Raw genomic sequence first — 57671 nt, forward strand, 5'->3', positions numbered from 1 at the left:
GGAAAGTGGTCATATCGTGATCGCCCGGGCACGTGACAAGGTGCGCTTCCCGGCGCGCTTTCAACTGGTCGCGGCGATGAACCCCTGCCCGTGCGGCTATCTCGGTGACCCGAGCAATCGCTGCCGCTGCACCCCGGAGCAGATCCAGCGCTACCGCGCCAAGCTGTCCGGGCCACTGCTGGACCGCATAGACCTGCATCTGACCGTCGCCCGTGAAAGCACCGCTCTGGACACCCCACTGCATGAGGGTGAATGCACTGCCCAGGCCGCAGCCAAAGTGGCGAACGCACGTCAACGGCAGATGCGCCGCCAGGGTGTGGCCAATGCCTTTCTCGACCTGCCCGGTCTGCGTCAGCACTGCGCCCTGAGCGACACGGATCGCCAGTGGCTGGAAAACGCCTGCGAACGCCTGGGTCTGTCCCTGCGCGCCGCCCATCGCGTACTCAAGGTCGCGCGCACGCTGGCCGACCTGGCGGAAAGGCAGCAGATCAGCCGCGAGCATCTGGCCGAAGCGCTGCAGTACCGTCCCGCCGCGGGATGACTCAGCGGAAGCGTTCGACTTCCTGACGCAGCTGGGCGGCCAGGCGATCCAGTTCGCGGGCGGTATCTGCCAGGTTAGCGACGACTTCGCGCAGCTCGCCGTTGGCCAGGGCAATGCTCTGCAGGTTGGCGCTGAGCACGGTCGCGGTGCTGCTCTGCTCGCTGGTGGCGGTGGTGATGGAGGCAAACTGTTCGCCCGCCGCCTCGCTCTGCTCGCTGATCTGCGCCAGCGCTGCCGCTACCTTGGCGTTGCGCTCAAGACCATCCTGCATCAGCTGCCGCCCCTGCTCCATGGTGGCGATGGCACTGCTGGTCTCGCCCTGAATACTGCCGACGTGCCAGCTCGCCGATTTCATCGTCGCTGGACTACGCCATGCGCGCACCGAGGTCACCGTCGCCCAGGGCCTGACTCGTGATGGTAGACCAATGGAACTGGGGATGAATTGGGACAAGGTCGTCAGGCGACCGGGGTGCGGGAGGATACCCGAGTAACGCGGTAGGTCAATTGAAGTCCGCCGAATGGCCATCATTAGTTATCAAAAAGCCATTACTGCGCCCGCTCGACCTGCGGCAACTGCATCGCCACGATTTCGGCCAGCAGGTAATCACGCAGCCGCTGCAGGCGCGCCTGTGCGCGATGGCCACGCGGCCATACCAGATAGTAGCTGTCGCCACTGAAAACCGCCGTGGGCCAGGGCAGACCAAGCCGACCGGCATTGACGTCCTCGGCCACCATCAGCAGGTCGCCTATGGATACACCATAACCCCGCGCCGCAGCGACGATGCCCAATTCGAGCATGTCGAACAGCTGGCCGGCCTTCAGCGGCACCTGCTCGTCCAGGCCGGTGTCCTGCAACCAGCGCCGCCAGTCACGGCGATCCGGCGTCGGATGCAGCTGCTCCGCATCCCGCAGGCGCGCCAGCGACCAGGGACCGGCCTTGGCATCGGCGGCTGCGCACACGGGGATCAGCCACTCCTCGAACAGCAGCACGCTCTCCCACTCGTCAGGAAACTGGCCATCGGAAAGAAGCACTGCGCAGTCGAAGGGCTCGTGGCGGAAGTCGACCTTGTCCACATCCATCCAGGCGCTGGTGAGCTGCACCTCGCTGTCCGGGTTGGCCAGACGAAAATGCGACAGGCGCGCCAGCAGCCAGCGCATGGTCAGGGTCGATGGCGCTTTCAAGCGCAGTACCTGATCGTCGGCACGCAGGGCGGCGCTGGCACGCTCCAGTGCATCGAAGCCATCGCTCAACCCCGGTAGCAAGGCGCGGCCCGGATCGGTCAGCTGCAGGCTGCGGCCACGGCGCTCGAACAGGCGACAGGCAAAGTAGTCTTCCAGCGTGCGGATATGCCGGCTCACCGCGCTCTGGGTGATGGCCAGCTCTTCAGCGGCGCGGGTGAACGAGGCGTGACGGGCAGCGGCCTCGAAGGCACGCAGGGCGTAAAGCGGCGGCAGACGTCGGGTCATGGCGCTACCTATGAGTTTTAATCATGCATGGCATCGCTTTTTTCCTTTTGTACAGGGCGCTCATGCTTCGGAAAATAGCGTCATTCTCCCTCTGCCGGTTTCTATCCGGCAATTCATTTCCTGAGCCTGACTCATCATGTCGAAGTCCACTCGCGACGAGCTGGTCGCCCTCTTCCGTCTTGCCGGCCCGCTGATCGCCGCCCAGTTGGCCCATGTCCTGATGGTGTTCACCGACACCATCATGATGGGCATGCTCGGCCCCGAGCAGTTGGCCGGCGGCGCCCTGGGCGCGACCTGCTACTACATGCTGTCGCTGTTCTGCGTCGGCGTGGTGGCGGCGGTCGGCAGCCTGATCGCCATTCGCCACGGCGCCGGCGACACCGCCGGGGTCACCCGCCTGCTGCAGGGCGGCCTGTGGCTGAGCCTGCTGCTGGGCATCTTCGCAGCCCTGTGCCTGCGCTCGATCGAACCGCTGCTGCCGCACCTGGGCCAGCAGCCGGAGGTCGCCGGCCGCGCCATGCAGTTCCTCGGCCCGCTGGCCCTGGCCCTGCCCGGCTATCTGTGCTTCATGGCCCTGCGCGGGTTCACCAGCGCCATCGGCCACCCCGGCCCGGTGATGACCATCGGCATGGTCGGGGCCGTGGCCAACTTCGTCATCAACTATGCGCTGATCAAGGGCTGGTTCGGCCTGCCCCACCTAGGCCTGGCCGGCATCGGCCTGACCACCGCCGTTATCAGCAGCGGCATGGCCCTGGCACTGGCCCTGTACATCCTGCGCGCGCCGGTCTATCGCCAGTACCGGTTGCTGCGCGGCCTGCTGCGGCCACGCCGTGCCGAGCTGAGCGCGCTGCTGCGCCTGGGCCTGCCGATTGGCGGCACCTACGCCGCCGAGCAGGGCATGTTCACCTTCGCCACCCTGTGCATGGGCGCCCTCGGCAGCGTACAGCTGGCGGCGCACCAAATCGCCATCCAGGCGGTGACGCTGGCCTTCATCCTGCCTCAGGGCTTGTCCTATGCGGTGACCTACCGGGTCGGTCAGCACCTCGGCGGCAGCCGCCCGGCCCAGGTACGCCGTGCCGGACGCCTGGGCATCGCCAGCGGCGCCTGCTGCATGCTGGTGTTCGCCCTGCTGTTCTGGTTGCTGCCGGGACCAGTGGTGGGGCTGTTCATCGACCGCGCAGACCCGGCCTTCGCCGAGGTGGTCGGCCTGGCCATCAGCCTGCTGGCGGTGGCGGCGGTGTTCGAACTGTTCGACGGCACCCAGAGCATCGCCATGGGTACTTTGCGCGGTCTGGGTGACGGCAAGACTACCCTGCTGATCGGCCTTGGCTGCTACTGGCTGATCGGCATTCCGCTGGCCTGGACCCTGGCCTTTCCGCTGGGCTGGGGCGCCCACGGCGTGTGGTGGGGGCTGGCGGCCGGACTGGCCTGCGCGGCGCTGGTGCTGACCCTGAGCTTCGAAGGCAAATGTGCCCGCCTGTTGCGCCGGCAACCGCTGACGGTGCCGGCCGGGGCCTGCCTGTCCTGACGGCTGCCCGGGGCCGCAGCCAGGCGCTAGGACGGCGTGGCCAGCAATGGCTGACGCATGCCGAACACCAGAAAACGAGCCAGCTCCGCCAGCGGCACGGCCTTGCTGATCAGGTAGCCCTGCACCTGATCGCAGCCGAACTGGCGCAGCATGTCGAGTTGCTCGATGTTCTCCACCCCTTCGGCCACCACTTCCAGGTTGAGGTTGTGCGCCAGGTTGATCATTGCCCTGACCAGCTGGCGGTTCTCGGCACGTTCGCCCATGCCGCCGACAAAGCTCTTGTCGATCTTAAGCAGAGTGATGGGCAGGTTGTTGAGGTGCACGAAGGACGAGAATCCTGTGCCGAAATCGTCCAGCGAGAAGCGCACGCCAAGCCGGCCCAACTCCAGCATGGTCTGCTGCACCTGGTCGCTGCGACGCATCACCGCGGTTTCGGTCAGTTCGAACTCCAGCCACTGGGCATCGACGCCACGCTCCTCGATCAGGCGGCTGAGCGTCGGCAGCAACTGACTGTCCTGAAACTGGCGAAACGACAGATTGATCGCCATGTGCAGTGCCGGCAGGCCGCGCCCACGCAGCCACTGCATGTCGCGCAGAGCACGGGAAATCACCCAGTAACCGAGCGGCACGATCAGCCCGGTTTCCTCGGCCAGCGGCACGAACTCGTTGGGCGAGAGCAGCCCGCGCTCGCCATGCTGCCAGCGCACCAGCGCCTCCAGCCCGACGATACGGCCGCTTTCCAGGCACAGCCGCGGCTGGTAGTGCAGCTCCAGCTCGTCACGCCGCAGCGCGCGGCGTAGCTCGCCTTCCAGATCGGCCTGGCTGCGTGCGCTGCGATTGAGGCGCTCGTCATAGAGATGAAACACGCAGCCCTGCTGACTCTTGGCATGCTGCATGGCGATATGCGCATGCCACAGCAGCGGGTCGGCGCCCTCCCCGGCGCGGGCATGGGCCAGCCCCAGGCTGCAGCCGATCAGCAGGCTCTCGCCATCGACCCAGTAGGGTTCGCCCAGCACTTCGGTGACACGCTCGGCCAGGCGCTCGACACGCTGCGGGTCGCGGCGTACATCCAGCAACAAGGCGAATTCGTCGCTGCCCAGGCGGGCCAACTGGTCGCAGGGCTGCAACAGGCTCTTCAGCCGCGCCACCACCTGCAGGATCAGGCGATCGCCGGCCTGATAACCCAGGGCATCGTTGGCATGACGGAAGTTATCCAGATCGAGATGTCCCAGCACCAGACCACGACCGCCACACTCGGCCAGGCGTGCGGCAAGCAGGGTCTGAAAGCCCTGACGATTGGCGATGCCGGTGAGCGGGTCCTGCTCGGCGAGGCGCTGCAGGGTGTGCCGGAGACTGCCCTGCTCACGCGCGTAACGCAGGCAGCGGCGCAATACATCGAGATTGAGGCTGCCGCGCACCAGCCAGTCGCTGACGCCGACCGGCTCCTCGCTGGGTTCGGTTTCCAGCAGCAGCACCATCGGTAAGGGGCACTGACCAGGCTCGGGGATTCGCTCCGGCGTGGCCAGCAGCAGGCCACTGGCGTGATCATCGAACAGGCTGCTGGCCGCCTCCCAGGACGGCGCGGTAATCAGCGGCGATGAACTGCCAAGGGCGCCCAAATGCTCGCGCAGCAATTCGGCCCAGCCTGACGAGTCCGCCAGCAGAACCAGGCGCATGGGTTCGACGAGCGTGGACAAACAACCTCCCGCGATGATCAGGAATGATGGCGAATCGAGTCGCCTGAGTGCGTCTTAACCGACGTCTAATCAATCACATCCGGGTGAAAGTGGACGTACATCCTGAGGTATAGCCAGAAAACCGGCAAGTGGGGCCAGAGTACTGCATAGAATGGGACAACCCAGCGCGCCGGGGTTCAATTCCGTGCGCCAGGCCACAGTTCCGGACGGTCGCGGCAGAATCCATCAGGCCTGTTAAAATGCGCGGCCCTTTTCCCGTGATCGATTCCATGTCCCGACTGAACCCCCGGCAACAAGAGGCCGTGAACTATGTCGGCGGCCCACTTCTGGTGCTCGCCGGCGCAGGCTCCGGCAAGACCAGCGTGATCACCCGCAAGATTGCCCATCTGGTACAGAACTGCGGTATCCGTGCCCAGCACATCGTCGCCATGACCTTTACCAACAAGGCCGCGCGCGAGATGAAGGAGCGCGTCGGTACCCTGCTCAGGGGTAGCGAGGCACGCGGCCTGACGGTGTCCACCTTCCACAATCTGGGCATGAACATCATACGCAAGGAATACGCGCGCCTGGGCTACAAGCCCGGCTTCTCGATTTTCGACGACGGAGACATCAAGGCGCTGCTCACCGACATCATGCAGAAGGAGTATTCCGGCGATGACGGTGCCGACGAGGTCAAGAACTACATCGACAACTGGAAGAACGACCTGATCCTGCCGGACGAGGCACTGGCGGGCGCGCGCAACCCCAAGGAGCAGACTGCCGCCATCGTCTACCTGCACTACCAGCGCACGCTCAAGGCGTACAACGCGGTGGACTTCAACGACCTGATCCTGCTGCCGGTGAAACTGTTCCAGGAACACGCCGACATTCTGGAAAAGTGGCAGAACCGCATCCGCTACCTGCTGGTCGACGAATACCAGGACACCAACGCCAGCCAGTATCTGCTGGTGAAGATGCTGGTGGGCATGCGCAACCAGTTCACCGTGGTCGGCGACGACGACCAGTCGATCTACGCCTGGCGTGGCGCGCGCCCGGAAAACCTGATGCTGCTGAAAGAGGACTACCCCTCGCTGAAGGTGGTGATGCTGGAGCAGAACTACCGCTCCACCAGCCGCATTCTCAAGTGCGCCAACGTGCTGATCGCCAACAACCCGCACGTGTTCGAGAAGCAGCTGTGGTCGGAGATGGGCCATGGCGACCCGATCCGCGTGATCCGCACCCGCAATGAAGACGCCGAGTGCGAGCGCGTGGCCCTGGAAATTCTTACCGAGCACCTGCGCACCGGCCGCCCTTACAGCGATTTCGCCATCCTCTACCGCGGCAACTACCAGGCCAAGCTGATGGAGCTGAAGCTGCAGCACCATCAGATTCCCTATCGCCTGTCCGGCGGCACCAGCTTCTTCGCCCGCCAGGAAGTGAAGGACCTGATGAGCTACTTCCGCCTGCTGGTCAACCCGGACGACGACAACGCCTTCCTGCGGGTGATCAACGTGCCGCGCCGCGAGATCGGCTCGACCACCCTGGAAAAGCTCGGCAACTATGCCAGCGAACGCAAGATCAGCATGTACGCGGCAGCCGGCGAGATCGGTCTCGGCGAACACCTCGACGCGCGCTTCACCGAGCGCCTGCAGCGCTTCACCAAATGGATGGATCGTGTGCGCCAGGAGTGCGCGCAGAACGACCCGATCGCCGCCATCCGCAGCATGGTGATGGATATCGACTACGAGAACTGGCTACGCCAGAACGCCTCCAGCGACAAGGTGGCCGAGGCACGCATGGGCAACGTCTGGTTCCTTGTCGAAGCGCTGAAAGGCACCCTGGAGCGCGACGAAGACGGCGACATGACCATCGAGGACGCCATCGGCAAGCTGGTGCTGCGCGACATGCTCGAGCGCCAGCAGGAAGAGGAAGAAGGCGCCGAGGGCGTGCAGATGATGACCATGCACGCCTCCAAGGGTCTGGAATTCCCCTCGGTATACATCATCGGCTTCGAGGAGGAGATACTCCCGCACCGCTCCAGCATCGAGGCCGACACCATCGAGGAAGAGCGCCGTCTGGCCTATGTCGGTATCACCCGCGCCAAGCGCAACCTGGCGCTGACCTATGCCTCCAAGCGCAAGCAGTACGGCGAGGTCATCGACTGCTCGCCGAGCCGCTTCCTCGACGAGCTGCCGCAGGAGGATCTGGTCTGGGAAGGCCTGGAGGAGGCGCCCGTGGAGGTCAAGACCGCGCGTGGAAACGACGCCCTGGCGAGCATGCGGGCCATGCTCAAGCGCTGATACCCCGTTGTCCGGTGGGCTTCATCAGCCCACCTTGCATCTCCGGCAACCCTCGCCATCTTTGCCAGTCAGAAGTACACCACGTCCGGAAACAGGGGCATAAAACCATGCGCACCTTCACGCTCGACCTCGATGCCCTGCTACAGCTGATCAATGGCCGCGACCAGCTTGAACACTGGCTGGACCTGGAAAGCGGCAGCGTCCTGAGCCTGGCGCCCGAGGACCTTCACAGCGAACAGCGTCAGCAGATCGACCTCGATCCCGAGCGCTACAGCCAGATACCCAATCTCGATGTAGCGCAGCGCATCGCCATGCGCGAGTCCTTCCTGTTCACCCTCGACCACCTGCATGCCCACCCGCTGCTCAGTGCCGCGCTGACCGGGCGCAAACCGCTGCGCGCGTTCGATTACGAGATCGAGGCCTTTGCGCCGATTCGCGAACAATGGCTGGCCTACGAAAGCAAGCAACTGCGCGAATACGCCCTGAACTGGCTCTACGAACTGGGCATCGAGCCCGCGCCGGACAAACTGCCACTCGATACCCGCGGCATTCCCAGGGACATTCTGCGGCGGCTGCGCAAAAGCGCCTGAGCAGAGCCGGCCCGGCGCCATGTCTGCTACTCCGCCCGCTTGGCGTCCGGGTTAACGCGTCAACAACCTGTCTGACCGGTCAAGCACCCGCGACTGTCGGGCAGACTTCGGTTTCACTACACAATCCGGGGGGTTTTGAGCGAAAATCCGCAGCCTTTCTGCTCAACCAGAGGATCGACCGTGGAGTCGTTGAAACAGAAGATTCGCAGCGAAGGCATCGTGCTGTCCGAGCACGTACTCAAGGTGGATGCCTTTCTCAACCACCAGATCGATCCGCGCCTGATGCAGGAGATCGGCCACGAGTTCGCCCGGCGTTTCGCCGGCCAGGGCATCACCAAGATCGTTACCATCGAAGCCTCGGGCATCGCCCCGGCGGTGATGGCGGGTCTGGAACTGGGCATCCCGGTGATCTTCGCGCGCAAGTTCCAGTCGCTGACGCTCAAGGACGATCTGCTGATCTCCAAGGTGTTCTCCTTCACCAAGCAGACCGAAAGCACCATCGCCATCTCCGCGCGCCACCTGACTGCCGCCGACAAGGTACTGGTCATTGACGACTTCCTCGCCAACGGCCACGCCGCCAAGGCGCTGATCGACCTGATTCAGCAGGCCGGCGCCGAGATCGCGGGCATCGGCATCGTCATCGAGAAGTCCTTCCAGGACGGACGCACGCTGCTGGAAAACGAAGGCTATCGCGTCGAATCGCTGGCCCGTGTCGCCGCCCTGGAAAACGGCCAGGTGCGCTTCCTCGACTAAACACCGCTGGTGGCCTGCAGGCCCGCCAGCAGCAAGCGCTGGTACAGGGCCTCGCGCACGCCATCCGGCGCTTCCAGGCTCATGCGCCGCAGGTGTTCGGGATAGGCGGCCGGCTCCGGCGCGTCGAGCGTGGCCTTGCCCAGCTCCAGCACCTCGGTCAGGCGCAGCTTGCTCTTGAGCCAGCTCAGCGCGCGCATCAGGTCCTGCTCCACCGCGCTGAAATCGCTGCCCAGCGGGTATTCGACGAGCAGTGCGGCGTGCTCCTCGCGTAACGGCTGCAAGCGCTCGGGCAGGTTGTTGCAGAAGCGCGGGTCGAGACGAAAATCCGCCGGCAGCTTGCCCGCCTGCTGCGCCTGCTCGATCAGCTGGTTCTGGAAGCGCGAGTCGCTGATATTGAGCAGCGCCTCGATCACCTGAGCGTCGGTCTTGCCGCGCAGATCGGCGATGCCGTATTCGGTCACCACGATATCGCGCAGATGGCGGGGAATGGTGGCGTGACCATACTCCCAGACGATATTGGAGCTGACCTCGCCACCCGACTCGCGCCAGCTACGCAGCAGCAGAATCGAGCGCGCATCCTCCAGCGCATGGGCCTGGGCGACGAAGTTGTACTGGCCACCCACGCCGCTGAGCACGCGGCCGTCCTCCAGCTGATCGGCCACACCGGCGCCCAGCAGGGTCATGGTGAACACCGTGTTGATGAAGCGCGCATCGCGACGCTGCAGGCGCTTGAGCGCCTCCTCACCGTACAGCTCGTTGATGTAGCGGATACCGGTCATGGCAAAGCGCCGCCGTTCGGCCTCGTCCAGCTCCCGCAGACGGCGATAGAAACTCTCTGGGCCGAGAAAGAATCCGCCATGCACCACGACACCGCCCTGCGCCGCGCCGAGCCAGGGCTGCAGGCGGGCCTGGGTGTGCGGATTGCCGAGATCCGCCAGCGTGCAGCTGCCGTCCGGCAGATACAGCCAGCCTTCCTCCAGTTGCACATCGCCATGCAACAGACCGCTGTCGCGCAACCAGCCCAGATCGTCCGGCTGCAGGATGGCCGGCAGGCCAGCATCGAGCAGCGCCTGCACGCTGCGCGGACGTCCCTGATCATCCAGTGCACCGGCCAGTGCCAGGCGCTGCAAGCGCAGATCCGAATAGACCTGGCGACGCACCAGGCCGACCTCGGCCAGCGCCAGCAAGCCGTTGACGAACATCTCGCTGCAGCCATAGAGCCCCTGTTCGAGGGGGGCCAGGCCGCCATTGGCGGCAATCTCGCCTGCCCAATGTTCTGCCTGTAACGCCTGCACAAGCGCCCGGTAGCCTGCGTTGTCATGCTGACGAGCCATCAGCGCTGCCGCCAGAGCGTCACCCATCGCGCCGATACCGACCTGCAGCGTGCCGCCATCGCGCACCAGCGTGCTGGCCAGCAGGCCGATGCAGTGATCCTGCAGGGTCACCGGCATGTTCGGCGTGGAAAACAGCCGGGTGCGCTCATCCTCGACGATGTGGATATCGAAGGTGTCGCGCGGCACCCGGGCGTCGCCGGCCATGAATGGCAGGTCGCTGTGAATCTGCGCGACGCTGAGCACTGTTTCGCCCGCCGCGCGGCGCCGCTGCAGCAGCGGCAGCAGATCGAGGGTCACGTCGGGGTTGCAGCTGAGACTGAAATGCTCGGGCTGCGCGGGATCGGCAGCGACCAGCTGGGCGACCAGGTTCAGGCCCTTGGCGTTGAGATCGCGGGCGACATGGCTGTAGTTGCTGCTGATGTAATCCTGCTGCGCCGGCTCGCATTGAAGCAGGCTGCCCGGCTGAAAGAAGAACTGCTCGACGCGCACGTTGGCCGGCAGCTCGCCGGCGTGCAGATCGGCGAGGAACTGCAGCTCCGGGTAGTCGGCGTAGACCCGCTCGACGAAGGGCTCGAGAAACCGCCGCTGCAGGTCCTGATCGGCACGCGGGCGCGCCAGACACAACGCGGTGTAAATGGTCAGCTGGCGCTCGGGCAGATTCCGCACGCGTTCATACAGCGCGTTTACCCAACGATTGGGCTTGCCCAGGCCAAGCGGCAGGCCCAGATGAATCGGCCCGTCGATCTCGCTCAACACGTGGTCGACGGCTTGTTCGAGGGTACAGGTGTGCGGCATCTGGCGCTCCTCGCGACATCCATGACGAATGCTGCTTGGACTGCGCAGGCGGAAGCATGGTTGCATGCACACGCCGGAAACGAAAAAACCGCCCGGTGGGCGGTTTTTTCAGGGAAGAGGCGAGTCTTACAGACCGGACATCTTCTGGATCGCTTCGCGCAGCTCGTCGTCCGAGCAGTCGGCACAGGTGCCTTTCGGCGGCATGGCGTTGATACCGGAGATGGCCTTGGCCAGGATGCCGTCAAGGCCGCCCTGGTGGTCGGCGCGCTCTTTCCAGGCAGCGGTGTCACCGATTTTCGGAGCTCCCAGTACGCCGGCGCCATGGCAGGCGTTGCAGTGCTTGGCGATGATGTCGTCAGCGGTGCGGGCACCACCGGCGGAAGCAGCGACGGTTTCGACGCCCTTGCACTCTTCGCCCATGATGCACACTTCGCCGACAGGCTTGAGGCGCTCGGCGATGGCTTCATCGGTCGTGGCCTGAGCAGTCACTGCCCACAGGGCCAATACGGCAGCCGGTACTGCCAGCATTTTCTTCATCAGATTCACGGTACACCCTCTTCGTGGCTAGTCACGCCCGCGGCCACGGTTTCGCGAGCGGGCGACAGTATAACGGCAAGCGCGGCCCACCGAAACAACCCATATTGTCGCAGGGTTATTGGCGCCGCGGCGCTTCAGGACTCCATTCTCTCGGCCAGTTCGTCCTGCTGCACGCATACGTATGTACCGAAGACATGATCCCAGAGCGGCGAGGAAACCCCGAAATTCTGTTCAACGCCGCGCTGGTGGTGCAGATCATGGTTGGCGATCAGCCCCGGAATGAAGCGATAGAACCAGTGCTCGGGCCGGTGCATCACGTAGTGCAGGCCGATGTACGCCAGGTAACCCAGCATCACCCCGGCGAGCAGCGAGGCCAGCCCGAGCGCCTGGGCCAGGAGCAACAGCCCGATGAAGGTCGCCGTGGTCTTCCAGCTGGAAATCCCGATCAGCGCCAGCACGTCGACATGGTGCGTCCAGTGCTCGCGTCGATACAGGGAGTGAAACAGAAAGCGGTGCATGGCGTACTCGACGAAGCTCCAGATCAGAACACCTGCAGCGATCTGCCAGAACTGCACGGGGCCCAGCCAAAGGGCAAGCGCGACCAGCAGCGGCACCGTGAAAAAATCCAGGTAGTAGGCGAACGAGGACATCAACCACTTGTTGCTGGCTGCCATGGGCGGCTCCTTGCCATGCCGGTCCGAAGCCGGCTTATCCATTGAAAGGGGGGCCTACTCTAACGTCGCCGACGCGATCTGACGCTCGACGAGTTGGCGAATCGACTGTGCGAGCGCAGAGAAACGCCCCATCGAGGGGCGCACGGCGAATCAGAAGTTGGCAGGCGTGGTGGCGCTGATCAGACGCGCCGGCACATCGAACGGATTGCGGAAGCGGTGCGGCTTGCTGCTCTCGAAGTAGTAGCTGTCTCCCGGCTCGAGGATGAACACCTCGTTGCCCACGGTCAGCTCCAGCCTGCCTTCGACCAGCATGCCGGCTTCCTCGCCCTCGTGGGCGTACATCTCGTCACCGGTATCGCTGCCGGCCGGATAGGTCTCGTCGAGAAAGGAGATGGCGCGGCTCGGATGAGCCTTGCCGATCAGTTTCATGGTGATGGCGCCACTGCAGATATCGGTCAGCTCGGAGGCCCTGTAGACCACCTGAATCTGGTTCTCCTGCTCCATGTCGAGGGAGAAGAACTCCACCAGCGACATGGGAATACCGCTCAGCACCTTCTTCAGTGAGCTGATCGAGGGGCTCACGCTGTTCTTCTCGATCATGGAAATGGTGCTGTTGGTGACGCCCGCCCGCTTGGCGAGCTCACGCTGGGAAAGACCTTTGAGCTTACGAATCGATTGCAGTCGAACACCGACGTCCAATGCTGGGATCCCCCTCTGGGAGTGATACGGAAAGTGTCCGTATCATGGCATAGCGTTCGGAATTTACAACACTGGCGTTCACCCTTCGCCTACACCCTCTCAGGAACCCCCTTGAAAGGCTGCGAGCTAGAGCCATGCAAGGCAAAAATAGGGAAGGATGCGCAGTGTACGAGCTGTACATGAGCAATCCGAGCCTGTTTTTAACGCAGCTAGGCCAACGCGCAGCAGTCTTCTAACGGGTTTCAGCCCCGAGATAGAGCAGCGGTACCCGCCTCAGGTTGCAGAAAATCTGATAGGGAATGCTGCCCGCCGCCATGGCCACGTCGCTGGCCAGCACCTGCTTGCCCCACAGCTCGACACGACTGCCCAGGCCCGCTTGTGGCAGATCGGTTAGGTCGACGGTGAGCATGTCCATCGACACTCGGCCGATCAGGCGGGTCGGCTGGCCGTCTACCATTACCGGGGTGCCGGTCGGTGCGTGGCGCGGATAGCCATCGGCATACCCCATGGCGACCACGCCGACACGCGTCGGACGGTCGGCGACGAAACGCGCACCATAACCCACGGGTTCGCCGGCCGGCAGTTCGCGCACGCTGATGACCTTAGACTCCAGAGTCATTACCGGACGCAGGCGTGCGGCCAGCTCCTGGGCCTGCTCGAACGGCGTGGCGCCATACAGCATGATGCCCGGACGCACCCAGTCGCTGGGCACCTGCGGCCAGCCCAGCAGAGCAGGCGAATTGCGCAGGCTGACCTCGGCGCTCAGACCTGCACCAGCCTGCTGGAAGATGGCCAGCTGCTCTGCGGTACGTTCACACTCGAGCTCGTCGGCACGGGCGAAGTGGCTCATCAGCACGATCTTGCTGACCTTGCCGCTGGCCAGCAGACGGCGGTATGCCTGCTGGTAATCGCTCGGATGCAGGCCGACGCGGTGCATGCCGCTGTCGAGCTTGAGCCAGACAGTCAGCGGCTTGCTCAGTTGGGCCTGTTCGACGGCCTCGATCTGCCACTGCGAGTGAACCACGCACCACAGATCATGCTGGTCGATCAGCGCCAGTTCATCGGCCTCGAAGAAACCTTCGAGCAGCAGGATCGGCGCCCTGATTCCCGCCTCGCGCAGTGCCAGCGCCTCCTCGATACAGGCCACGGCAAAACCGTCCGCCTGGTCTTCCAGCGCCTGGGCACAGCGCACCGCGCCATGCCCGTAGGCATCGGCCTTGACCACGGCCAGGGCACGGGCGCCGCTCAGTTCGCGGGCCAGTTGGTAATTGTGACGAAGCGCTTGCAGATCGATCAGGGCACGGGCAGGACGCATGGCAAGGTGTTCCTTCGGTTGTAATCAGTCACTCGGTGGCCGCTAGCGGCACTGTTCAAAAAAAAGCCCGGCGGGGAGCCGGGCGAAAAGCCAACACAAAATCGGTTCGGCACCGGCAACAGCCGATGCCGCGGCAGGCAACGGGCGGCAGCCTCAGACGGCAGCCACCACACACATTTCGACCAGCACGTCGGGGCGGTACATCCGCGCCTCGACACAAGCCCGCGCCGGCGCAGCGCCGTCGGCGACCCAGGCGTCGTACTCGGCGTTGAGCCCATCGTAATCGGCCATGTCCTTGAGGAAGATGGTCAACGACAGGATCTTGCTCTTGTCGCTGCCGCCCTCGGCAAGCATGCGGTCGATATTGGCCAGGGTCTGCCGGGTCTGCTCGCGGATATCATCATCGAACTCATCGGCCAGCTGACCGGCGAGGTAGATGGTGCCGTTGTGGATCACCACTTCGCTGTAACGCTTGGCAACGTGCAGACGCTGAATGGACATGAAAAGCTCCTTGGAAATATGGACACCGGCCTTCGACGCCGGTGCCGCGTGAAATCAGGGATAGGTCTTGAGCTCGGTCTTCTGTGCCTTGACAGCCGAGCGACGGCGCATCCAGCTGAAGCCGATGGCCAGGATCAGGGCAAAGCCGACGTAGCCCAGCAGCGGGTAGACGGTACCGACCAGCTTGCTGAAACCACCCAGGCTCAGGGCCAGACCGATGCATACGGTCACTGCGCTGAACAGCTTGAAGCGGTTCGACTCGGGCTTGGCAAAACGGGCGCTGAAGGCGAAGAACATGCCCACTGCAGTGCTGTAGATCATGCACACCAGCGCCACCGACATCACCACCGAGAGGACCGGCGAGATACGCCCGGACAGCGCCAGGGTCGGCATCTCCACCCCCTGCAACTGGTTGATGTTGGCGAACAGGCCGATGTTCAGCAGCAGGATCAGGGCGCCCAGGCCGAAACCGCCGATCACGCCACCGAGGCCGGCAGCTTTGGGGTCCTTGGTCAGACCGCCGATCACCGCCAGCATGGGGAACCCGACGGCGATGTTGAACGAAGCGTAAAGCAGGGCACCGACCAGCCAGTTGCTGCTGACTGTCTCGTTGCTCTCACGGGCGACCGCGTCCAGGGTCTCGATGGAGGCGTTGTAGCTGAAGATCGAGTAGGTGGTGATGATCAGCACCATGGCCAGCAGGAAGGGCATGACCACGCTGATCAGATCGATGATGCGCCTGACGTTGAGGCACAGGGTCGCGATCACCAGTACGGTCATCATCGCGCCACCCAGCAGCGTCGGCAGTTCGTACTGCTGGACGAAGATCGAGCCGGCGCCAGCCAGCATGACCACGCCGACACCATAGAGGAAGAAAGAGAGAACCACATCGACCACCAGGCCGAGGCGCTTGCCGAACAAACTGTAGAGGACTTCCTTGTGCGAATCGGCCTGCATCTGCGAGCTCATGCGCGCGATCTGCATGCCAAGGAAGGCGAACAGCACTCCGCTTACCAGGGTTCCGACCACCCCGATCAGGCCGTAGCCGGTAAAGAACTGGAGTACTTCCTGACCAGACGCGAATCCGCCTCCGATAACCACTGATATATAGGCGAGTGCAATCTGGATGGATTGTTTGTTCATTGCATTACATCTCTTTCTTAGATTTATAAGTACAAGAGCGGCAGGCAATCCTGTGCTCCGCTCGTCTTAATCAGAAGAAGCCGTCTCCTGGTCGGTACAGCGAGCCTTCATGGCTGGCGAGGTTGCGCTTGCGCGCAGGCACTGGCCGACAGGCCAGTACCGGGCAGATGGGTTCTGGGGCGAACACCCCGGCCGATCAGTGGGCGGGGGCGGTGTGCTGCAGGTCGGGCTGACGGACGCTGGAGCCGTAACGGGAAATATCCAGCCCCTCGGCGCTGATCTGCGGGCGCTTGTTGGCCATCAGATCGGCCAGGAAACGGCCCGAGCCGCAGGCCATGGTCCAACCGAGCGTGCCGTGCCCGGTGTTGAGGAACAGGTTACGGAAGGCGGTGCCGCCCACGATGGGTGTGCCATCGGGTGTGGCCGGACGCAGACCGGTCCAGAAATCGGCGCGCTGCAGATCGCCGCCCTCAGGGTAGAGGTCGGAGGTGATCATTTCCAGGGTTTCGCGACGACGCGGGTTGAGCGACAGATCGAAACCGGCGATCTCGGCCATGCCGCCGACGCGGATGCGACCGTCGAAACGGGTGATGGCGACCTTGTAGGTTTCGTCGAGGATGGTCGAGGTCGGTGCCATGTCCGGGTTGGTGATCGGCACCGTCAGCGAGTAACCCTTGAGCGGATATACCGGAGCGCGGATGCCCAGCGGCTTGAGCAGCTGCGGGCTGTAGCTGCCGAGCGCCAGCACGTAGCGATCAGCGGTTTCCAGCTTGCCGTCGATCCACACGCCGTTGATGCGGTCGCCCACGGCGTCCAGGCGCTGGATGTTCTGGCCGAAACGGAACTCGACGCCGAGCGCCTTGGCCATGTCCGCCAGTTTGGTGGTGAACATCTGGCAGTCGCCGGTCTGATCGTTGGGCAGGCGCAGGGCACCGGCCAGCTTGTGCTTGACGCCGGCCAGGGCCGGTTCGACGCGGACGATACCGTCGCGGTCGAGCAGCTCGAAAGGTACGCCGGAGGCTTCCAGTACGGCGATGTCCTTGGCGGCGGCATCGACCTGAGCCTGGGTGCGGAACAGCTGGGTGGTGCCGAGCTGACGGCCTTCATAGCTGATACCGGTCTCGGCACGCAGCTCATCGAGGCAATCGCGGCTGTACTCGGACAGGCGCACCATGCGTTCCTTGTTGATCGCATAGCGGCTGGCAGTGCAGTTGCGCAGCATCTGCGCCATCCACAGGTACTGGTCGACATCGCCGGTAGCCTTGATCGCCAGCGGGGCGTGCTTCTGCAACAGCCACTTGATGGCCTTCAGCGGCACACCCGGCGCCGCCCAGGGCGAAGCGTAGCCCGGAGAAACCTGGCCGGCGTTGGCGAAGCTGGTTTCCAGCGCCGGGCCGTTCTGACGGTCGACGACCACCACCTCGAAGCCCTGGCGAGCAAGGTAGTAAGCACTCGCGGTACCAATCACACCGCTGCCGAGAACCAGAACACGCATGTTTTTCTCCCCGCCGCGCCCAGGGCGCGTGCGTTACAGGCCATTGTTGTTGATAGCCGAAGTATAGGAAGAGCAACGCAGTGCTTTTCACCATATACACAGCTATATTTGGCGAGAATTCTTGGCAAAAAGCCGTTTTGTAGAGGCGGATTCCCCATGAGAACCCAGCATCAAAGCCGTCGCGAACTGGACAAGATCGACCGCAACATCCTCCGTATCCTGCAGGAGGACGGGCGTATCAGCTTTACCGAGCTGGGCGAGCGCGTGGGGCTGTCGACCACGCCCTGCACCGAACGCGTACGCCGCCTGGAGCGCGAAGGCATCATCATGGGCTACCACGCCCGCCTCAATCCGCAGCACCTCAAGGCCAGCCTGCTGGTGTTCGTCGAAATCAGCCTGGACTACAAGTCCGGCGACACCTTCGAGGATTTCCGCCGCGCCGTGCTCAAGCTGCCGCACGTGCTGGAGTGCCATCTGGTATCCGGCGACTTCGACTATCTGGTGAAGGCGCGCATCAACGAAATGGCCAGCTACCGCAAGCTGCTCGGCGACATCCTGCTCAAGCTGCCGCACGTCCGCGAGTCGAAGAGCTACATCGTCATGGAAGAAGTGAAGGAGAGCCTGGCACTACCGGTGCCGGAGTGAGCGCACGCTGAGGCGAATCGCGCCGCCCCTACACCAGGCGTTGCCGGGTCGTGGCGATCAGGCGGTGCACCTGGCGCTCGACAGCAGGCTCAACAGGCTGCTCCGGCCCGCGGCCGTGGGGGCATCGCAGATTCGGCGTGGTGCCGAACAGACGACAGATCAGCGGGCGCTGGTCATACACCGTGCAACCCTCCGGGCCCAGGTGCACGCAGTTGTACTCGGCCAGCGCCGCATCATGCTCGGCGTCGCTCTTGACCGGCAGGCGCGCCAGCTCCTCGGACGACGCCGTAACCGGGCCACAGCAGTCGTGGCAACCGGGCACGCAGTCGAAACGTGGAATCTGTCGGCGCAGGTGGTCGATCTTGCGGTCGGTGCAGCTCATCTCAGGCCGTCCTCAACTTATGCCGGCAGTTTACTGCTCCGGATGAAAAGCACATGCCGCCTGCAGCTCAGGATCGGCTTTTTTCTGCCCTGCTCTTGGCGTCACACGGATTGCACGCTTATGCTGCGTTTAATTTTCCACACAACAAAATCAGGATTTCGCACATGAACGCCCGCGTTCACCAGCCCGTCCACAGCTCCCAGCACGCCGCCTCCTACTATGCCGCCAGCGTCAATCGTCAGCAGGCCTATCCGCCCCTCGCCGGTGAAGTGGTCGTGGACGTGTGCGTCGTCGGTGGTGGTTTCAGCGGTCTGAATACCGCCATCGAGCTGGCCCAGAAGGGGCTGACGGTGGCATTGCTGGAAGCGCGCAAGATCGGCTGGGGCGCCAGCGGTCGCAATGGCGGGCAGCTGATTCGTGGGGTCGGCCATGATGTCGAACAGTTCGAACCGATAGTCGGCAAGGACGGCGTGCGCCAGTTCAAGCTGATGGGCCTGGAGGCCGTCGAGATCGTGCGCAGCCGCGTCGAACAGTTTCGCATCGACTGCGACCTGACCTGGGGCTACTGCGACCTGGCCAACAAGCCGGAGCACATGGATGGCTTCGCCGAGGACAAGGCCGAGCTGGAAAGCCTCGGCTATCGCCATGAGATGCGCATGGTGCTGCGCGAGCGCATCCATGAAGTGGTCGGATCCGACAACTATCACGGCGCCATGATCGACATGGGCTCGGGCCACCTGCACCCGCTCAATCTGGCGCTCGGCGAAGCGGCAGCCGCCCAGTCACTGGGCGTGCAGCTGTTCGAGGAGTCGCCGGTAACCGGCATCGACTATGGCAACGAAGTGAGGGTGCATACCGCCACCGGCCAGGTACGCGCCAAGTACCTGGTGCTGGCCTGCAACGCCTATATCAATGACCTCAACCCGACGCTGAGCGGCAAGGTACTGCCCGCCGGCAGCTATATCATCGCCACCGAGCAGCTGTCCGCGGAACAGGCGCAGCAACTGATTCCGCAGAACATGGCACTGTGCGACCAGCGCGTGACAGTTGACTACTACCGCCTTTCGGCCGACCGCCGCCTGCTGTTCGGCGGTGCCTGCCACTATTCGGGACGCGACCCGGCCGACATCGCCGCCTACATGCGGCCGAAGATGCTCAAGGTATTCCCGCAACTGGCCAACGCGCGCATCGACTATCAGTGGGGCGGTATGATTGGTATCGGTGCCAACCGCCTGCCGCAAATCGGCCGCCTCAAGGACCAGCCCAATGTGTTCCATGCCCAGGCCTACGCGGGGCACGGCGTCAATGCCACGCACCTGGCCGGCAAGCTGCTTGCCGAGGCCATCGCCGGGCAGGAAAGCCGCGGCTTCGACCTGTTCGCCCAGGTCCCGCACATGACCTTCCCCGGCGGCAAGCACCTGCGCTCGCCGCTGCTGGCACTGGGAATGGCCTGGCACCGGCTGAAAGAGCTGCTATAGGTCGGCACAGGGTCAAGCCTGCGCTCAGCCTATAGCTTCCAGAACGGCAGATTCGCCTCACGCTCGGCCTGGGCGCGATTCAGACCGATATCGCGCAGCTGCTGGTCGCCGAGCTTGCGCAGCGCGCGGCGCGTACTCAGGCGACGCCAGAAAGCCGGCCAGTTGCGGCCGAAGTAGCGAGCCTCACCCTCGTGCGGCGCTGCCTCTGCCCACTCGCCCAGCGCCGCGAAATCTGTCTTGCTGCATCCGCTCATGGCTGCTCTCCCGTTGTCTTCTGTCATGGGAGATCAGCATGCCTTCGCGATGAAATGCATGACAGATTCAAAAAACTCTTATTTACTCCATACAGATACCGCCGTTTTTCCCCTGAATGGTGTTTTTCACGGCGATCTGTATTGGTTCCAACCCATACACCCTGCGCAACAGCGGGAGACTGTCATGACGCTCTATCTGAACCTGGCCGAACTGCTCGGCACCCGCATCGAGCATGGGCTCTACCGCCCAGGCGACCGCCTGCCCTCGATACGCAGCCTGAGCCAGGAACACGGCGTCAGCCTGAGCACCGTACAGCAGGCCTACCGCCACCTCGAAGACTTGGGGCTGGCCGCGCCGAAACCGAAGTCCGGATACTTCGTGCCGCTGGGACGGCAGATGCCCGCTCTGCCCCAGATCAGCCGCGCGGCGCAGCGACCGGTGGAAGTCTCGCAGTGGGATCACGTGCTGGAACTGATCAGCAGCTCACCGCAGCACGACATGCTGCAGTTGGGCCGTGGCCGACCGGATATCGGCAGCCCGACACTCAAGCCTCTGCTACGCAATCTGTCGCGCCAGGCGCGCCGGCAGGACCCGGACGTGCTGACCTATGGCGGCATTCGCGGCGACCTGCGCCTGCGTGAGCAGATCGCCCGCCTGATGCTCGATTCAGGCTGCCAGCTGACTGCCGAGGACCTGGTGGTCACCACCGGCTGCCACGAAGCGCTTTCAGCGGCGGTACGCGCCATCTGCCAGCCCGGCGACATCGTCGCGGTCGACTCGCCGAGCTTCCATGGCGTCATGCAGGCGCTCAAGGGCTTCGGCATGAAAGCGCTGGAGCTGCCCACCGACCCGCTCACCGGGATCAACCTCGACGCCCTGGAAATGGCTCTGGAGCAGTGGCCGATCAAGGCCATTCAACTGACGCCCAACTGCAACAACCCGCTCGGCTACATCATGCCCGACGCCAACAAGCGCGCACTGATCGCCCTGGCGCAGCGCTTCGACGTGGCCATCATCGAGGACGACGTGTACGCCGACCTCGCCTACAGCTACCCGCGCCCGCGCAGCATCAAATCCTACGACGAGGATGGCCGCGTGCTGTTCTGCAGCTCCTTCTCCAAGACCCTGGCGCCAGGCCTGCGGGTCGGCTGGATTGCCCCCGGTCGCTATCTGGAGCAGGTGGTGCACATGAAGTACCTAGGCACCGGCAGCACCGCGCAACTGCCGCAACTGGCGCTGGCCGAGTACCTCAGGGACGGACATTACGAACCGCACCTGCGGCGCATGCGCGCGCAGTACCTGCGCAGTCGCGATCTGATGGTGGACTGGGTCAGCCGCTACTTCCCCGCCGGCACGCGGGTCAGCCGTCCGCAGGGCAGCTTCATGCTCTGGGCAGAGATGCCGCAGGGCTTCGACAGCCAGAAGCTCAACCGCGCGCTGCTGCCGCACAAGATCCAGATTGCGCCGGGCAGCATCTTTTCGGCGGCCGGCAAGTACCGCAACTGCATCCGCCTCAACTACGCCGAGCCGCCGAGCGAGGTGATCGAGGCGGCGGTGAAGCAGATCGGCGCAACCATCGCCGAGCTGATCGAGGAGGCCGACCTGCAGCAGACCGGGGCCCCGGGGCAAGAACGCTGAGGCCGCTCAGGAACGCGCCGCGTCCATCTCGCTGAAGGCGCTGCGCTTGCTCGCCAGGATGATGAACACCAGCGCACCGGTGGCCATCATCAGCGGCAGCGCATGGCCGCTCAGCCACTGGCTGACGGCGCCGGTGGTCAGCGGCCCGATCAGGCAGCCCAGCCCCCACAGCTGGGCGACATGGGCATTGGCGCGCACCAGCTCGTCGTCGCGGTAACGCTCGCCGATCATGATCAGCGACAAGGTGAACAGGCCGCCGGCACTGGCGCCGAAGGCCACCAGCACCGGCCAGATCAGCGGTGTGTGCAGCAACGCCGGAATGGCCAGGCTGGACACCAGCAGCACGACACCACAGCCACGGAACAGCAACTGCCGCGACATGCGATCGGCCAGCCAGCCAATGGGCAGCTGCAGCACCGCGTCACCGACCACCACCACGCTGACCATGAACAGCGCCACTTCCTGAGTGAAGCCCTGGCGCAGGCCATAGATCGGCAACAGGGTCAGCATCATCGCCTCGAAGGCGGCAAACAGCATCACTGCCCAGGCGATCGCCGGCAGCTTGCGACAGAACACCAGCAACCCGCGCCCCGAGGCGCTGTGTGCATCCACCTGGGGTGCGCCGGTACGCCCGAGCAGAATCAGCGAACCACCGACCAGCAGGCATACACCCGTCCAGAAGCCACGGTCGGTCGCCGTACCGAGCGCCGTCAGCAGCAGTGGCCCGCTGAGCTGGCTGAGGGCATAACCGGTGCCGTACAGCGCCACCAGGCGGCCGCGCCATTTCTCCACGGCAAGCTGGTTGATCCAGCTTTCGCCAAGGATGAACACCACGGTCAGCGCCACACCGATGAACAGGCGCAGGCCCACCCACACCGCATAGTTCTGCACCAGCGCCAGCGCTGCGACCGACAACGCGCCCAGCAGCAGACACAGCTGCATCAGCAGGGTGGTACCGAAACGCGCGGCCAGGCGCCCCGCCAGCAAGGCACCGAGCAGCACGCCGACGGCTGGCGTCGCCGCCATCACGCCGATGGCGAAGGAGTCGTAGCCCCAGCTTTCCAGGCGCAGCGACACCAGCGGCATGGTCACGCCCAGCGCCAGGCCGATGCTGATGACCGCGGCGCAGACGGCAAAGTAGGTACCCCAACGCATTGGTGAATTCCTTGGCTGACGAGCTACTGCAAAGACAACGGCCGGGTTCCTCGGGAACCCGGCCGTAGGTTTCGGGAGCGAGGTAGCCGGCAGTTTCGCTGCGCTCTCGGCCCTCTCCCCCAGCCCCTCTCCCATAAATGGGAGAGGGGAGCCGATCACCTGGCCGACGACCAGGAGATCGCCCCGCTATCGTTACAGCTTGATCCAGGTGGCCTTCAGCTCGGTGTACTTGTCGAACGCGTGCAAAGACTTGTCGCGGCCGTTGCCGGACTGCTTGAAGCCGCCGAACGGCGCGGTCATGTCGCCACCATCGTACTGGTTGATCCACACGCTGCCGGCGCGCAGCGCCTTGCCCACCAGATGCGCGCGCGACAGGTTGCTGGTCCACACCGCTGCGGCCAGGCCGTAGATGGTGTCGTTGGCAATGGCGATGGCTTCGTCCTGATCATCGAAACCGATTACCGACAGCACCGGACCGAAGATCTCTTCCTTGGCGATGCGCATGGCGTTGTTCACCCCGTCGAAGATGGTCGGCTCGACATAGGTGCCGCCGGTCTCTTCCATCACCCGTTTGCCGCCGGCCACCAGCTTGGCGCCGTCGTCATGGCCGGCCTGGATGTAGTTCAGCACCTGGTTCATCTGGGTGGTGTCGACCAGCGCACCGACGTTGGTTTCCGGGTCCAGCGGATTACCCGGTTTCCAGGCCTTGATCGCCTCGACCACCATGGGCACGAACTTGTCCTTGATCGAGTTTTCCACCAGCAGGCGCGAGCCGGCGGTGCACACTTCACCCTGGTTGAAGGCGATGGCGCTGGCGGCAGACTCGGCAGCAGCCTGCAGATCAGGCGCATCGGCGAAGACGATGTTCGGGCTCTTGCCTCCGGCTTCCAGCCAGACGCGCTTCATGTTCGATTCGCCGGCGTAGATCATCAGCTGCTTGGCAATCTTGGTGGAACCGGTGAACACCAGGGTATCGACGTCCATGTGCAGGGCCAGGGCCTTGCCCACGGTGTGACCGAAACCCGGCAGCACGTTGAACACGCCGGCCGGGATACCAGCCTCGATGGCCAGCCTGGCGATGCGGATGCCGGTCAGCGGCGACTTCTCGGAAGGCTTGAGGATGATCGAGTTGCCGGTGGCCAGCGCCGGACCGAGCTTCCAGCAGGACATCAGCAGCGGGAAGTTCCACGGCACGATGGCGGCGACCACGCCCACTGGCTCGCGGGTGACCAGGCCGAGCTGATCGTGAGGGGTGGCAGCGACTTCGTCATAGACCTTGTCGATGGCCTCGCCGCTCCAGCGGATGGCGTTGGCCGCGCTGCCCACGTCGATGTTCAGCGAATCGCTGATCGGCTTGCCCATGTCCAGGGTTTCCAGCAGGGCCAGCTCTTCGCCATGCTCTTCGATCAGCTCGGCGAAGCGGATCATCACCTTCTTGCGCTGGGCCGGAGCCATGCGCGACCACACGCCGGAGTCGAAGGTGGCGCGGGCGTCCTTTACCGCTAGTTCGGCGTCGGCCTGATCACAGCTGGCGACCAGGCCGAGCAGGCGACCGTCGACCGGGCTGATGCACTCGAAGGTGGCACCGGACTCGGCATCACGATATTCGCCGTGGACGAAGGCGCGGGTTTCGATGGTCAGGGTCTTGGCACGCTGCTCCCAGTCGCTGCGGGTCAGGCTAGTCATTCCGGCATCCTCTCAATGGGGTGGAAGCGGCGCCGGCATGGGCGCGCGCTGTCAATAATTCTGCAAGGCCAGACCGCTGGCCAAATACTGTTCGCCACACTAAACCAGCTCACTGGGGCTTTTCAATATTTTTGACAAAGCCAAGTAAAAGCCCTTGTCATGTTCGTTATATTAAACATAGACTTCAGGCGCACAATGCCCGGCGCGGCCTTGCCAGCCGGGCGATTGCCGTCATCCGACCGTTATGGAAAAGCCAGATGAACATTGCACAGATCGTCGACTTCGCCCAGGCCGGAACGGCCGCCGAACACTACCGTCCCGCTGCGGAAAAAGTACTCAAGGGAGACCCCGAGCAGAGCGTACGCAACCACTACAGCAGCCCCTGCGGCCAGTTCAGCACCGGCATCTGGGAAGGCGCAGTGGGCCAGTGGACGGTGAACTACACCGAACACGAGTACTGCGAGATCCTCCAGGGCGTGTCCGTGCTGCGTGATGCCGACGGCAATGCCAAGACCGTACGCGCCGGCGACCGCTTCGTGATTCCCGCCGGTTTTTCCGGCACCTGGGAAGTGCTGGAAGCCTGCCGCAAGGTCTACGTGATCTTCGAGCCCAAGTAGGCACCTGACCCCGAGCCGTACGGACAGGTTCCCGGCTCGCCGAATCCTGTTGTTGCTTGTCATCCTTCGACCCGCCTCGCGCGGGTCTTTTTCTGCTTCTGCGCGCTGGGGGTCAGCGCGCTGGCACCGTCTCGATCACGGCAGATCGCATGGTGCCTGCCGCCAGCGCCAGCAGCGCGAAGAGCACGACGGCATGCGTCAGGCTCAGCCAGCTCGCCAGAACGCCGAAGACCGGCGCGCCCAATGTCTGGCCAACGGCAATGCCAAGAAAGGCGATGGTCAGCCCGGTAGCTGGGCGCTCGGACAATACAGCCACGCCCCAGACCAGATAGATGCCGCTCAGGGTGATGTAGGCTGCGCCAAACAGCGCACCACCCAGTAGAGCCAGCGCCGGCACGCCGGCCAGGCCCACGAGGACGATGGCCGCCGCTAGTGCAGCCAGGCACAGACGGTGCGCCCAGTCGATGCCCAGCCTGGCGACCAGATAACCAGCGCCGGCACCGGCGATCCCGGCAGCGCCGATCACCACCCAGAGCAATCCGGCCCCAGCGCTCTGCCATCCCAGACGTTGCGCCACGATCTCGCTGCCGAACGACCACAAGGCCGTGCTGGCCGCGCCCATCAGCAGGGACGCCGCCACCAGCCGCTTCAAGGTGGCGCTGAACAGCGCAGTCCCAGCGTGAGCCTGCACAGACGGCACGGAGGTACGCGGCACATGCAAAACCGTGAGCACCGCCAGGATGCATGCCGCGGCGGCGAACAAACCGTAGGCCAGCCGCCACTCGGCGCCGAACATGAGAGCAACCGGGCCGGAGAGAATCACACCTGCGCTGGTGCCGGCGTTGATCAGGGTATTGGTGCCATCCTGGCGTTGCGGCTCGATGATCGCAGCCACTGCCGCGGCCATGGGCGGCGAAGCCAGCCCCGTGCTCACACCCGCGAGCAGCACCGCAGCGGCGAGCCAGAACGCCGACGGCGCGAGGGCGACTCCGAGCATACCGAGCATGGCGATAGATGCGGCAGCGAACGCGACGGCACGCGCGCCGAGACGCTCGGTCAGTTGCGCGGCGACAACGATGGCGAGGCAGTAGCCAAGAAAGGAGCCTCCGGCGATCAGGCCGCCCACGGCGTCCGGCAGAGCGAGATCAGCATCGATCTGCGGCAGGAACAGACCGAAAGCGAAACGGGCGAAGCCGTAGCACACCGCGATCAGGCCGAAACCCGTGACACCGAGGTGCCATTCGCGGGTCACGCCCGCCCCCGCAGGGTCAGCAGGGTCGCCGCGCGCCCCGCCGTGGCCACCGCCGCCGGGCCGCGGTAGCTGGCCGCGGCCGTCGCTCCTTCGAAGAGAAGGACCACCTGCTCGACCAGTTCCTCATCGGCGCTGGCGCCCAACTGACGGGCGAGAATCCGCCTAACCGTGTCGCTGAAGCGCATCTTGTACAACGCCACCGCCTCCGAGACTTCCGGCAGGACCGTGCCGAGTTCGCCCTGGGCTCGCAGGAACAGGCAGCCACGCGCTCCTTCCTCGCCCATCCATCTGGCCAGTGCATCGAACAGTGCTTCGACGCTATCCAACTCCAGGCGCTGCAGGAAGCGCTGCCCACGCGTCATCAGCACGGCCGCGATCAGCTCGTTCTTGCTGCCGGCATGCTTGTACAGCGTGCGGCTGGACATCCCGGCAGCTTGCGCCAGACGGTCCATGCCGGTTGCATTGAAGCCGTGACGGTCGAACAACTCTTCGGCCACAGCGATTAGTTTTGCGTCGATACTCATGCGACAAAGGTAAAACGATGATTTTACCTCGTCAGCGATGCATCGAGCCTAGGCAAAAAAAGACCCGCACAAGGCGGGTCTTTTCATCAGCACGCGAAGGCGTGCTGGAATCCGGCTCAGGCCAGCTCGTCGAAGCACTCGGCGACGATGGCGATGCCTTTTTCCAGTTGCGCGTCGGGAATGGTGACGGGCATCAGGAAGCGGATGACGTTGTAGTAGGTGCCGCACGACAGCAGGATCAGGCCCTTCTCGCGCGCACGGGCGACGATCTTGCCTACCAGCTCGGCAGCCGGCTTGCTGTGGTCACCGCCTTCGAACAGCTCGATGGCGACCATCGAACCCAGGCCGCGCACGTCACCGATCACCTTGTGCTTCTCGGCGATCTTGTTCAGGCCGCCTTTCAGCTTCTCGCCGACAGCGTTGGAACGCTCCAGCAGCTTCTCCTCGTCGAACACCTTGAGCACGGCCAGGGCCGCGGCGCAGGCAAGCGGGCTGCCGGCGTAGGTGCCGCCCAGGCCGCCGGGAGCGATGGCGTCCATGATCTCCGCCTTGCCGCACACACCGGAGATCGGGAAGCCGCCACCAACGGACTTGGCGAAGGTGGTCAGATCCGGAACGATGCCCAGTTGCTCGGTGGCGAAGAAGGTACCGGTACGGCCGGCGCCGGTCTGTACTTCGTCAGCGATGAGCATGATGCCGTGCTGGTCGCACAGCGCGCGCAGGCGCTGCATGAACGGCTTGGAGTTGACGTAGAAGCCACCCTCGCCCTGTACCGGCTCGATGATGATCGCGGCGATGTCGCTGGGCTGCGCATCGTTCTTGAAGATGCGCTCGATGCTGGCGATGGACTCGTCTTCGCTGATGCCGTGCAGCGGGCACGGCGCCAGGGCGCGGAAGATGCCACCCGGCATCAGGCCCATGCCGGCGGAGTAAGGCACGACCTTGCCGGTCAGACCCAGGGTCATCATGGTGCGGCCGTGATAGGCGCCGGTGAAGGCGATCACGCCGGCACGGCCAGTGGCGGCGCGGGCGATCTTCACGGCGTTTTCGACGGCTTCGGAGCCGGAGGTGACCAGCAGGGTCTTCTTGGCGAAGTCACCCGGTACGCGCTTGGCGATTTCTTCGCACAGCTCGATGTAGGGCTCGTAGGCTAGGACCTGGAAGCAGGTGTGGCTGAGTTTGCCCAGCTGCTCCTGAACGGCGGCCACCACCTTCGGATGCAGGTGACCGGTGTTCAGCACGGCGATACCGCCGGCGAAGTCGATGTACTCGCGGCCTTCGACGTCCCACACGGTGGCGTTCTCGGCACGCTCGGCGACTACCGGGTGGATCTGGCCGACACCGCGCGGTACGGCGGCAGCACGGCGTTGCAGCAGGGATTCGTTGGTCTTGCTCATGGTGTCCTCATGGTCGTCATCGGGCGGCTCGGTTCAAGGAAATGCCTCTGGAGGTGGTTCGCCGCAGCATACGATGATCGACTGCGTCGGGCCGCCGGAGGCGGGGGAAATTCTGGCTCGCTACGTTCCAGATCAGAACGCTAGGCGCGTCGCGAGCGATGGCCGGGCTAGGCGGCGCAAGCGGGAAAAGCGGAGTTGGCTGTAGCCAATGAGCATTTTCCCGCTTGCGCCAACGACGTCCGGCCGAGTGCAGCAGCGACTAGATGCCGCCCAGGCACATGTACTTGATCTCGAGGTAGTCCTCGATACCGTACTTGGAGCCCTCACGGCCCAGGCCGGAGGCCTTCACGCCGCCGAACGGCGCGACTTCGTTGGAGATCAGGCCGGTGTTGATACCCACCATGCCGTACTCCAGCGCCTCGGCCACGCGGAACACGCGGCCCAGGTCGCGGGCATAGAAGTAGGAGGCCAGGCCGAACTCGGTGTCGTTGGCCATGGCGATGACTTCGGCCTCGTCCTTGAAGCGGAACAGCGGCGCCAGCGGGCCGAAGGTCTCGTCCTTGGACACCAGCGCGTTCTTCGGCACGTCGACCAGAATGGTCGGTTCGAAGAAGGTACCGCCCAGGGCGTGCGGCTTGCCGCCGGTAACCACCCTGGCGCCCTTGCTCACGGCGTCGTCGATGTGTTCCTGGACCTTGGCCACGGCCTTCTCGTCGATCAGCGGGCCGGTGGTGATGCCGTCCTCCAGGCCGTTGCCGATCTTCAGCTTGGCCACGGCGGCCTGCAGCTTCTCGACGAAGGCGTCATAGACACCATCCTGAATGTACAGGCGGTTGGCGCAGACGCAGGTCTGACCGTTGTTGCGGTACTTGGAGATCAGCGCGCCTTCCACGGCGGCATCCAGGTCGGCGTCGTCGAATACGATGAACGGCGCGTTGCCGCCCAGCTCCAGCGAGACCTTCTTGATGTCGTGGGCACATTCGGCCATCAGCTGACGACCGATCTCGGTGGAGCCGGTGAAGGTCAGCTTGCGCACGATCGGATTGCCGGTCAGCTCACCGCCGACTTCGCCGGCGCTGCCGGTAACCACGCTGAACACGCCTTTCGGGATGCCGGCGCGCTCGGCCAGTTCGGCCAGAGCCAGGGCGGAGAACGGGGTTTGCGAAGCGGGCTTGAGCACCATGGTGCAGCCGGCGGCCAGAGCCGGGCCGGCCTTGCGGGTGATCATCGCCGAGGGGAAGTTCCACGGAGTGATGGCGGCGGTAACGCCGATCGGCTGCTTGATCACGATCAGGCGCTTGTCCGGCTGGTGGCCGGGGATGACGTCGCCGTAGACGCGCTTGGCTTCCTCGGCGAACCACTCGATGAAGGAAGCGGCATAGGCGATCTCGCCCTTGGCCTCGGCCAGCGGCTTGCCCTGCTCGGTGGTCATCAGGCGAGCCAGGTCGTCCTGACTGGCCATGATCAATTCGAACCACTTGCGCAGCTTCTGCGCGCGCTCCTTGGCAGTCAGCGCACGCCAGGCCGGCAGGGCCTTCTCGGCTGCCTCGATGGCGCGACGGGTCTCGGCGCGGCCCATCTTCGGAACATGACCGATGATTTCACCGGTAGCCGGGTTGTTCACGGCGATGGTCTGACCGCTGTCGGCATCCAGCCACTGGCCATCGATATAGGCCTGTTGGCGCAGCAGCTGGGGGTCTTTCAGTTGCATGGCAGTCTCCTTCTGTTCCGACACCCGGGCGTCGGCGTAAAGTCGTTGGCGTCACGGACAGAACCCGCAGGGCTTGAAAACACAGCCGTGCGGGGCCTGGTATGGATTCAGAGCCGTTGAACGTGCGGGATTCGGAAACCGAACACGCCGTTTGAAATCTCAAACGAATCCTAGGAGCGGCAACGTCAAAGGGCAATAGCCGAAGGGGCTAAATCGACGAAAAGAATGATAAAAACTTGCGGCAACCGCCTGCCGCCGGTGCGAAAGTGTAAAGTACGTTCGGAATAACGAACGATCATGCGCAATGGACGCTAACCGCCGAGATGCGTATGATTGCGCACCGCAACGCATCCGTAGCTCAGCTGGATAGAGTACTGCCCTCCGAAGGCAGGGGTCGTGGGTTCGAATCCCGCCGGATGCGCCAGATCTATCAAGGGCCCAGGTGAAAACCTTGGGCCCTTTGTCTTTTCCGATGGGCAAGGCGCTTCCAGAAAGCAGGCCGAGCATTCATCTCACCGCGCCCCGCCCCCCCACGGCGACCTCTGCAAAGCCCCTGACCAGGCGACCCGGAGGATGATCACGCAGCATTCGAATATCCGTCCTGATGCCACAGCCGTAAGCATCAACGTCCATCAGTTGGTGCTGACAGTCGAACTGGCTCGGCCCCGCCTATCCGGATAAGGCAGTTTTTCCTTGGGAATGGCCGCTCGCATGTTAGGGTGGTTCCTTGCTCACCTTACAACCGGCCGCCGCACGCAGCCCTCACAAGAGCGACTCAATGCTAGCCAAGGCGCGCGAAGTTCCTGTGCTGCCGGTGCTGCAAGATCTGCGGACCGGCACTGCAAAACTGCACATCGGACTGGAGAAACGGCTTCCTTTTTTCTCTGACCGTCTCGACACAACCGTCTTTCGACAACTGATGCAGGCGTACTACGGCTTCTATCGGCCCCTTGAAAACGCCTTGCTCGACAGCGCCGTGACGCCTATCGATCTGGATCTGCTGTCACGCCTCAAAGCCTCCACCCTGCGCAATGACCTGCATGCCCTGGGCCTTTCCGCCGAGGCCATCGAGCGTTTGCCGATCTGCCAGGCACTGCCCGCAATAAGCTGCAGAGCCACCTGCCTGGGCGTTCTCTATGTGCTCGAAGGGGCAACGCTTGGTGGCCAGATCCTGCGCCGGGAAATGGCCGCACGGCTGGGCCTGAATGCCGACAACGGCGCGGCATTTCTCGATATTTACGGCGCAGACACCGGGCGCCGCTGGCGCGATTTCATTGCCTGCCTGAGCAGTCGGTATCTGGATAGCGACGAGCGCGAAGCCGTTGTCATGGCGGCCCAGGCCACATTCGACTGTTTCGAGCGCTGGCTCGAAAGCAGAGAGGTACTGATATGACCCCACAGAACAAAAATACCTTTGAAGACTTGCTGGCCAACTGCGCCGACGAGCCCATCCGCTTCCCGGGGGCCATTCAGCCCCATGGCTTGCTGCTGACACTCAGCGAACCCGGTCTCGAGATCATCCAGATCAGCGCCAATGTCGATACCTTGCTGGCAAAAAAACCGCAAGACCTGCTCGGCCAGCCGTTACACAGGCTGATTGGCGAGTCCCATACCGAAGCGGTGCGCGCGGCGTTGCTGCAACCTGCGTTCGGCGACGCAGGGCCACTTCACTTTCACCTCAATGACACGGCATTCGAGGGCCTGCTGCACCGGCATCAGGGCGTGTTGATCCTCGAGCTGGAAATCCACGTGGATAATTTTCAGCCGCGCAACGTCGCGGGGCTCAACACCAACCTCGGACGCATGCTCCAACGCCTGCAGGTAGCGACCACCATGCAGCAGCTGTACGACGTCAGCGTCAGGGAAATTCAGGCGATGACCGGTTATGACCGGGTGCTGATCTATCGCTTCGAGGAAGAGGGTCATGGTCAGGTAATCGCAGAAGCCTCCGCCCCGTCGATGGAGGTCTTCAACGGCCTGTTCTTCCCCGCCTCGGACATTCCTGAGCAGGCTCGCGAGCTGTATCGCACCAACTGGCTGCGAATCATCCCGAACGCCGATTACCAACCGGTGCCTCTGGTGCCGAAGCTGCGTCCCGATACGCAGGCCCCGCTGGACTTGAGCTTCGCCACCCTGCGCAGCGTGTCCCCGATTCACTGCCAGTACATGAAGAACATGGGGGTGCTGTCGTCGATGAGCATTTCCCTGCTCAAGGGCGACAAGCTCTGGGGCCTGATCAGCTGCGGCAACCGCCAGCCGTTGCATGTACCACATGAGCTGCGCAGCGCCTGCCAGACTATCGGTCAGGTGCTGTCACTGCAGATCAGTGCCATGGAGGCGCTGGAGACCAGCCGCCAGCGTGAAGAGAAAATCGACGCGCTGACGCAGCTCAATCAGGCAATGCTCGATTCTCCGAAGAACGTTTTCGACGCGCTGGCGGGTCAACCCGAGGTGCTGATGGCGCTGACGGGGGCCGGTGGTGTCGCCATCATCGAAGACCGGCAGTTACACCGATATGGCAACTGCCCGGAGCCCCAGGAAATCCGTGCTCTGTACAAATGGTTGCAGGACAGGGGCGAGCCGGTGTTTTCCAGCCATCAGCTTGCCGAGGTCTATCCGCCCGCAGCGCAGTATCCGCAGGTGGCCAGCGGCCTGTTGGCGATGAGCCTGCCCAAACCGGTCGATAACGGCGTGCTGTGGTTCCGCCCGGAGGTGAAGGAAAACGTGAGCTGGAGCGGCGATCCGCGCAAGGCCATGAATCTGGAAAATTCCGATGCCGGCTTGCGCTTGCGACCGCGCACATCGTTCGAGATCTGGAAGGTCGAGATGGCAGGCATCTCACGCAAATGGACCCAGGGAGATCTGTTTGCGGCCAACGACCTGCGCCGTTCGGCGCTGGAGCATGACCTCGCCCGACAGGTGCGCCGCGAGCAGGAGGCGGTACGTGCCCGTGACGAACTGGTGGCCGTGGTCTCGCATGATCTGAGAAACCCCATGACGGTGATTTCGATGCTCTGCGGCATGATGCAAAAGACCTTCAGCTCCAACGGACCGCACACGTCGCGACGCATCGCTACGGCGCTCGACACCATGCAGCAGGCAGCCGCACGGATGAACACGCTGCTTGAAGATCTGCTCGATACGTCGAAGATCGACGAAGGGCGCTACACCATCACCCCGCAGAAGCTCGACGTCGGCCACATATTCGAAGAAGCGCAATCGCTGCTCGCCCCACTGGCCCATGACAAGAACATCAGCATCTCCTTCGAGGCAGAGCCCGACCTGCGGATTCACGCTGATCCGGAGCGCCTGTTCCAGGTGCTCTCGAACCTGATCGGCAACGCGATCAAGTTCACTCCGCGGCGGGGCAAGGTCGGCGTCCGCGCAACATCTGTCGGCGATGACATCCTGTTTACCGTGCGCGACACCGGCGAGGGCATCCCCAGGGAGCACCTGCCTCATGTATTCGACCGTTACTGGACGGTAAAGGACGGGAATCCGACTGGGACCGGACTGGGTTTGTACATCACCCAGGGCATCGTGGAAGCCCATGGCGGGCGCATCGTCGTCGAGAGTGAATTGGGCAAGGGTTCGGAGTTTCAGTTCACCATGCCGGCGCTTGTGGCGGGCGCCTGACACCTTCCATCCAGACTCGGGCGACTGGATCGGTCGCCCCGATCTCAGATCACCCCCAGGGTCAGCGCCTTCAGCGTGGCCGCCGCGCGCGTCGAGCATTGCAGCTTGCGGAATACGCTTTCGACATGGGTGCGCACCGTGCTCGGGCTGATGCCCAGGTCGCGCGCCACTTCCTTGTTGCTGGCACCGCTGCTGATGCGCCGCAGGATCTGCGTCTCGCGCTCGCTGAGCAGGGCGTTGCCCGGCTTGCTGGCCAGCGGCGCCTGCTCGCCGCGCGCCGCGCTGATCACCGCCTGACAGGCGCGCGGGTCGAAGCGGCCCTGCTCGGCTTCATCCAGCAGTACGCCGGCGGCCTGCTCGTCACTCAAGGCGGCGCGCCATGGACGCTCACCACGCAGCGCCAGCCAGGCCAGCGCCGCGCTCAGCAGCCGGTGTTCATCACCCAGGGCATCGCCACTCAGAGAACGGAAATAGCCGCTTCCATCCAGCCGCTCGTAGGCATTCGCGGCCAGTTGCCCCGCTTCGAGAAGACCGGCGATCTGACTGCAGGCGCGGTGCGTCCAGTAGGGCGCCAGGCGTATCGCCTCGAGGTCGCCGTCGAGCAGCGGGCCAGGCGTGCTCCAGATGCGATTGGGCACGGCCGCCCGGCCCAGGCCATGAATCAGCGCCGCCTTGCCGAGCAGTTCGATGCGTGCGTCGGGCAAACCACAGAGCCGAGCGGCATCGCGCACCAGGCTCGCGGCCTGGCGTGAATAGCCGGCCAGCCAGGACAGTTTCAGATCGATCACGTCGCCCACCAGGGTCAGCGGGACCTTCGGCCCTGAGCCAGGCGTTGCGCTCTCGGGCGTACGCAGCGCCTCCAGCCAATCCGCGGCGTGGCGGACAAGCAGCTCAGCGAGGCCTGCCGGATAGCGGCGATCACCCTGCGTGCCGATCCACTCCAGCGCCGCCTGCAGACCGTGGACCCGCGAGAGGATTTCCAGGTCGCCGGCCAGCACCACGTGATAGACCACGTCCGGAATATCGGGATAACGCAGGCCCAGCGGCCGACCGCCGCCGTCGAAGCATTCGAAGATATGCCGCAGCCCCACCTCGACCTGCACCGGCAAACCGAGGGTGCGTGCCACCTCGCCGGCGACCTCGCAGTGCACCTGGGCCAGCGGTGTGGTGCGCAGCATGGCGCGCTGGCCGGCAGCATCGAGGGTTTGCGCGAGCATATCGCGACGGCCGCCGACATCGTCGCCGAACAGGCGCATGAAGCCTTCGGCGTTGGCGGTGCATCCAGACCAGCGCAGCAGCGCCACCTGGCGGGCCAACTCGATCTGCTCCCGCTCGCCGCCACTGGCCTGTACCAGCCACTGCGCCAGGCGCGCGGTACGGCGCGACTGGTCGATGGGCTGGCCCATGCTCAGGTCGCCGACCATGGCCAGCGCCAGCATGGCGTCTTCCAGCGCGACAGCGTCATTCAGCATGCAGCTCTCCTTTTTCGCAGGCCTCGGATAAACGACCGATACCGGGACACCGGCGCATTATCGACACTGAACTCCCCCACGCACAGGAGATTCAATCATGTTCAATGCCAAGCCGTTATTCCTGGCCCTGGCCATCGCCAGCCCCTTCTTCGCCATCACTGCCCAGGCTGCCGAGGCCAAGCCATCAGTGGTGATAGTCCACGGCGCCTTCGCCGACGGTTCCGACTGGGCCAAGGTCGTGCCGCTGCTGCAGGAAAAAGGCATCAAGGTCACCGTGGTGCAGAACCCGCTGACCTCGCTGGTCGACGACGTAGCCGCCACCCAGCGCGTGCTGAACAATCAGGATGGTGACGTGGTGCTGGTCGGCCATTCCTGGGGCGGCACGGTGATCACCCAGGCCGGCGCCGACGAGAAAGTGCGCAGCCTGGTCTACGTCGCCGCGTTCGCGCCCAACGCCGGCCAGTCCAGCGGCGAGCTGTACACCGGTTACCGCACCGCGCCGGGTTCGAGCCAGATCGCCGCGGACAAGAATGGCTTCCTCTACCTGACTCCGCAGGGCATGGCGGCCGATTTCGCCCAGGATCTGCCAGCCGCGCAGACCGCGGTGATGAGCGCCACGCAAGGCCCGATCCGCGCAGCGGCGTTCGATGAGCGCACCAGCGTCGCGGCCTGGAAGCAGAAGCCGTCCTGGTACCTCGTCGCCAGCGATGACCGCATGATCGTGCCGGAGATGCAGCGCGACTTCGCCAGGAAGATCGGCGCGCAGACCACCGAGGTCGCCGCCAGCCACGTGCCGCAGCAGTCGCGTCCGGCCGATGTGGCCAAGGTGATCATCCAGGCGGTGGAGAAAACCCAGGCCGCATCTAAATAAGGATTCGGCCTTCCGAATGAAAAATGCCGCACCCTCTCGGGTGCGGCATTTTTTGTTGCAGCGCTACGATCAGCTCAGCGCGTCACGGGTGTGCACGCCGTCGACCAGACGCTGGATGCCCAGCGGGTTGGCATTCTGCAGCGCCTCCGGCAGTACCTCGTCCGGGTAGTTCTGGTAGCACACCGGACGCAGGAAGCGGTGGATCGCCAGGGTACCGACGGAAGTGCCGCGGGCGTCGGAGGTCGCCGGGTACGGGCCGCCATGCACCATGGAGTCGCAGACTTCCACACCGGTCGGGTAGCCATTGAGCAGCACACGGCCCGCTTTGACTTCCAGCAGCGGCAGCAGGTCGCGGAAGGCGCTCAGGTCTTCACGCTCGGCGATCAGGGTCGCGGTCAGCTGGCCGTGCATGCTCTGCAGGGCACGGGTCAGCTCGGCGCTGTCGGCGACTTCGACGACGATGGTGGTCGGGCCGAAGACTTCTTCCTGCAGCAGGTGGTCACCTTCGAGCAACATGCTCACGTCAGCCTTGAACAGCTGCGGCTGCGCCTGGTTGCCGGTCTGCTCGTTGCCCGCCAGATGGCTGACTTTTGCATGGCCTTTGAGCAGCGCAACGCCGCTGGTGTAGCTGCGCAGGGTGCCGGCGTTGAGCATGGTCTGCGCCGGCTGGCTAGCGATGGCGTCGCTGAGCCCTGCGACGAAGTCGCTGAACTCGGCGCTGCGAATGCCGATGACCAGGCCCGGGTTGGTGCAGAACTGACCGCAACCCAGCACCACGGAGCCAGCCAGCTCCTTGGCCACGGTGGCGCCACGTGCCTTCAGGGCGCCCGGCAGAACGATCACCGGGTTGACGCTGGACATCTCGGCGAACACCGGGATCGGCTGCGGACGGGCAGCGGCCATGTCACACAGGGCACGACCGCCTTTCAGCGACCCGGTGAAGCCGACAGCCTGGATGGCCGGATGCTTGACCAGAATCTCGCCGACGCCGCCGCCGAAGATCATGTTGAACACGCCCTTGGGCATGCCGGTTTTCTCGGCGGCGCGGATGATCGCATCGGCCACGCACTCGGCAGTGGCCATGTGGCCGCTGTGCGCCTTGAACACTACCGGGCAACCGGCAGCCAGGGCAGAGGCGGTATCGCCACCGGCGGTGGAGAAGGCCAGCGGGAAGTTGCTGGCGCCGAACACGGCGACCGGACCGACACCGATCTGGTACTGACGGATATCCGGGCGCGGCAGCGGCTGGCGATCCGGCAGGGCGCGGTCGATGCGCGCACCGTAGAAGTCACCACGACGCAGCACCTTGGCGAACAGGCGCATCTGGCCACTTGTACGACCACGTTCGCCCTGGATACGGGCAGTCGGCAGTGCGGTTTCGCGGGTGACGAGGGCCACGAAGTCGTCTCCGAGGGCATCGATTTCGTCTGCGATAGCCTCGAGGAACTCGGCACGGCGCACGGCCGACAGGTTGCGGTAGGTCGGATAAGCGGCAGCGGCAGCCTGAGCGGCAGCGTCGACTTCTTCCGGCGTGGCCTGGATGAAGGTGTACGGCAGCGCTTCACCGCTGCTGGCGTCGAGGCTCTTGTGCACGACGGTGCCGGCGGCGCGGCGCTCACCGCCGATGTAATTGTGGCCAGTCAGGCTCAGCATGGCGTTCTCCTGTCAGGAGGGACGGCAAGGCCGCCCCGGACAATGAATGAGGCCTCGACCTTTTGAGTCGAGGAGTGACAACTCTACTGCAGTTGTCGGACGTATGATAAGTGATAACTCCGGCATTCGTCCCTTATGAGGACGCAATCCGTCAATCCGCTAGCGGACTTTCGACCCGACGGCATCGCCGCCGAGCCTGACAGCGGCTTAAAGCTGGCGCACGCCGCCAACCTTTATCGCGGGTGCATGCACGCTGATCCCGTTACGCAGTGGCTCGCCCAAGGCATCCAGGCTGACTTCGAAGGTATCGCCAGGTTGCGCCTTGATGCCGTCGGCGAACGACAGGGTCGCGGTGCCGAAGAAATGCACATGCACGTCACCCGGACGCAGGAACTGGCGATACTTGAAGTGGTGGTACTCGAGGTTCTCCAGGCTGTGGCACATGTTGTCCTCGCCGGAGAGGAATTCCTTTTCCCACAACACCTGGTCGCCACGCCGGATACGGCTGATGCCGGACAGATGACGCGGCAGCTCACCGATCAGCATCTCCGGACCGAAGGAGCAAAAACGCAGCTTCGAGTGGGCCAGGTACAGGTAGTTCTTGCGCTCGACCACGTGGTCGGAGAACTCGTTGCCCAGTGCGAAGCCGATGCGATACGGCTGGCCATCCTCGCCAATCACATAGAGACCGGTCAGCTCCGGCTCTTCACCGAAGTCTTCGGCGAAGTCGGGCACCGGGAAATCCTCGCCGGGGCGTACCACGATGCTGCCATCGCCCTTGTAGAACCACTCCGGTTGCGCACCTTCGCTGCCGGCTGCCGGACGCCCGCCGGCCATGCCCCACTGGAACATCTGCATGGTGTCGGTGAGCTTGCCTTCGGCCTGCTGCGCTTCGACCTGCTGATGCATCTTGTCGCGTGTGGAAGCGCTACCCAGATGGGTCAGACCGGTACCGGAGATCAGGCAGTGAGCCGGATCGCTGTGATCCAGCGGAGCCAGTAGACGCTTCTGCTCGATCAGCTCGGCGTAGATCGGCCCCTGCTCGACGCCCAGACGCTCGATCTCGGCGATCAGTCCGTGACCGTTACGGATCGCCTGCAGCGCCAGCTCACGGGTGCTGCTGACGCCCTTGACCACGCTGATGCGTGCGTCACCGACGACGCCGACCTGGCGCTGGCCCTGTTCGTTCTCAAACTGAATCAACCGCATCGCTGCGCTCCTGTTGTTCTTGTCCGGTTGTTCTTGTTCGCCGACGCTGCGGCGTTGCTTGGCCAGCACTTTAAAAATTGCCCGCAGTGCTGCCTAATGAAAGCTTCTGATTAGGTGATAACTTTTCGTCATCCCCCTATGCTGCAGCCACTCAACTACATCGTTTCTCGTCTGCGTATTCGCCAGTTGCGCCTGCTGATCGCTCTCGATGAGCTGGGCACCCTGCACCGTGCCGCCGAGCGCATGGCCATCAGCCAGCCGGGGGCGACCAAGGCGCTGCACGAGATCGAAACCACCTTCGGCACACCACTGTTCATACGCACGGCCCAGGGTCTGCAGGCCAACGATATGGGACGCTGCGTGATTCGCTATGCACGCCTTATCCACAACGACCTGGCTCACCTGCACGACGAGATGCAGGGCATCCTCAAGGGTCATGGCGGCCATCTGGCGGTGGGCACCATCGCCGGCTCGGTGCCACTGGTACTGCGCGCGCTGACCCGGCTGCGCCAGGCGCAGCCGGATATTTCCGTGCAGATCGTCGAGGACATCAGCCCGCGACTGCTCAAGCTGCTCGATGAGGGGCGCCTGGACCTGGCCATCGCCCGCACCAGTGGCAGCCAGCACCCCGATGCCTACACCTGCCTGAGCCTGCATGCCGAGCGCCTGGAGCTGGTCGCGGCCCCACAGCATCCGCAGCAGAACAACCCGGCGCTGCAGCTGGCCGACCTGAGCGCCTACAGCTGGGTGGTCTACCCGACCGGAACACCAATGCGCACGGTGCTGGAGCGTGAATTCGGCGAGGCCGGCCTGGAGTTTCCACGCAACCCGCTGGAAACTTCCTCGACCTTCACCATGCTCAGCCTGCTGCAGGAAGACCCGCAGCTGGTGGCGGTGATGCCCCACTCCATCGCCTGCTCCAGCGAGCGTTTCGGTCTGTTGCGCCGATTGCCGCTGGCCCTGCAGTCACGCAGCGAGCCGTGCGCCATCGTTCACCGACAGGGCGCCAGCCTGTCGCCGCTGGCAACCCTGCTGCTGGAGCAGTTGCAGAACGAGCAGCTGGCGCTACTCGAGGGTTAGATCAGGCGGCGCCGCGCCAGGTTGTCGATAAAGGCCAGCAGGCCGAAGGTCCAGGGCGCCAGCGTGTTGCTGTGCTGCACGCGGTTGTGCAGGCCACCCAGTTTGGGACTGCTGATGCTGACGTGATCGCCCAGCTTGTGGGTGAAGCCATTGCCCGGCTGATCACGGTCTTCGGTCGGGGCGAACAGCGTGCCGAGGTAGAGCAGGAAGCCATCGGGATACTGGTGGTTGGCGTTGAGCGTCTGCCCGGCAATGTCCAGCGGATCGCGGCTGATCTGGTTCATGCTGCTGCGGCCGTTGAGCACGAAGCCGTCCTCGCCTTCCACCCGCAGGTCCACCTCGGCGTTGCGCACATCGTCGATGCCGAAGCTGGCGTCGAACAGACGAATGAACGGGCCGATGGCGCAGGAGCCGTTGTTGTCCTTGGCCTTGCTCAGCAGCAGCGCGCTGCGGCCCTCGAAGTCGCGCAGGTTGACGTCGTTGCCGAGGGTGGCGCCGATCACCTGACCACGGCTGTTGACCACCAGCACCACCTCCGGCTCGGGGTTGTTCCACGCCGAACCGGGATGGATGCCGATATCCATGCCGCTGCCCATGGCGGCCAGCACCGGCGCCTTGGTGAAGACTTCGGCGTCCGGGCCGATGCCCACCTCCAGATACTGCGACCACAGCCCCTGCTCAAGCAGCACCTCTTTCAGACGCTGGGCATTCTCTGAACCCGGAACGATACTGCGCAGGTTGTCGCCGATGACCGAACGCACTTGTGCACGGATTTCCTCGGCACGCTGCGGATCACCGCCGGCACGCTCCTCGATTACCCGCTCGACCATGCTCGCGGCGAAGGTCACGCCGGCCGCCTTGATCACCTGCAAATCGGCTGGTGCCAGCAGGCTCGGACGCGCGGTATCTCGCTCGGTGCCGCTATTGTCCAGCAGCTCGGCGACACTGCAGATACGCTGGCCGCGGCAGTCCTGCACGCGTATGGCCAGGTCTTCCAGCTCGCAGAGACCTGCCAGCGTCGGCGACAGCTGGCTGAGGTCGAATACTCCTTCCTCGTGCAGCAGCACCGGCGCGGGCCCTGCCAGGTCACCGGGTAGCCAGACGCGGGCCAGCAGGGTTCCGCTGAGGCCGTCTTCGGGAAGCGTGTTTTCGGGGGTGAGGATCAGGGGGCGGGCCATGGATGAACTCTTTTTCCTTGTTATTGGGACAGCCGCAGGGCACCGCAAATGGATGCCTGGCCGCGGCTGTGCGACCATAGCCAAGCGTCCGCCCCGCGGGCCAATGACGAATCGTCAACACCCGATATGCGCTGGTTATCGCCCGCCGTTCTGAGGAAGCCCCAACAAACGTGAGCATGAACAAACTGCCCAGCCTGCATAACTGGCTGCGCCTGCGTCACCTGCAACTGATCGAGACCCTTGCCGACACCGGCAACATGCACGCCACCGCGCAGCAGATGGGCCTTAGCCAACCTGCGGTGAGCAAGATGCTGCGCGAGATCGAGCAGATGCTCGACTTCCCCCTGTTCGACCGCCAGCCGCGCGAACTGGTGGCCACCGAACTGGGTCAGGCGGTGATCGCCTATGCCCGCCGCACACTCAACGACAGCCGCTGCTTCGCCCAGGAACTGGAAACCCTGCGTCAAGGCGGCCATGGCCACCTGCGTGTTGGCGCCATCTTCGCCGCAACCGCCCAGGTGGTGCCCAGCACCTTGCTGCTGCTCAAGCAGCAGCGCCCGTTGCTGACCATCGAACTGCTTGAGCACACCAGCGATTACCTGTTGCAAATGCTGCTTCACAAACAACTGGATCTGGCCATCGGACGCTTCACCGAACCCCGCCAGCAGGAGCATTTCACTTACCAGGAGGTAGCCAGCGAGCCGTTCCTGCTGTGCGCCGACCCGGCCCATCCGCTGGCCGGCGAGGCGACACCGAGCCTCGCCGACCTGCAGCGCTGGCCGTGGGTGCTGTATCCGTCCAATACACCGTTGCGGCGGATGACCGAACAGGCGTTCAGCGAGGCCGGCATGCAGTTCCCGCTGAACCGGGTGGAAACCGCCTCGGTGCAATCCACCTTGCACCTGCTACACCACAGCCAGGCCCTGGCGCTGCTGCCGGAAGCCATCGTTCTGCAGCAGGTGGCACTCGGTCAGCTGGTGGTGCTGCAGCCGCCCCTGCAGACGCCTTCGCTCGGCTACGGGCTGCTGCGGCGCAAGGACGAGCCGTTGTCCGCGAACGCAGCACAATTCTACGAGGCCATGCAGGAAGTACTTGGCCGCAGCAGATAACCACTCGTTATGGGTTGATTACAAAGCCTCATTAGACAGTGGCAGTTATCCAACAATAGTGTTCGGGCCATGCCCGAACCCTCAGCACGGGCTATCGCGCCCCGCCAACCATTCGATCTGCGCGATCACTAACAATAATTTCAACAGGTGATATTCATGACCTCCATCAAGGCTGGCGCGATGCGCCGCACCTTCAAGTCGTTTTTTCTTTCCGCACTGCTCGTTTCTCCCCTTGCCATGGCGGACTACCCGGAGAAGCCTATCCAACTAATCGTTCCTTGGGCGGCCGGTGGCGGTAGCGACTCGGCAGCACGTGGCATAGCCGCGGCCCTGGAGAAGGAACTGGGCGTCACCATCAACGTGGTCAACCGGGCAGGCGGCAACGGCGTGGTCGGGCACAGCGGCATCGCTACCGCCAAACCGGACGGCTACACGCTGGGCTTCATCACCGGCGAACTGAACATGATGCACTGGCAGGGGCTGACCAAGCTGACCTACAAGGACTACACCCCGATCGCCATGACCAACTATGACTATCCGGGTGTTCAAGTCTCGGCTGACGCGCCTTACAAAAACGTCGGCGAGTTGCTGGAAACCATCCGCAACGAACCCAAGGGCACCATCAAGGCATCCGGTACCGGCCTCGGCGGCATCTGGCACGTAGCCTTCTCCGGCCTGCTGCTGGAGCAGGGCATCGACCCGCAGAAAGTCACCTTCATCCCCAGCGCTGGCGCCGCGCCTGCCATGGTGGAACTGGCTGCCGGCAGCATCCAGTTGGTGCCGACCTCCGTCCCGGAAGCACGCTCGATGATCGAAGCAGGCAAGGCCAAGGGCCTGGCGATTCTGTCGCCAGAGCGCAACCCGGCCTTCCCGGAGATCCCGACCCTCAAGGAAAGCTTTGGCAGTGACTATTCACTGGGCGAGTGGCGCGGCATCGCTGGTCCGAAAAACCTGCCGCCAGAGATCGTCGCCAAGCTGGAAAGCGCACTGGACAAAGCCTTCCACTCCGAGATGTATCAGCAGTACATGTACAAGCTGGGCTTCGGTGCCGAATGGCGCAACACCGCCGACTTCAACGCCTTCCTCGAAGAAAACAATGCCTACATGGGCGATATCATCGAAAAAATCGGGATGAAGCGATAAGTCCCTCCCACAGTTCGGCGCCCTGCGGGGCGCCAACTGCATCTGTTCTGCGGTAAGAGAACTCCCCTCATGAAAGACTTCCTGTTCGGCATCATTTTCATCGCCCTCGGCATCGCCGTATGGCTGATGGCCCGTGAATTTCCCGTGGTGCCCGGCATGCAATACGGCGCCGACTTTTTCCCCACACTGATCGCCATCGGCATGGCCGTAGGTGGTCTGCTACTGGCCATCAGCGGCGCGCGCCAGGCCCTCGCCGCCAGCGCCGAAGGCCGCGCTCCGCGCGCCCCGCTGCCCAGCTTCGCGGTGATCCTGCCGTGCCTGCTGGTGGTGGCTTACATCTGCTTCAGCGAGATCGTCGGTGCCGCCCCCATGATGCTGCTGATCATGCTGGTGCTGCTGCTCCAGCGCGGCGTCCGGGTGCTGCCGGCCATCGCCATCAGCGCCATTTCCACCGCGGTGATCAGCCTGTCCTTCGGCCACCTGCTCATGGTGCCGCTGCCAGTCGGCCCTCTGGGTTTCTGAGGTTACAGTCATGAACGAACTACTCGACGGCATCCTGCTCGTCTTCAATTTCCAGACCCTGCTGGTCATCCTCGTCGCCGCGATATTCGGCGTGTTCGTCGGCGCCATTCCGGGTTTGTCGGCCACCATGGCGGTAGCCCTGCTGGTGCCCATCACCTTCGCCATGGAGCCCACCGCCGCCATCGCCGCGATCATTACCACCTCGGCCATGGCCATCTTCGCCGGCGACATCCCCGGCACCTACCTGAACATTCCCGGCACGCCGGCATCGGCCGCCTACGTCGGCGACTCCGCCGCGCTCGGGCGCATGGGGCGCGCGCGTGAGGCGCTGGGTCTGAACGTCGTCTGCTCGGTGATCGGCGGCCTGAGCGGCACCGTGGTGCTGGTGATGATTGCGCCGTCGCTGGCCGAGTTCGCGCTGAATTTCAGCTCCTTCGAATACTTCTGGCTGGCCGTGCTCGGCCTCGGCAGCGCGGTGTTCATTTCCACCGGCTCGGCAATCAAGGGTTTCCTGTCGCTGATGGTCGGCCTGCTGCTGGCCACGGTCGGCCTGGACCTGGTCACCGGCGCACCGCGCTTCACCTTCGACGTGCCTGACCTGATGGGCGGGATCAACTTCATCCCGGTGATGATCGGCTTCTTCGCCATGTACGAGGTGATGAAGCTCTACGGCCTGCGCAAGGAGCAGGGCGACAGCAGCGATGCCACCCAGCGCATCGCCCCGCAGCACGGCAGTGTGTTCGGCGAAGTGCCCAAGCACCTCAAGCGCTACTGGAAGAATGCCGTGCGCGGCAGCAGCCTGGGCGCCTTCATCGGCGCCTTGCCGGGCGCCGGCGCCGACATCGCTGCATGGATTTCCTACGCGGTCAGCAAGAAGCGCTCGAAGACCCCCGAAGCCTACGGCAAGGGCCACGTTGAAGGCCTGGTTGACGCCGGCTCCGCGAACAACTCGGCAGTGGCCGGTGCCTGGGTACCGGCGCTGGTATTCGGCATCCCCGGTGACTCGATTACCGCCATCGTCATCGGCGTGCTGTACATGAAAGGCATGAACCCCGGCCCTACCATCTTCATGGACAACAGCGCCATGGCCTATGGCCTGTTCACCGCCTTCTTCGTCGCCAACCTGATCCTGCTGCCGATCGGCTACCTGGCCATCCGCAGCGCGCACATCTTCGCCGTCACGCCGATGCGCGTGCTGATGCCGATCATCCTGTGCTTCTGCATCGTCGGCGCCTTCGCCATCAACAACAGCCTGACCGATGTGTGGATCATGCTGGTCTGCGGCATCGTCGCCTACCTGATCGCCAATGCCGACTTTCCCATCGCCCCGGCGATTCTCGGCCTGGTGCTGGGCAACATCCTGGAAACCAACTTCATGACCTCGATGATCAAGGCCGACGGCAACCTGCTGGCCTTCATCGAACGGCCGATCAGCGCCTGCCTGGGCCTGCTCGTCGTGCTTATCGCCCTGTTCCCGCTGCTGGCCAGGTTGTGGCGCGCACGCGGCAACGCTCCCCTGGCCCCGAAGGAAGTCACCGAATGAGTCATATCGCTCCCGAAGCTCTTGAGCGCTTCGTCGAACAGCTGTTTCTCGATGCCAAGGTCAGCCCCGAAGTCGCCGCGGTGGTCAGCCGCGTACTGGTCGAAGGTGACCTGCTCGGCCACTACACCCACGGCGTGAAGCTGGCCCAGGGGTACCTCAAGGACCTGCGCAACGGACACGCCAAGGGCGATGCCGCGCATCTGCAGATCGTCCGTCAGACTCCGGCGGCAGTGCTCTACGATGCCGACTACCTGCTCGGCCCCTATTGCGTGGAGAAGGCCCTGGACTTCACCGCCAAGGCCGCGCGCACCTTCGGCATCGGCGTGGCCAGCATCCGCCGCTCGCACCATATCGCCTGCCTGGCCGCCTACCTGCAGCGCTATACCGACCAGGACCTGATTCCGCTGGTGTTGACCTCCGACCCGGCGGTAGCCTCGGTGGCGCCGCACGGTGGCCTCGACCCGGTATACACGCCGAACCCGCTGGGTATCGGCATCCCCACCGGGGAAAAGCCGATCCTGATCGACGTCAGCATGTCGACCATCACCAACGGCCTGGTCAACAAGACCCACCAAGCCGGCGGCCAGCTGGAGCATGCCGCGCTGATCGGTCCCGACGGCGTGCCGACCCGCGACACGGCCGCCTACTTCGGCACGCCGCAAGGTGCAATCCTGCCGCTGGGCAGCCTGGAGTTCGGCCACAAGGGCTTCGCTCTCGGCACCATGGTCGAGGCCCTGACCGCGGGCCTGGGCGGCTTTGGCCGCAAGGACGGGGTCAAGCAGTGGGGCGCCGCCGTCACCGTACTGACCTTTGACCCGGCCTTCTTCGGCGGCGTCGAGGAACTGAAAGCAGAGATGGACCACTTCGTCGGCGCCTGCCTGGACAGCCGCCCGCGCGTGGCCGGCCAGCCGGTGCGCATGCCCGGTCATGCCGGCATCGCGCGCCGCGCCAGCGCCTTCGAACAGGGTCTGACGCTGCCGGACGACGTGCTCGCGGCGCTGCGCGGCGCTGCCAGCGAGGCCGGTCGCGACTGCCCATTCTGAGAAGGCAGCTGCAGACAAGAGGGGCGCCAGGTGCGCCCCTTTTTCATGGGCGATAAAAAGCAGCCGGGGATGGCGCTGCGATTGGCGAGGGGGGAATAAAAAGCTGCCCCGTACCCTGATTCGTGGGGAGGTACGGGGCAGTTGGGAAAACTAGCTGCGAATGCGCTCGGCCAGCGCACGCCAATGCGACGCGTGGATCAGGTCGGGGGTGAGCTCCTCCAGGCTGCTGCAGCCCAGCAGGCCCAGGGTGCGATCCAGTTCGGTGCGCAGGATATCGATCGCGTGCGCCGCGCCAGGCCCCTTCCCGGCGGCCAGACCGTACAGACCGGCACGGCCGATCAGCACACCGCTCGCGCCCAGGAGCAGGGCCTTGGCGATGTCGCTGCCGCGGCGGAAGCCACCATCGAGGAAGAGCTCCATACGACCCTGGTTGATGCGCGCTACTTCCGGCAGCGTCTCCAGTGCGGAAACCGCGCCATCGAGCTGACGGCCGCCGTGGTTGGACAGCACCACGCCGTCGACGCCGTACTGCAACGCCAGGCGGGCATCGTCCGGGTGGATCATGCCCTTGACGATCAGCTTGCCGCGCCAGATGTCACGCAACCAGGCGATGTCGTCCCAGCTCAGGGTCGGGTCGAGTTCCGCGGCCAGCGCGCTGGCCGCGCCCTTTACCGAATCCTTGCCGGGTGGCAGCAGGTCGCCGAGGTTCTTGAAGCGCGGTACGCCATCGGGCACCAGCACATCCCAGATCCATTCAGGGTGACGCAGCACATCGAGGCGGTTGCGCAAGTCCAGCTGCAAGGGCTTGGCGTAGTTGCGCTTGTCCCACTCGCGGTTACCGAAGATGGCGCTGTCGGTGGTCACCACGATGGCTTCCAGGTTCAGCCGCTTGACCCGCTCAACCAGCTTGGCCACGTGGTCACGGGTTCGATAGAGGTAGATCTGCATCCAGGCGCGCACGCCTTCGACGGCGGCAATATCCTCGATCGAGGTGGTCGAGGCATTGCTCAGCACGAAGGGAATTCCGGCGTCAGCAGCGGCACGCGCCAGGTGCAGGTCGCCGTCACGGGTCAGCAGGCCATTGAAACCGGTCGGGCCGATCATGAACGGCAGCTGCGCGCTACGCCCGAAGAAGCTGCGCTCCAGGCTGCGCTGGCCGACGTCGCGCAGGGTGCGCGGCTGCAGGGTCACGCTTTCGAAGATCGAACGGTTGCGCTTGAGAGTGAATTCATCGTCCGCCCCGCCCTCGACGTACTCGAAGGAGAAGTTGGGCAGGCGTCGGCGGGCCATCTCGCGCAGCTCTTCGATATTCTGCGCACGACGAAAATCGCGCCCCGGATAAAGGCGTCGTTTCATAGTCTGGTCTCTGTACTCGCGAATGACGGGCGGCCGCTGGCCGCCCTGCTTTCAGGCAGCGCCTAGCGACTCCAGGCCACCACGTCCTGGCGCTGCTCGCCGAGGCCGCTGATGCTCAACTGCATGCGGTCGCCGGGCTTGAGGAACTGTGGCGGTTTCATCCCCGCGCCGACCCCGGGCGGGGTGCCGGTGCAAATCACGTCGCCCGGGTTGAGCGTCATGAACTGGCTGATGTAGCTGACGATCTCGTCCACCGAGAAGATCATGGTGCGGGTGTTGCCCTGCTGGCGAATCTCTCCGTTCACGCTCAGTTGCAGATCCAGGTCGCGCAGGTCGCCGACCTCGTCGGCGGTGACCAGCCACGGGCCGATGGGCGCGAAGGTGTCGCAGCCCTTGCCCTTGTCCCAGGAGCCGCCACGTTCGTGCTGGAAGGCCCGTTCGGAGACGTCGTTGACGATGCAATAGCCGGCGACATGATCCAGCGCCTGCTCGCGCTCGACATACTGCGCCTTGCGGCCGATGACGATGCCCAGCTCCACTTCCCAGTCGGTCTTCTCCGAGCCGCGCGGGATGATCACCGCATCGTTCGGCCCGCAGATGGCGCTGGTGGCCTTCATGAACAGCACCGGCTCGGTGGGCACCGGCAGGTTGGATTCCTTGGCGTGGTCGGCGTAGTTCAGGCCGACGCAGATCAGCTTGCCGATATGGGCGATGGGCGCGCCGATGCGCACGCCGGCCTCGACCTGCGGCAGGCTCAGCGGGTCAATGGCGCGCAGTTCATCGAGCGCCCGCGGATCGAGCATTCGTGGGCTGACATCGAGGATGTGCTGCGACAGGTCGCGCAGGCTGCCATCAGCGGCGACCAGCGCCGGTTTCTCCTGGCCCACCGGGCCATAGCGCAACAGTTTCATGCCTTGTTCTCCGGCTGCTCGGCGCGCACGCGGACGCCGTTGATCTCGCCGAGCACGTCGAACAGGCGCGGCACGTATTTGTCGCCGTGGCCGAGCATCTTGGCCAGCATGAAGGTCTGGTACACCGCATCGGAAACCATGCCGGTGGTCGGCGTCAGCTTGGTCAGCTCGGTGTAATAGCGCATGTCCTTCTCGCAGTTGGCCAGGGCGAACTGCTGGCCCGAATCGTCGCCGTGCAGGACGTAGGGAATGATCCGCTCGAAGGTGCGGCTGTAGCCGCCGCTCATGCTGCAGATCTCGGCGAATGCGGCCAGGTCGATGCCGTTCTTCGCGGCCGTGCAGAAGGCTTCGGCGAGGATGGTGGCATTGCCCTGGGAGATGAAGTTGTGGATCACCTTGGCCTTGTGCCCGGAGCCCAGCGGGCCGAGGTGATGGATGGTTTCGGAGAAGCACTCGAGCACTGGGCGCACCTTGTCGAGCACCTCGGCATCGCCGCCGGCGAGCACATTGAGGCGACCGGCCACGGCATCCTTGGGCGTGCGGTTGACCGGCGTATCGAGGTAATGACCGCCGGCAGCCGTGACCTGCGCCGCCAGCTCGGCGGTGCGGTTGGGATCACCGGTGCTGCAGTCGACGACGGTCTGGCCGGGGCGCAGGCCAGCGAGAATACCGGTCTCGCCGGCCAGGGTACGGGCGACTTCGGCAGTGCCCGGCAGGCACAGCAGCACGATGTCGACGGCGCGGGTCAACTCGGCGGCATTGGCGTACTCGCGTGCCCCCTTGCTCACCAGATCCTCGACCGGCTGACGATTGCGGTGCGCCATCACCCCGAGGGCGAAGCCCTTCTTCTGGATATTGGCGGCCATGGCGTGCCCCATCAGCCCGAGGCCGATGAAGCCGACAGTGAGAGCGGTCATAAGTGTTCCACCTTGCGTATGGATACAGCGGCCGGCGCCCGTGCGACGGCCGACTGCGGGTAGGGATTACTGAACGGCGCGAACCTTGGCGATCTCCGCGTTCATTTCGGCCATCAGCTCGGGGCCGTACTCGGCCACCAGCTTCTCGACAGCCGGGCGAACCTGTTCGCGCATGCGCTCGATTTCCTCCGGAGCGACTTCATTGATCTGCATGCCGTGCTTGGCCAGCGCCTCACGCGAACTTACCGCCATCTCGCGAGATACCTTGCGCTCGTAGGCCTGGGCTTCCAGGGACGCACTGCGCACCAGTTCACGCTCGGTTTCGTTGAGCTTGTCCCAGGTGCGCTTGCTGAAGATCGCCACCAGCGGGTCGTAGAAGTGACCGGTCAGCGACAGGTACTTCTGCACTTCGTAGAACTTCGAGGTCTCGATGGCTGCCAGCGGATTCTCCTGGCCATCGACGGTGCGGGTTTCCATCGCGGTGTACAGCTCGGTGAACGACAGCGGCACGACGTTGGCGCCCAGCGCGCGGAACGATTCGATGGCGGTCGGGATCTGCTGCAGGCGTAGCTTCAGGCCCTTGATGTCTTCGAACTTGGTCACTGGATGCTTGCTGTTGGTGACATGACGGAAGCCGTGGTCCCAGTAGCCCAGGCCGACGATTCCGTGCGGTTCCAGCTTGGTCAGCAGGTTCTGCCCGGCCGGGCCGTCGAGTACGGCGTCGACTTCGTCGGTGGTCTGGAACAGGAACGGCAGGCCATACAGCGCAAAGCCCTTCTCGAGGCCGGAGAGCAGGCCCGGGGTGACCAGGGTCATGTCGACGGTGCCGCCCTGGACAGAAGAAATCACCTGCGCATCGCCGCCGAGGGTGCCGCTGGCGAAGACCATCACCTTCATCTTGCCGCCGCTCTTTTCCTTGACGATTTCGGCGAACTTCTGCGCGCCCAGACCGTGCGGGTGATCCTTGGCCTGCACGAAGGCGATCTTGAAGTTGTGGCGATTGATCTCATCGGCCTGGGCATGGGCGGCCGACAGCAGCATCGCGGAGGCGCACAGCAGCGAGGTCAGAGCCTTGGGAATGAATGTCATCAGATAGTCCTCTTGTTTTTATACGTGCCGTTACCGGCATGGATGGGGGCGAAAGCCCTGGCACCGACCATCAGGTGATGGCCGGCACGATATCTGGGGTCAGTACAACCACTGCGCCGGGACCAGCAACAGCTGCGGAAAGACCAGCAACAGGCCGATAATCAGCAACTCGGCCAGCAGGAACGGCAGTACGCCGCGCGCCGTAGCCAGGAAGTCGATCTTGGAAACCCCGGCGACCACGTTGAGCACCAGGCCGACCGGTGGCGTGATGAGGCCGATGGCGCAGGTCATGACGAAGATCACGCCGAAGTAGATCGGGTCGATGCCAGCCTCTACCGCCACCGGCATCATTACCGGCGCCAGGATCAGGATGATCGGCGACATGTCCATGGCCATGCCGATCACCACGATGATGGCGACAATCAGCAGCATCAGCAGACGCGGGCTGTCCATCAGCGGCTCCAGCACTTCGACGACCGAGCTGGGCAGGTCGGCGACGGTGATCATCCAGGCCGCCACCATGGCCGAGGCCACCAGGAACATCACCATCGCCGTGGTCAGCACGGAGGACACCAGCACCTGATACATGCTTTTCCAGGTCAGCTCGCGGTAGATCACCAGCGACACGAACAGCGCGTAGACCGCTGCCACCACACCGGCCTCGGTGGGGGTAAAGACACCGGCACGCAGGCCGACCAGGATGATCACCGGCAGCAGCAGCGCCCAGACACCTTCATAGAAGGCCTTGACCACTTCCTTGAACGGCGCGCGCGGGCGGGTGATCAGGGTCTCGCGGTTGGAAACCAGGTACCAGGCAACGCACAGCGAGACGCCCATCATCAGCCCGGGCGCAATGCCGGCCAGGAACAATTTGGTGATCGACACGTTGGCCGCCACGCCGAACAGAATCAGCCCGATCGACGGCGGCAGAACCGGGGCGATGATGCCGGAGGCGGCGACCAGGCCTGCCGAGGTGGCGCGGTCGTGGCCGACCTTGACCATCATCGGCACCAGCAGCGCGGCCAGGGCAGCCGCATCGGCAGCGGCCGAACCAGACAGGCTGGCCAGCACGCAGGCGGCGAGGATGGTGACATAGCCTAGGCCGCCCTTGATGTGGCCGACCAGCGCGACCGCCATATTGACGATGCGCTTGGACAGGCCGCCGGCATTCATCAGTTCGCCGGCCAGCATGAAGAAGGGCACAGCCATCAGCGGGAAGCTGTCGGCGCCGTTGATCAGACCCTGGGCGACGATCTGCGCATCGAACAGATCCAGGTGAACCATCATGGCCAGGGCGCAAAGGATCAGCGCGTAGGAAATCGGTACGCCAATCGCCATGGCGCCCAGCAGGGATAACACGAAAATCGCGATGATGATCATCACATCACTCCGTTCTTATTATGGGGAGCGCACCGCCCGCGGCAATGCAGGCCAGCGGGCGTCTACAGATGGCTCTCGGTGGCAAGGTCCGGGCGATGGATCTCGCCCCCCAACGCCAGTCGCGCGATCTCGTAGAGGTGAATGACGCAGGCCGACAGGCCGAAGAACACCCCCGCCCCGTAGAACAGCCCCATGGACCAACCCGTCACGGGTGAAGGGACCTGCATGTTGATTTGCGCCTGCTGCCAGCTGCCCCACAAGAACAGACCCGAGCAGGCCAGCATGAGCAGTTGGGAAAGAATCAGACAGCCGCGCTCGCCCCAGGCCGGCATTGCCCGCAGAGCCAGGTCGACGCCCATATGGCCACGCTCGCGCAGAAGGACCACCGCGCCGAGGAAGGTCAGCCAGACGAAGGCCCAGCGCGAAATTTCTTCGGACACCAGGATGCTTTCGTTGAAGGCATAACGCAGTACGACGTTGCCGAACACCATCACCACCATGGTGACCAGACAGATGATCCCCAGCACCTTGAGCAGGGTGAAATAACCGTCAACGAGCCTACGCATGGGGCAAGCCTCCTGAAGAGCGGACAGGGGCAAACGGAAGGGAAAAGGGCAGATCGTCGACGTGCCCTGAGAGATGGGAACAAGCCATCAGCAAAGCCTCACATTGTTGTTTTTGTGCGCTGCCGGGCAGCTATGTGGCGAAGACACTAACATCGGAAATTATTGCGCGCAATGTTCATTTTTGTCAGTATCGGTGCCAGTCGCTCACAACAACAACGAGAACGTGCCATGCAACTCATTACCAACAGCCCGACCGTGGTCATCCTCAGCGATCTCGACTCGGTGGCCGTAGCGCGCCGAGCCCTGGCTCGTGGCAGTCGCGTTGAAACCCTTGATCTAGACGCGTTGGATGATATCCCGGCAGGGCACAAGATCGCCCGCAGGGCGATCGCTGCCGGGCAGGCCGTGCTCAAGTATGGTCAGGTCATCGGCGTGGCCAGCCAGGACATCGCAGCCGGTGCTCACGTGCACACGCACAACGTGTCGATGCCGCAAAACCACGCCAACAATCAACTGCCGCCGCCCATTGCGCGCACCCCGGTACTGCCGCCGGAACAGCGTCGTCGCTTCATGGGTTATCGCCGCCCGGACGGTCGCGTCGGCACGCGCAACTACATCGGCATCCTGTCCACGGTGAACTGCTCGGCCACGGTGTCGCGTGCAGTGGCCGCGCACTTCAATGGCTCCGAACTGCTCAAGCGCTACAACATCGACGGTGTGGTGGCGCTGACCCACGGCAGCGGCTGCGCGATCAACACCGAGTCGGAAGGCTTCAAGTTCCTCGAGCGCAGCATCTGGGGCTATGCCAGCAACCCCAACATCGCCGGCGCACTGGTGATTGGCCTGGGCTGCGAGACCAACCAGATCTCCTCGCTGATGAAGCGCTATAACATCAGCGAAGGCCCGAACTTCCGCGTGTTCAACATCCAGAATGTCGGCGGTACCCGCGCCAGCATCGAGCGCGCTATCGAAGAGGTGACGAAGATGCTGGAGGCCATCGGCCGCCTGGAGCGCACCTCGGAAAGCGTCGAGCACATCATGGTCGGCATGCAGTGCGGCGGTTCCGACGGCTATTCCGGCATCACCGCCAACCCGGCGCTGGGCTACGCAGCCGACCTGCTGGCGCAGCACGGTGGCACCGCGATTCTCAGTGAAACCCCGGAAATCTTTGGCGCCGAACACCTGTTGATCGCCCGCGCCATCAGTCACGAAGTCGGCCAGAAGCTGCTCGACCGTCTGAGCTGGTGGGAGGAGTACACGCGCATCAACGGCGCCGAGCTGAACAACAACCCGTCGCCGGGCAACAAGGCCGGCGGCCTGACCACCATCCTCGAGAAGTCCCTTGGCGCCGCGGCCAAGGGCGGTACCAGCTCGCTCAACGGCGTGTACGAATGGGGCGAGCCGATCACCGAGCGCGGCTTCGTGTTCATGGACAGCCCGGGCTATGACCCGGTGTCGGTAACCGGTCAGGTCGCCTCGGGCGCCAACATGATCTGCTTCACCACTGGCCGCGGCTCGGTATCGGGCTTCAAGCCGGCGCCCTGCATCAAGCTGGCCACCAATACCGAGATGTACCGTCGTCTGGAAGAGGACATGGACATCAACTGCGGCGGCATCATCGATGGCGAGCTGAGCATTGCCGAAGCCGGGCAGAAGATCTTCGACATTCTCATCGACATCGCCTCGGGCGAACCGTCGAAGAGCGAGCTGTACAACTACGGCGACAACGAGTTCGTACCGTGGCAGGTCGGCGCAGTGACCTGATCCTCCGCACGCGAGGCAAACAGAACGGCCGGGACGTCCCGGCCGTTTTCGTTTCCCACACCCGGGCTACGAAGAGCTGGGTATAACCGCACTCACCAGGCAGCAACGGACTGACTCCCCTCTCCCACTCGTGGAGAGGGGCTGGGGGAGAGGGCCGCCTACGCCTCGATCCGTTCCAGATAGGGCACGGCCTGAATGACGTTCTGCTCACGAAACTGCGCCAGGCGCTGCTTGACCTTGCGTTCGGCGATCACCAGGTGCTCTTCCATGCTCTGCGCCGCGAGGTCTGGGCGTCCGGCCTGCAGATTCTCGAAAATGCTCAGGTGCTCACGGAAGAACGGTTCCTCGTCGGGGAAGTAGCGTTTGTCGAGCAGGATGTGCTTGCCCGACAGCAGCAGCGAGTGGGTACGACGCAGGATCTGCAGCATCTGCCGGTTGGGGCACAGGCCCAGGGTCTCGATATGCAGGTCGCTTTCCAGATCGTCGAACTGGCGACTATCCATGTTCGGGTACAGCGCCATCGCCTGATGCAGACGGGAGATGTAGCCTTCCAGGCGTTCGGCTTCGAGAAACTCCGCAGCCCTGATCAACACGTATGGTTCCAGCCGCCGGCGCACTTCGTACAGCTCGCCGAGACGCTCCTCGTCCCACTGGCCAAGCTGCCAGCGCGAGCGCTCATCGCGCTCGACCAGCCCCATCAGCGACAGACGCGTCAGCACCTGGCTGGAGACCGTGCGGCTGATGCCGTAATGGCGCGACAGCTCCAGCTCATTGATGCGATAGGTGCCGAACAGCGACTGATGCAGCAGGTCGCGTTCGATGGTGTCGTACACCGCCTTCCAGCTCTCGGTCTTGCGCGGCGCCCGCGCATCGGCCTCGGCCAGCTGGAAATCGTCTGGGGCCAGCTTGCGCCGCAGCACCGGACCGGGTTTCCCGCCAACCAGATAACCACGGCCATCGAAGGTGCAGATCAATCCGGCCTGGTGCAGGTTGGCCAGGGCCTGGCGGACCGGTGAACGGCTGACACCAAACAGCTCCGCCAACGGTCCCTCGAGCAGCAGCGTGCCCGCTTTCAGACGTCCCTTCTTGATGCTCGCGGCGATGATTTCGAATAGCTGATCGTTGAGATGCTTTTTCATCGTTGTTGTTCGAATCACTCACCTTGTACAGCGCTGTGGGCAATACCGTCCGTTCACGGCGTTCCCCACTGAGCCAGTCCCTTTTAACTTTGCGTGCAATGTACCTTATCTTGAGAGTTGGAACACGACGAAAGCAGGTGAATTGTAAAGGCTTTGTAGGCAAGAGGGTGAATGCAACCATGTACAGCCCTGCAGCTGGCGGCGCTCCGCCATCTGCAAGGGTCTGCTGACGTGGTGAGGCAATCAGGCCGGAGCACTGGCCTGCATCGACGGCCGCTGCGCAAAGGCGCGATAAAAGTTGCTCAGGCCCGGATGCTCGGCGCGCCAGTCGAGATCGGCAAAGCGGAAATCAAGGTAGCCCAAGGCACAGGCTACGGCGATCTGCGCCAGGTCCAACGGCCCGCTCAGTTCCCCGACCTGGCGCTCCAGTTCCGCCAATGACCGCCATACCTTGCCCAGTTGGCCCTCGAGCCAGACGGACGATTGCTGCTCGGGCGTGCGCACCAGTTTCTCGTAGCGCGCCAGCAGCGCGGCGTCCAGCAGGCCATCGGCCAGCGCGGCCAGGCGCAGTACCGGCCAACGTGCGTCGCCGTCCGGCAACAGCCTGGCGCCGTCATGCAGGCTGTCGAGGTATTCGCAAATCACCCGACTGTCGTACAGCGCCTCGCCGCCGTCGGTGAGCAGCACCGGCAGCTTACCCAGAGGATTGAGCGCGTTGACGCGTTCGTTGAGGGTAGTCGGCAACACACTGGTGTCGACCAGTTCGATACGCTCCAGCAGACCGGTTTCCGCGGCCAGCACACGAACCTTGCGGGCGAAGGGTGAGGCAGCGGCATAGAAGAGTTGCATGCATGTGTTCCTGTGTCGTGTTGTGAGAGACCGGCCGACGACTTGGGCTGTGCCTACCTCAACCGGTGTAAATGTCCCATGGTCATCGGGAAAAGGATCAATACGGCGTCCGTGAGCCTGAAATCGCTGGACCCACTGGACCATAACCTTGAGCCGTTGCACTTCGGCTTCCGTGACCTGACGGTGGCGGTCGACCGCTTTCTCGAAGCACGCGGACTGTCCCGCGTGCACCATCGCATTCTGTATGTGATTGCCCGATGACAAACAAGGGGTATTCCACACATCTACGTCTGCAACCAAAGTCGCAACGACCAATCACCGCTGAACCTCGTGGATGCGGCACAATCGCCTATCGCCGGATAAGGACAGGCCGATGCTGATCGATGAAGAACTGACCCTGAAGAAGCTGGAGGTCTTTCTCGCCTTCATGCGCAGCGGCAACCTGGCGCGCGCGGCCAGCGAGTTGCAGACCAGCAACGTCAGCGTGCACCGCGCCATCCACTCGCTGGAAAGCGCGCTGCGCTGTCCGCTGTTCAAGCACGAAGGACGCAACCTGATTCCGCTGGAAAGCGCCTACGTGCTGGAAGAAAAAGCGCAGAAGCTGATTCACGACACCCAGGAGATGGTGCGTCTGACCCGTGAGGCGGCGGGCTTCGGCGCCGAGCGCTTCAAGCTCGGCGCGCTCTACTCGCTGACGGTCAAGACCGTGCCGCAACTGATCATGGGCCTGAAGCTGCGGCGCAGTGAGCTGAATATCGACCTGGTGCTCGGCTCCAATGTCGACCTGCTGTACAAGCTGAAGAACATGGAGCTGGACGCGATCCTGATCGCCCTCGACGACAGCGTCAGCGACCCGGACTGCGAGCAGCTGGCGCTGTTTTCCGACGATATCTTCCTCGCCGCGCCGAACGACTCGCCGTTCGCCGAAAAGGCCGAAGTGGACCTGGCCGATCTGCGCAACGACACCTTCATCACCCTGACCCAGGGCTATGCCACCTTTCGCGACGGCGAGCGGGTGTTCCGGCAGGCGGGTTTCGAACCCAAGGTGGCGATGCAGGTAAAGGACATCTTCACCCTGCTCAGCATGGTCAGCTCCGGTGTCGGCTACGCGCTGCTGCCGGGGCGCGTGGCGGCGGTGTACGAGAACCGCGTG

At 64.1% G+C, this 57671-nt stretch carries 51 protein-coding genes, 1 tRNA gene and 1 pseudogene (2 of these 53 cut by a window edge); 22 read left to right on the plus strand and 31 right to left on the minus strand.

Annotated elements, in window-relative coordinates:
• Window positions 1-541: the 3' portion of a YifB family Mg chelatase-like AAA ATPase gene (locus tag OEG79_RS19815; protein ID WP_264146643.1), read on the plus strand. The gene continues 953 nt to the left of window position 1, outside the view; only the last 541 of its 1494 coding nucleotides appear in the window; its start codon lies off the left edge, out of view; its stop codon occupies window positions 539-541.
• Window position 542: 1 nt separating this feature from the next.
• Here the strand turns inward: OEG79_RS19815 and OEG79_RS19820 are convergent.
• A pseudogene (locus OEG79_RS19820) lies at window positions 543-875 on the minus strand (methyl-accepting chemotaxis protein); the annotation flags it as partial.
• A gap of 212 nt (window positions 876-1087) precedes the next feature.
• Window positions 1088-2008, minus strand: coding sequence for a LysR substrate-binding domain-containing protein (locus OEG79_RS19825; protein WP_264146644.1), 921 nt, complete (start codon window positions 2006-2008; stop codon window positions 1088-1090).
• Window positions 2009-2144: 136 nt separating this feature from the next.
• Between OEG79_RS19825 and OEG79_RS19830 the strand changes: the two genes are divergently transcribed.
• Window positions 2145-3536 (plus strand): NorM family multidrug efflux MATE transporter, encoded by a 1392-nt coding sequence (locus OEG79_RS19830; protein ID WP_264146645.1) that lies wholly within the window; start codon window positions 2145-2147, stop codon window positions 3534-3536.
• Window positions 3537-3562: 26 nt separating this feature from the next.
• On the opposite strand, the gene OEG79_RS19835 is transcribed toward OEG79_RS19830, so the two are convergent.
• Window positions 3563-5233, minus strand: coding sequence for a putative bifunctional diguanylate cyclase/phosphodiesterase (locus tag OEG79_RS19835; RefSeq protein WP_264146646.1), 1671 nt, complete (start codon window positions 5231-5233; stop codon window positions 3563-3565).
• Window positions 5234-5502: 269 nt separating this feature from the next.
• Between OEG79_RS19835 and rep the strand changes: the two genes are divergently transcribed.
• The 3 genes from rep (at window position 5503) to OEG79_RS19850 (ending at window position 8855) form a co-directional block, all read left to right on the plus strand.
• Entirely contained in the window at window positions 5503-7512 is a 2010-nt protein-coding gene (rep, locus tag OEG79_RS19840) for a DNA helicase Rep (protein WP_264146647.1), read from the plus strand.
• A 107-nt stretch (window positions 7513-7619) separates the two neighbouring features.
• Window positions 7620-8102, plus strand: coding sequence for a UPF0158 family protein (locus OEG79_RS19845; protein WP_264146648.1), 483 nt, complete (start codon window positions 7620-7622; stop codon window positions 8100-8102).
• Window positions 8103-8282: 180 nt separating this feature from the next.
• A complete protein-coding gene (locus tag OEG79_RS19850) occupies window positions 8283-8855 on the plus strand; it encodes a xanthine phosphoribosyltransferase (RefSeq protein ID WP_264146649.1) in 573 nt (190 codons plus the stop codon).
• On the opposite strand, the gene OEG79_RS19855 is transcribed toward OEG79_RS19850, so the two are convergent.
• The 8 genes from OEG79_RS19855 to dadA form a co-directional block, all read right to left on the minus strand.
• The gene (locus tag OEG79_RS19855; RefSeq protein ID WP_264146650.1) at window positions 8852-10984 is read right to left on the minus strand and encodes an acetyl-CoA hydrolase/transferase C-terminal domain-containing protein; all 2133 of its coding nucleotides are present in this window, start codon (window positions 10982-10984) and stop codon (window positions 8852-8854) included. The two genes, OEG79_RS19850 and OEG79_RS19855, sit on opposite strands and share 4 nt — an antisense overlap.
• Before the next feature lie 126 nt (window positions 10985-11110).
• The gene (locus OEG79_RS19860) at window positions 11111-11530 is read right to left on the minus strand and encodes a c-type cytochrome (RefSeq protein WP_264146651.1); all 420 of its coding nucleotides are present in this window, start codon (window positions 11528-11530) and stop codon (window positions 11111-11113) included.
• A 125-nt stretch (window positions 11531-11655) separates the two neighbouring features.
• Entirely contained in the window at window positions 11656-12195 is a 540-nt protein-coding gene (locus tag OEG79_RS19865) for a sterol desaturase family protein (RefSeq protein ID WP_264146652.1), read from the minus strand.
• 150 nt (window positions 12196-12345) lie between these two features.
• The gene (locus tag OEG79_RS19870; RefSeq protein WP_264146653.1) at window positions 12346-12894 is read right to left on the minus strand and encodes a cupin domain-containing protein; all 549 of its coding nucleotides are present in this window, start codon (window positions 12892-12894) and stop codon (window positions 12346-12348) included.
• A gap of 232 nt (window positions 12895-13126) precedes the next feature.
• Window positions 13127-14209, minus strand: coding sequence for an alanine racemase (gene alr / locus OEG79_RS19875; protein WP_264146654.1), 1083 nt, complete (start codon window positions 14207-14209; stop codon window positions 13127-13129).
• Between the two features lie 153 nt (window positions 14210-14362).
• On the minus strand, window positions 14363-14710 hold the full coding sequence (locus OEG79_RS19880) for a RidA family protein (protein WP_264146655.1): 348 nt from the start codon (window positions 14708-14710) through the stop codon (window positions 14363-14365).
• A 54-nt stretch (window positions 14711-14764) separates the two neighbouring features.
• Window positions 14765-15853 carry a hypothetical protein gene (locus OEG79_RS19885; RefSeq protein WP_264146656.1) on the minus strand — a complete coding sequence of 363 codons (1089 nt, stop codon included), beginning with the start codon at window positions 15851-15853 and terminating at the stop codon, window positions 14765-14767.
• 196 nt (window positions 15854-16049) lie between these two features.
• Window positions 16050-17348 carry a D-amino acid dehydrogenase gene (gene dadA / locus OEG79_RS19890; protein WP_264146657.1) on the minus strand — a complete coding sequence of 433 codons (1299 nt, stop codon included), beginning with the start codon at window positions 17346-17348 and terminating at the stop codon, window positions 16050-16052.
• A 156-nt stretch (window positions 17349-17504) separates the two neighbouring features.
• Between dadA and dadR the strand changes: the two genes are divergently transcribed.
• The gene (gene dadR / locus OEG79_RS19895; protein WP_264146658.1) at window positions 17505-17993 is read left to right on the plus strand and encodes a transcriptional regulator DadR; all 489 of its coding nucleotides are present in this window, start codon (window positions 17505-17507) and stop codon (window positions 17991-17993) included.
• Between the two features lie 28 nt (window positions 17994-18021).
• On the opposite strand, the gene OEG79_RS19900 is transcribed toward dadR, so the two are convergent.
• The gene (locus OEG79_RS19900; RefSeq protein ID WP_264146659.1) at window positions 18022-18375 is read right to left on the minus strand and encodes a YkgJ family cysteine cluster protein; all 354 of its coding nucleotides are present in this window, start codon (window positions 18373-18375) and stop codon (window positions 18022-18024) included.
• Window positions 18376-18539: 164 nt separating this feature from the next.
• Here OEG79_RS19900 and OEG79_RS19905 point away from each other — a divergent pair, with 164 nt between their 5' ends.
• Complete coding sequence (locus tag OEG79_RS19905; RefSeq protein ID WP_264146660.1) at window positions 18540-19853, plus strand: NAD(P)/FAD-dependent oxidoreductase; 1314 nt, start codon at window positions 18540-18542, stop codon at window positions 19851-19853.
• Between the two features lie 29 nt (window positions 19854-19882).
• On the opposite strand, the gene OEG79_RS19910 is transcribed toward OEG79_RS19905, so the two are convergent.
• Entirely contained in the window at window positions 19883-20107 is a 225-nt protein-coding gene (locus OEG79_RS19910; protein ID WP_264146661.1) for a DUF1127 domain-containing protein, read from the minus strand.
• Between the two features lie 184 nt (window positions 20108-20291).
• On the opposite strand from OEG79_RS19910, the gene OEG79_RS19915 reads away from it, so the two are divergent.
• Complete coding sequence (locus OEG79_RS19915) at window positions 20292-21746, plus strand: PLP-dependent aminotransferase family protein (protein WP_264146662.1); 1455 nt, start codon at window positions 20292-20294, stop codon at window positions 21744-21746.
• 6 nt (window positions 21747-21752) lie between these two features.
• On the opposite strand, the gene OEG79_RS19920 is transcribed toward OEG79_RS19915, so the two are convergent.
• Window positions 21753-22901, minus strand: a complete 1149-nt coding sequence (locus OEG79_RS19920; protein WP_264146663.1) for an MFS transporter — start codon at window positions 22899-22901, stop codon at window positions 21753-21755.
• Window positions 22902-23093: 192 nt separating this feature from the next.
• On the minus strand, window positions 23094-24587 hold the full coding sequence (locus OEG79_RS19925) for an aldehyde dehydrogenase (RefSeq protein ID WP_264146664.1): 1494 nt from the start codon (window positions 24585-24587) through the stop codon (window positions 23094-23096).
• Window positions 24588-24844: 257 nt separating this feature from the next.
• Here OEG79_RS19925 and OEG79_RS19930 point away from each other — a divergent pair, with 257 nt between their 5' ends.
• Window positions 24845-25204, plus strand: coding sequence for a cupin domain-containing protein (locus OEG79_RS19930; protein WP_264146665.1), 360 nt, complete (start codon window positions 24845-24847; stop codon window positions 25202-25204).
• Between the two features lie 112 nt (window positions 25205-25316).
• Here the strand turns inward: OEG79_RS19930 and OEG79_RS19935 are convergent, their stop codons facing one another.
• The 4 genes from OEG79_RS19935 to gabD all read right to left on the minus strand — a co-directional run bounded on the left by OEG79_RS19935 (window position 25317) and on the right by gabD (window position 30088).
• Window positions 25317-26456, minus strand: a complete 1140-nt coding sequence (locus OEG79_RS19935; RefSeq protein WP_264146666.1) for an MFS transporter — start codon at window positions 26454-26456, stop codon at window positions 25317-25319.
• Window positions 26453-26980: a TetR/AcrR family transcriptional regulator gene (locus OEG79_RS19940; protein ID WP_264146667.1), complete on the minus strand. Its 528-nt coding sequence runs from the start codon at window positions 26978-26980 to the stop codon at window positions 26453-26455. The genes OEG79_RS19935 and OEG79_RS19940 overlap by 4 nt, the downstream gene beginning before the upstream one ends.
• A 116-nt stretch (window positions 26981-27096) precedes the next feature.
• Window positions 27097-28377, minus strand: coding sequence for a 4-aminobutyrate--2-oxoglutarate transaminase (gene gabT / locus OEG79_RS19945; protein WP_264146668.1), 1281 nt, complete (start codon window positions 28375-28377; stop codon window positions 27097-27099).
• A gap of 259 nt (window positions 28378-28636) precedes the next feature.
• Window positions 28637-30088 (minus strand): NADP-dependent succinate-semialdehyde dehydrogenase, encoded by a 1452-nt coding sequence (gabD, locus tag OEG79_RS19950; protein ID WP_264146669.1) that lies wholly within the window; start codon window positions 30086-30088, stop codon window positions 28637-28639.
• Window positions 30089-30435: 347 nt separating this feature from the next.
• Between gabD and OEG79_RS19955 the strand changes: the two genes are divergently transcribed.
• The 3 genes from OEG79_RS19955 to OEG79_RS19965 all read left to right on the plus strand — a co-directional run bounded on the left by OEG79_RS19955 (window position 30436) and on the right by OEG79_RS19965 (window position 33724).
• A tRNA-Arg gene (locus OEG79_RS19955) sits at window positions 30436-30512 on the plus strand.
• A gap of 354 nt (window positions 30513-30866) precedes the next feature.
• Window positions 30867-31481, plus strand: coding sequence for a biliverdin-producing heme oxygenase (locus OEG79_RS19960; RefSeq protein WP_264146670.1), 615 nt, complete (start codon window positions 30867-30869; stop codon window positions 31479-31481).
• The gene (locus OEG79_RS19965) at window positions 31478-33724 is read left to right on the plus strand and encodes an ATP-binding protein (RefSeq protein WP_264146671.1); all 2247 of its coding nucleotides are present in this window, start codon (window positions 31478-31480) and stop codon (window positions 33722-33724) included. Before OEG79_RS19960 ends, OEG79_RS19965 begins: the two co-directional genes overlap by 4 nt.
• A gap of 44 nt (window positions 33725-33768) precedes the next feature.
• Here the strand turns inward: OEG79_RS19965 and OEG79_RS19970 are convergent, their stop codons facing one another.
• Window positions 33769-35196, minus strand: a complete 1428-nt coding sequence (locus OEG79_RS19970; protein WP_264146672.1) for an HD domain-containing phosphohydrolase — start codon at window positions 35194-35196, stop codon at window positions 33769-33771.
• Window positions 35197-35293: 97 nt separating this feature from the next.
• Between OEG79_RS19970 and OEG79_RS19975 the strand changes: the two genes are divergently transcribed.
• The gene (locus OEG79_RS19975) at window positions 35294-36067 is read left to right on the plus strand and encodes an alpha/beta fold hydrolase (protein ID WP_264146673.1); all 774 of its coding nucleotides are present in this window, start codon (window positions 35294-35296) and stop codon (window positions 36065-36067) included.
• Window positions 36068-36136: 69 nt separating this feature from the next.
• Here OEG79_RS19975 and OEG79_RS19980 read toward each other — a convergent pair whose 3' ends face one another.
• Both OEG79_RS19980 and araD1 read right to left on the minus strand, forming a co-directional pair.
• Entirely contained in the window at window positions 36137-37720 is a 1584-nt protein-coding gene (locus OEG79_RS19980) for an aldehyde dehydrogenase (NADP(+)) (RefSeq protein ID WP_264146674.1), read from the minus strand.
• A 207-nt stretch (window positions 37721-37927) separates the two neighbouring features.
• Window positions 37928-38929 carry an AraD1 family protein gene (gene araD1, locus OEG79_RS19985; RefSeq protein WP_264146675.1) on the minus strand — a complete coding sequence of 334 codons (1002 nt, stop codon included), beginning with the start codon at window positions 38927-38929 and terminating at the stop codon, window positions 37928-37930.
• A gap of 138 nt (window positions 38930-39067) precedes the next feature.
• On the opposite strand from araD1, the gene OEG79_RS19990 reads away from it, so the two are divergent.
• Entirely contained in the window at window positions 39068-40009 is a 942-nt protein-coding gene (locus tag OEG79_RS19990) for a LysR family transcriptional regulator (RefSeq protein WP_264146676.1), read from the plus strand.
• Here OEG79_RS19990 and OEG79_RS19995 read toward each other — a convergent pair.
• Complete coding sequence (locus OEG79_RS19995) at window positions 40006-41187, minus strand: fumarylacetoacetate hydrolase family protein (protein WP_264146677.1); 1182 nt, start codon at window positions 41185-41187, stop codon at window positions 40006-40008. The two genes, OEG79_RS19990 and OEG79_RS19995, sit on opposite strands and share 4 nt — an antisense overlap.
• Before the next feature lie 176 nt (window positions 41188-41363).
• Between OEG79_RS19995 and OEG79_RS20000 the strand changes: the two genes are divergently transcribed.
• From OEG79_RS20000 to OEG79_RS20020, 5 genes are all read left to right on the plus strand, one after another.
• A complete protein-coding gene (locus tag OEG79_RS20000) occupies window positions 41364-42296 on the plus strand; it encodes a LysR family transcriptional regulator (RefSeq protein WP_264146678.1) in 933 nt (310 codons plus the stop codon).
• 156 nt (window positions 42297-42452) lie between these two features.
• Complete coding sequence (locus OEG79_RS20005) at window positions 42453-43439, plus strand: tripartite tricarboxylate transporter substrate binding protein (protein ID WP_264146679.1); 987 nt, start codon at window positions 42453-42455, stop codon at window positions 43437-43439.
• 69 nt (window positions 43440-43508) lie between these two features.
• On the plus strand, window positions 43509-43961 hold the full coding sequence (locus OEG79_RS20010; protein WP_264146680.1) for a tripartite tricarboxylate transporter TctB family protein: 453 nt from the start codon (window positions 43509-43511) through the stop codon (window positions 43959-43961).
• A gap of 10 nt (window positions 43962-43971) precedes the next feature.
• Complete coding sequence (locus OEG79_RS20015; RefSeq protein ID WP_264146681.1) at window positions 43972-45504, plus strand: tripartite tricarboxylate transporter permease; 1533 nt, start codon at window positions 43972-43974, stop codon at window positions 45502-45504.
• Window positions 45501-46547: an Ldh family oxidoreductase gene (locus OEG79_RS20020; protein WP_264146682.1), complete on the plus strand. Its 1047-nt coding sequence runs from the start codon at window positions 45501-45503 to the stop codon at window positions 46545-46547. Before OEG79_RS20015 ends, OEG79_RS20020 begins: the two co-directional genes overlap by 4 nt.
• A gap of 150 nt (window positions 46548-46697) precedes the next feature.
• On the opposite strand, the gene OEG79_RS20025 is transcribed toward OEG79_RS20020, so the two are convergent.
• From OEG79_RS20025 to OEG79_RS20050, 6 genes are all read right to left on the minus strand, one after another.
• Entirely contained in the window at window positions 46698-47903 is a 1206-nt protein-coding gene (locus tag OEG79_RS20025) for an alpha-hydroxy acid oxidase (protein WP_264146683.1), read from the minus strand.
• Between the two features lie 62 nt (window positions 47904-47965).
• Window positions 47966-48814, minus strand: coding sequence for a fumarylacetoacetate hydrolase family protein (locus OEG79_RS20030; protein ID WP_264146684.1), 849 nt, complete (start codon window positions 48812-48814; stop codon window positions 47966-47968).
• Entirely contained in the window at window positions 48811-49731 is a 921-nt protein-coding gene (locus OEG79_RS20035; protein ID WP_264146685.1) for an NAD(P)-dependent oxidoreductase, read from the minus strand. The genes OEG79_RS20030 and OEG79_RS20035 overlap by 4 nt, the downstream gene beginning before the upstream one ends.
• Before the next feature lie 66 nt (window positions 49732-49797).
• Window positions 49798-50820 carry a TRAP transporter substrate-binding protein gene (locus OEG79_RS20040; RefSeq protein WP_264146686.1) on the minus strand — a complete coding sequence of 341 codons (1023 nt, stop codon included), beginning with the start codon at window positions 50818-50820 and terminating at the stop codon, window positions 49798-49800.
• Between the two features lie 99 nt (window positions 50821-50919).
• Window positions 50920-52197, minus strand: coding sequence for a TRAP transporter large permease subunit (locus OEG79_RS20045; RefSeq protein ID WP_264148755.1), 1278 nt, complete (start codon window positions 52195-52197; stop codon window positions 50920-50922).
• Between the two features lie 65 nt (window positions 52198-52262).
• A complete protein-coding gene (locus OEG79_RS20050; RefSeq protein ID WP_264146687.1) occupies window positions 52263-52766 on the minus strand; it encodes a TRAP transporter small permease in 504 nt (167 codons plus the stop codon).
• A 228-nt stretch (window positions 52767-52994) separates the two neighbouring features.
• Here OEG79_RS20050 and OEG79_RS20055 point away from each other — a divergent pair, with 228 nt between their 5' ends.
• On the plus strand, window positions 52995-54530 hold the full coding sequence (locus tag OEG79_RS20055) for a UxaA family hydrolase (protein WP_264146688.1): 1536 nt from the start codon (window positions 52995-52997) through the stop codon (window positions 54528-54530).
• A 158-nt stretch (window positions 54531-54688) separates the two neighbouring features.
• Here the strand turns inward: OEG79_RS20055 and OEG79_RS20060 are convergent, their stop codons facing one another.
• A complete protein-coding gene (locus OEG79_RS20060; protein WP_264146689.1) occupies window positions 54689-55669 on the minus strand; it encodes a GntR family transcriptional regulator in 981 nt (326 codons plus the stop codon).
• Between the two features lie 243 nt (window positions 55670-55912).
• Window positions 55913-56518 carry a glutathione S-transferase gene (locus OEG79_RS20065; protein ID WP_264146690.1) on the minus strand — a complete coding sequence of 202 codons (606 nt, stop codon included), beginning with the start codon at window positions 56516-56518 and terminating at the stop codon, window positions 55913-55915.
• A 111-nt stretch (window positions 56519-56629) separates the two neighbouring features.
• On the opposite strand from OEG79_RS20065, the gene OEG79_RS20070 reads away from it, so the two are divergent.
• Both OEG79_RS20070 and OEG79_RS20075 read left to right on the plus strand, forming a co-directional pair.
• A complete protein-coding gene (locus tag OEG79_RS20070; protein WP_264146691.1) occupies window positions 56630-56779 on the plus strand; it encodes a hypothetical protein in 150 nt (49 codons plus the stop codon).
• Window positions 56780-56891: 112 nt separating this feature from the next.
• Window positions 56892-57671, plus strand: partial view of a LysR substrate-binding domain-containing protein gene (locus tag OEG79_RS20075; protein WP_264146692.1) — the 5' portion only. Its footprint extends 132 nt past the window's final position; only the first 780 of its 912 coding nucleotides appear in the window; the start codon lies at window positions 56892-56894; the stop codon falls past the right edge of the window.

Origin of the sequence: Pseudomonas sp. Z8(2022), assembly GCF_025837155.1 — a bacterium.
Taxonomy (GTDB): domain Bacteria; phylum Pseudomonadota; class Gammaproteobacteria; order Pseudomonadales; family Pseudomonadaceae; genus Aquipseudomonas.

Bases quoted from the DNA above. Each gene is read 5' to 3' on its own strand.
- OEG79_RS19825 (WP_264146644.1), bottom strand. From the start codon at position 2,008: ATGACCCGACGTCTGCCGCCGCTTTACGCCCTGCGTGCCTTCGAGGCC.
- OEG79_RS19830 (WP_264146645.1), top strand. From the start codon at position 2,145: ATGTCGAAGTCCACTCGCGACGAGCTGGTCGCCCTCTTCCGTCTTGCC.
- rep (WP_264146647.1), top strand. From the start codon at position 5,503: ATGTCCCGACTGAACCCCCGGCAACAAGAGGCCGTGAACTATGTCGGC.
- OEG79_RS19845 (WP_264146648.1), top strand. From the start codon at position 7,620: ATGCGCACCTTCACGCTCGACCTCGATGCCCTGCTACAGCTGATCAAT.
- OEG79_RS19855 (WP_264146650.1), bottom strand. From the start codon at position 10,984: ATGCCGCACACCTGTACCCTCGAACAAGCCGTCGACCACGTGTTGAGC.
- OEG79_RS19865 (WP_264146652.1), bottom strand. From the start codon at position 12,195: ATGGCAGCCAGCAACAAGTGGTTGATGTCCTCGTTCGCCTACTACCTG.
- alr (WP_264146654.1), bottom strand. From the start codon at position 14,209: ATGCGTCCTGCCCGTGCCCTGATCGATCTGCAAGCGCTTCGTCACAAT.
- OEG79_RS19880 (WP_264146655.1), bottom strand. From the start codon at position 14,710: ATGTCCATTCAGCGTCTGCACGTTGCCAAGCGTTACAGCGAAGTGGTG.
- OEG79_RS19885 (WP_264146656.1), bottom strand. From the start codon at position 15,853: ATGAACAAACAATCCATCCAGATTGCACTCGCCTATATATCAGTGGTT.
- dadA (WP_264146657.1), bottom strand. From the start codon at position 17,348: ATGCGTGTTCTGGTTCTCGGCAGCGGTGTGATTGGTACCGCGAGTGCT.
- dadR (WP_264146658.1), top strand. From the start codon at position 17,505: ATGAGAACCCAGCATCAAAGCCGTCGCGAACTGGACAAGATCGACCGC.
- OEG79_RS19900 (WP_264146659.1), bottom strand. From the start codon at position 18,375: ATGAGCTGCACCGACCGCAAGATCGACCACCTGCGCCGACAGATTCCA.
- OEG79_RS19905 (WP_264146660.1), top strand. From the start codon at position 18,540: ATGAACGCCCGCGTTCACCAGCCCGTCCACAGCTCCCAGCACGCCGCC.
- OEG79_RS19910 (WP_264146661.1), bottom strand. From the start codon at position 20,107: ATGAGCGGATGCAGCAAGACAGATTTCGCGGCGCTGGGCGAGTGGGCA.
- OEG79_RS19915 (WP_264146662.1), top strand. From the start codon at position 20,292: ATGACGCTCTATCTGAACCTGGCCGAACTGCTCGGCACCCGCATCGAG.
- OEG79_RS19920 (WP_264146663.1), bottom strand. From the start codon at position 22,901: ATGCGTTGGGGTACCTACTTTGCCGTCTGCGCCGCGGTCATCAGCATC.
- OEG79_RS19925 (WP_264146664.1), bottom strand. From the start codon at position 24,587: ATGACTAGCCTGACCCGCAGCGACTGGGAGCAGCGTGCCAAGACCCTG.
- OEG79_RS19930 (WP_264146665.1), top strand. From the start codon at position 24,845: ATGAACATTGCACAGATCGTCGACTTCGCCCAGGCCGGAACGGCCGCC.
- OEG79_RS19940 (WP_264146667.1), bottom strand. From the start codon at position 26,980: ATGAGTATCGACGCAAAACTAATCGCTGTGGCCGAAGAGTTGTTCGAC.
- gabT (WP_264146668.1), bottom strand. From the start codon at position 28,377: ATGAGCAAGACCAACGAATCCCTGCTGCAACGCCGTGCTGCCGCCGTA.
- gabD (WP_264146669.1), bottom strand. From the start codon at position 30,088: ATGCAACTGAAAGACCCCCAGCTGCTGCGCCAACAGGCCTATATCGAT.
- OEG79_RS19960 (WP_264146670.1), top strand. From the start codon at position 30,867: ATGCTAGCCAAGGCGCGCGAAGTTCCTGTGCTGCCGGTGCTGCAAGAT.
- OEG79_RS19965 (WP_264146671.1), top strand. From the start codon at position 31,478: ATGACCCCACAGAACAAAAATACCTTTGAAGACTTGCTGGCCAACTGC.
- OEG79_RS19970 (WP_264146672.1), bottom strand. From the start codon at position 35,196: ATGCTGAATGACGCTGTCGCGCTGGAAGACGCCATGCTGGCGCTGGCC.
- OEG79_RS19975 (WP_264146673.1), top strand. From the start codon at position 35,294: ATGTTCAATGCCAAGCCGTTATTCCTGGCCCTGGCCATCGCCAGCCCC.
- OEG79_RS19980 (WP_264146674.1), bottom strand. From the start codon at position 37,720: ATGCTGAGCCTGACTGGCCACAATTACATCGGCGGTGAGCGCCGCGCC.
- araD1 (WP_264146675.1), bottom strand. From the start codon at position 38,929: ATGCGGTTGATTCAGTTTGAGAACGAACAGGGCCAGCGCCAGGTCGGC.
- OEG79_RS19990 (WP_264146676.1), top strand. From the start codon at position 39,068: ATGCTGCAGCCACTCAACTACATCGTTTCTCGTCTGCGTATTCGCCAG.
- OEG79_RS19995 (WP_264146677.1), bottom strand. From the start codon at position 41,187: ATGGCCCGCCCCCTGATCCTCACCCCCGAAAACACGCTTCCCGAAGAC.
- OEG79_RS20000 (WP_264146678.1), top strand. From the start codon at position 41,364: ATGAACAAACTGCCCAGCCTGCATAACTGGCTGCGCCTGCGTCACCTG.
- OEG79_RS20005 (WP_264146679.1), top strand. From the start codon at position 42,453: ATGACCTCCATCAAGGCTGGCGCGATGCGCCGCACCTTCAAGTCGTTT.
- OEG79_RS20010 (WP_264146680.1), top strand. From the start codon at position 43,509: ATGAAAGACTTCCTGTTCGGCATCATTTTCATCGCCCTCGGCATCGCC.
- OEG79_RS20015 (WP_264146681.1), top strand. From the start codon at position 43,972: ATGAACGAACTACTCGACGGCATCCTGCTCGTCTTCAATTTCCAGACC.
- OEG79_RS20020 (WP_264146682.1), top strand. From the start codon at position 45,501: ATGAGTCATATCGCTCCCGAAGCTCTTGAGCGCTTCGTCGAACAGCTG.
- OEG79_RS20025 (WP_264146683.1), bottom strand. From the start codon at position 47,903: ATGAAACGACGCCTTTATCCGGGGCGCGATTTTCGTCGTGCGCAGAAT.
- OEG79_RS20030 (WP_264146684.1), bottom strand. From the start codon at position 48,814: ATGAAACTGTTGCGCTATGGCCCGGTGGGCCAGGAGAAACCGGCGCTG.
- OEG79_RS20035 (WP_264146685.1), bottom strand. From the start codon at position 49,731: ATGACCGCTCTCACTGTCGGCTTCATCGGCCTCGGGCTGATGGGGCAC.
- OEG79_RS20040 (WP_264146686.1), bottom strand. From the start codon at position 50,820: ATGACATTCATTCCCAAGGCTCTGACCTCGCTGCTGTGCGCCTCCGCG.
- OEG79_RS20050 (WP_264146687.1), bottom strand. From the start codon at position 52,766: ATGCGTAGGCTCGTTGACGGTTATTTCACCCTGCTCAAGGTGCTGGGG.
- OEG79_RS20055 (WP_264146688.1), top strand. From the start codon at position 52,995: ATGCAACTCATTACCAACAGCCCGACCGTGGTCATCCTCAGCGATCTC.
- OEG79_RS20060 (WP_264146689.1), bottom strand. From the start codon at position 55,669: ATGAAAAAGCATCTCAACGATCAGCTATTCGAAATCATCGCCGCGAGC.
- OEG79_RS20065 (WP_264146690.1), bottom strand. From the start codon at position 56,518: ATGCAACTCTTCTATGCCGCTGCCTCACCCTTCGCCCGCAAGGTTCGT.